The organism is Neobacillus sp. NPDC093127 (assembly GCF_044754175.1).
GTDB lineage: Bacteria > Bacillota > Bacilli > Bacillales > Cytobacillaceae > Neobacillus.
The window spans coordinates 1-57,083 of record NZ_JBIVOP010000026.1 but is presented as its reverse complement, the minus strand read 5'-3'; the positions used below and the strand labels follow the sequence as shown (position 1 = coordinate 57,083).

Here is a 57,083-nt window from a genome sequence, read left to right as displayed (position 1 = left end):
ATTCTTTATCGTTAGCCGAACTAAGGTCAAGACGCGGAAGGGGAAGTTTTGCATACCAGGTTAACAAAAATGAATCTCGCTCGACAACCTCCATAATGGCATGAAAAATAGCTTCTTCTAAACTCCCCCCTAAGGCACATCCATTAGAGGTTTCATAAACAATGCCCTCCCCATACCCCAAACTGTAATAGGCGAGTAACTCCGGAACCAGTATCGGACGTTCTTGTAAAAACGAATAGCCCCAGACCCAATTCATTGGGTCATCAGGATGAAACGGTTTAAACGGAAAATGAGGCATTGCATATTGTTCCTTTTCATGCAAACCCACTCTTGTAGGATTTAGGGCATTTTGCTTTAAATTACGATAACTATCACGAACTACCGTCCTCTTGCCGCGGGGCTCGATCCCGCAATATCGTTCCAACCCCTCTAAAATGGCAGTCAGCTCACTCATTTCATACGAATTAGACCGGCCAGCGACTCCCTCGTCCGCTTCAAATAACGGCATGTTCACTAAAACATCAGCAAATGGCAGCGTGAAATCCTGCATTTTTCCATTCATGACACCAGTACGAAAATCCAGATAGTCTTTGACCAGTACTGTTTTAAATTCATCCATTGAACGGCTGCGATAACCACTGCCATTAATTTTAGGGCTGGATTCTAACCTAATTTGAGCTAATTCAGGAGTATCATCAGGTAATGGCCTGCAAATCGGGCACAAGGGATTAGGCAAGAAAAGGTGACTATAATTGGTTAACGTTCTTAGGTTAATAATGAACAATCTTTCTTCTAAATTGCTGGGTTCTCCTTGAAGAACCCTCTGCGCTTCGTTACATATCAAAGCTGCCATTTGTAAAAGTCCTGTTCTTGATGCCCATGCATCTCGCATGACACCTTCTCCCGCTGCCATTCTTTGTTGTAGCTGCCAATTTTCTTTCTGATCGGATCCAGCTATAATAAGCCGTATGTCGGCGCAGCAAGAACATCCCGGTGTATCGGGGCGCACTAAAGGTCCAATGATTCCCTCCCCAAAAGAAACGAAACCTCGCAGCCACGGGATACCTGTGTTCCTGTATTTTTCTTCCGCTTTTTGATAAATGACTGGATTCCAGCCATCGTGCAGCACCAGAGCTAATTCTGTTTCTCCGGAAACCTCTTCTAATTGGCTTTGACGCCTTACGAGATAATTTTTGGATAATTGATCAAAGACATAATCCGCTAATAAACCCTCTCCGTCAATGACAATATGGGCGGCCATTAGGATTCCTCCTCTCGAACCTGAACACCATACACCCCTGCCATTTCCTGTTTTAAAAACGGTTCGAACGCAAGATCATAAACGAAAAGAAGTTTGCTGTTCTGGTTCAAGACCTGAATGGATGATTGTAATAGCTCCAATTGTGTCATTTCTTCACAAGATGGGATTTCGAGTTTAAACTCCTTTTCTTTCAAAAAAACAGCTGACTCCGCTATCCTTTCGGTTGCATGCACCTGATTTTGTTTATCCATAAGCGCTTGTTGTAATGCGCTCCGTAAAGCAAGCGTTGTATTTAACCCTGTACTTGTGTACCAACGTCCCTCGGACTTTACCCATATTACGGGGAAGCCCAGTATTTCATTATCTAAACCGATGGACGGTGCACCATTTAAGGTAGTCAGGGCATTTAAATAAAATCTGCAGCGTTGATCTTCAATTTCTCCCAGTTGTACGTGAAAAATAGGCTTCAGTCGATCGTGCTTTTTATTTCTCCATTCTTTCTCTAAATAGTCATGCAAGCCGCGACAAACTGCCTCTTCAATTGTTTCCCCTGCACCAATGCCGATCAAAGCCCCTGGTATGTTTTCACCAGTCTTCTCTTTTTGATCACTACATCCCTTGATCAATTGTGAAACATACATTTCAATACCAGTCAGTCCCGCTTCCCTCTTTGCCTCCTCATGTGTAAAACCTGAACAGACAACCTCTGGCAGGAGGTCTGCTGGTCCCTCTGACATTGGATTAACCGCTTGAACATAGCACTGCGAAAGAGGAAGTTGTTTCAAGTTTCGCTCCTCCCAGGTATGGAAAATCCCTGTTTCTTCCGAAGTTAATAGACTGAAATATTCCAAGAGGTTACTCGAGGGTTCGTTTTTACTCCTTTCTTGCCTTATCCTTAGATCAAGATCTTCCACCAGTCCAGAAGAGATACTTTTATTTGTAACCAATGGATGTGTAATGAATGAAATCCAGTCTCCTTCCAGGGTTTCAAGATCAAGTTTGTAAATTTGGCTACTCTGATTGGACCCGGCAATTCCTGCAGCCTTTTTGAAAAATTCGAATACGGTGACATTGGCCAGAATGGCTCCGGCAGTTGTAGAGAAAGATTGCGGCTGACGATCTAATTGCAATGAAGATTGATGGGTTCGGCGCCATGCTGACTCCCAGCATCCCTCTGATTCCGGATGGACCAATGGACCAGCAAGCCCCACTTGGTCTAAACATATGGCGGGGAAAAATCCTTTCCTTTGCTCTTTGCAAACCATATTCAGATCCTTTAGTTCTTTTACATTTCCATCCTGAGAGACATATAGAATCCAATCATATGGATGCAAGGCTTCTTGCCAAAAACTCCTTCCGTCCTTTTTTCCATATGGTACCTGCTCTACCTCCACTTCACAGTCAGCATTGTAGGCATTGTGTACTAACTCATTTATCCGCAATTGATTTGTAGGTACTGAATCGGTCAACATGAAATGGAATTTGGGAAGTCCCGATTCAATTAATGCAGCAGCCAATGAAACCATAAAGAATCCAGAACCGATAGCCAGAACTTTAGCTTGACGGTATTCTTGAAAACGGTAGGCGCCAGAATCCACGAAATTTTCAATAAATTCAATTTGTGAAGCATACTTTTCTAGGACTTTAGGGTTTAAATCATGTGTTCTATCTTGGCTAACATCACGAACAAAGCCATTCTTGTACAAGGTTTCTCCTATCTCATATACCCTGTTGCGATACGGAGCCGTTAATCCCTCTGTTAAATCTCCCAATGATTGCTCGCCGTTAAACATCGGTACTAATTGTTCAATCCATTGGTAAATCGTATTTCCTTCCATTCGGAAAGAACTTAAGTTATTTCTAAAATACACACCACCCTTTGAATCTGGCAGATAAAATGAATCCCTTTTGACCTTTAAACGTGTGGACGAGTTAAGTTTTGTCATTCAGCTCCTCCTTAATTCAAATCAATCCTAATTATGCACTATCATTTTATGTTCATTTATTTGTCCATTATGCTTAACCAAAAAGAAGTGCCTCCTGCGGCACATGTCCATGCAGGGGGCACTTTCTTATTAAAAAATAACTATTTTTTTCTGTGACTCCAAAACAACTAAATAAAACCAAGACCGAAGCCAAAACAACCAAAACCGATACCGAAACAGCTAAAACCGAAGCAGCCGCCACAGCCGCCACAACCAAAGCCACAACCGCCACAACGGAAACCGCCACAGCCAAAGCCACAACGACCGAAACCTCCGCAACGACCGAAACCTCCGCAACGACCAAAGCCCCCGCAACGACCAAAGCCCCCGCAACGCATTCCAAACACACGCGCATCTTGGCTCTGAGGATCTATAGGAATTAATTCACCCACTTGGTAATGATCCATTCCTAATGATTGTAAACCATTCTGAAAATTATGCATTTTTTCCTCCCCTTTGTATTTAATCAACAGGTTGCACCTGAAAGAGAGTGGAAATGAAGGTAATTTGTCAGTTTTGTATAAATTAAACTTTAAAGTACCTCGAGTCCTCTCTCCAACAAAATATGAATTTTTTAGGTTGTTGTCACTGATTTAACAGCCTATTTTACGTTGAAGGTGTAAATAAAATGTTGCACACTATACGAAGCATTTCGGGGACAAAAGCAATTTTTAAGTAAAAAAAGACCCCCAACCAAAATGGTTGAGAGCCTTTGAACGCCAATAATTAACGTTTTGAGAACTGAGGTGCACGACGAGCGCCTTTAAGACCGTATTTTTTACGTTCTTTCATACGTGGATCACGAGTTAATAATCCAGCGCGTTTTAATGTTGGACGGTATTCTGGATCAGCTTGCAATAATGCACGAGCAACACCGTGACGGATTGCGCCAGCTTGACCAGTGTATCCACCACCGCTTACGTTTACAAGAACATCATAGCTGCCAACTGTTTCAGTAGCTACTAATGGTTGTCTTACAACAACACGTAATGCTTCAAATGGGATATAATCTTCTATTTCACGACCATTAATTACAATTTTACCTGTGCCTGGAACTAAGCGCACACGTGCGACAGAGCTCTTACGACGGCCAGTACCGATATATTGAACTTGTGCCATAGGTTTTGTCCCTCCCTCTTAATTAACCGCGAAGTTCGTAAACTTCAGGTTTTTGTGCTTGGTGCGGATGTTCTGCGCCAGCGTAAACGTGTAATTTTTTAAACATTTGACGACCAAGAGAATTCTTTGGAAGCATGCCTTTAACAGCAAGTTCGATCATTTTCTCAGCATAATTTGTACGCATTTCCAAAGCAGTTCTTTGCTTTAAACCACCTGGATGCATAGTGTGACGGTAGTAAATTTTATCATTTAATTTATTACCAGTTAATTCAATCTTTGATGCGTTAAGAATGATTACATTATCACCAGTGTCAACATGTGGTGTAAAAGTAGGTTTGTTTTTACCACGTAAGATTGATGCTACTTCAGAAGCAAGACGACCAAGAGTTTTGCCCTCAGCATCAATCACGTACCATTTACGCTCGATATTGTTGGCATTTGCCATAAACGTTGTACGCATGAGTTTCCCTCCTAATTAAATCCGTTAAAAGATTATTTTTCGCACTTTTAAAGCAATCAACGATTCGATTCTGTTCCGGGAATGAACGTTAAAAACCCTTGTGCGCTCAAGTTTTCGATTCATATATTTTCAATCACGATTAAGACTTTCCGGGGCTTTATCGTGGGATTAAAAACACACACATATAATATAATAAATACTTACAGTCCAATTGTCAAGAAAATGTTACACCAGGTCGGGTTGCTTTAATAAAAAACTTCACAAAGATACAATCCCCGTGCCGGCGCTGTTTTCCCTGCGAAACGCCGATCTTTTTTTTCTAAAATAACCGGTATATCCTCAGCCGAAATGTCTCCTGAGCCAACGGCTAGTAAAGTTCCCACCAGTATCCGAACCATATTATATAAAAAGCCATTCCCGACAAAACGAAGGGTCAGTAAGTCACCATCGCTAATAAAATCGATCGCATCAATCGTGCGGATTTTATCCTCCACCTCTGTCTTTGCAGAGCAAAAACTAGTAAAGTCATGGGTCCCAAGGAAATATTTACTTGCTTGCCGCATTGATTCTACATTTAATCCGTAAGGGTATTGGCAAGCAAATTTCCGCCGGAAAGGGTCCCTTTTAGGAGATAAATGCAGCATATAGCGATATTCTTTCCCAACAGCATCGAAACGTGCATGAAATGACGCGTCTGCCTTCAGAACCGATAGAACTGAAATATCTTCTGGCAGCATCGAGTTCAAAGCGATTTCCCACTTTTGCTCTGAAATAGCAAGTGGCGAATCAAAGTGAATGACCTGCCCCTTGGCATGAACGCCCGCATCAGTACGGCCTGAACCAACGACCTTTATGCTGGCCCCTTTATGCATTTTTGCCAACATCGCTTCTAATTCTGATTGGACCGTCCGTTTATTGGGCTGGACCTGATAACCGGAAAATCCCGAGCCATCATAGGAAATAACACATTTATACCTTTGCATCGTTTCGCCCCATTATGAACGTAATAAGAATAAAAGAATGGTTAACATACCTAATAGTACTAGCTGCAGGGAATCGGCTAAATGCCAGCTTAATTGCCGGTATTTTGTCCTGCCTTCCCCGCCGCGGTAGCCTCTAGCCTCCATCGCAATCGCCAGTTCTTCCGCCCTTTTAAAGGAACTGACAAACAAGGGAATGAGCAGCGGGATTACCGCCTTAATTCGTTCCTTGAATGGACCACTGGCAAATTCAACTCCACGGGCAATTTGCGCCTTCATAATTTTATCAGTTTCCTGCATTAATGTCGGAATAAAGCGCAAAGAGATCGACATCATCAACGCCATTTCATGTACTGGAAACTTCACCTTTTTTAAAGGATTCAATAAGGTTTCAAGTCCGTCGGTAATCTCAATAGGGGTAGTCGTTAATGTCAGCAATGAGGTCATTAGAATTAAGAAGAAGAATCGTAAAGAAATAAAAATCCCCATTCTTAAGCCTTCTTCATAAATTTTCACAGGTCCCCACGAAAGCAAAAGCGCACCTTCCTTTGTAAAAAACAGTTGCAGGACTAAGGTAAACAGAACAAGCCAGAGCACAGGCTTAAGTCCTCCATATAAAAAGCGAACCGGAATCCGTGACATTCCCAGCATGAAAAAAGTATAAATACCAATTAGTGCATACGTTACTGCATTGTTAGCTAGAAAAATAATACAAACAAATAAAAAGATAATAATGAGCTTTGACCGGGAGTCCATCTTATGAATAACGGAATCTGCCGGTACATAACGGCCGAAAATCATTTTTTCCATCATGAGCGTACACCTCTGCTTAAGGCCTCTGTTACCGCAGCAGACAGCTCTTCGATAGACAGATAAATTCTTCCTAACTTCATGCCTGTTTTCTCCTCCAGCTTAAGCTGAAAACGAACCACTTCCGGAACATCGAGCCCCATTTTAACCAATTCAATTGGGGAAGAGAAAATCTCCTCTGGTGTCCCCTGGTTGACAACCTTGCCTTGCTGCATGATGACAATTTGGTCTGCGTATCTGGCCGCATCCTCCATACTATGTGTGACTAATATTGTCGAAAGATTTCGATCCTTGTGAAGCGCATAAAACATGTCCATAATCTCCTTGCGGCCGCGCGGGTCTAATCCCGCGGTAGGCTCGTCCAAGACAATCACATCAGGCTCCATCGCCAATACTCCAGCAATCGCAACCCGCCGCATTTGACCACCTGAGAGATCAAACGGTGACTTTTCTAAAATCTCTTCCGCGAGACCGACTTGTTTCAATGCCTGCCTTGCCCGTTGCTTTGCCACGGGCTCCGATACACCGAAATTTAGCGGTCCAAAGATGATATCCTTTTCAACAGTTTCTTCAAATAATTGATGCTCAGGAAATTGAAAAACAATCCCTACCTTTTGACGCACATGCTTCAAGTTCTTGTTTTTCTGCTGCGCTTTAATTTCGCGGTCACCAATTTTGACGGTTCCGTTTGACGGCTGCAGGAGGGCATTCAAATGCTGCAAGACTGTGGATTTACCAGAGCCGGTGTGACCAATGATTGCCATGTATGTTCCTGATGGAATATCAATGGAAACATCCTCTATCGCCAGCCGTTCAAAAGGAGTGTTTGCCTGATATCGATAATCTATATGCTGAAGCGAGATGTCCATAGCTCTGTCACCAACTCTTCTTCCGATAAATAATGTTTAGATAAGTCAATTCCTTTTTTCCGAAAAGCTTTGCTCATTTTTACTGAGAAGGGAATATCCAATCCTAATTGAATCAATTGCTCATCCATCGAGAAAATCTCTTCCGGCGTCCCCTCGCGAAAAACTTCTCCTTTATTCATGACAATAATGCGATCCGCTTTTGCGGCTTCCTCTAGGTCGTGGGTAATTGAGATAACAGTTAAAGCTTTCTCAGCTTTTAAAAGTCTGACCGTTTCTAATACCTCCTCACGTCCTCTTGGGTCAAGCATTGACGTCGCTTCATCGAGAATAATAATCGAAGGTCTTAAGGCAAGTACACCGGCAATAGCTACCCGCTGTTTTTGTCCACCTGATAGATGGTGGGGCTCTTGATACAGAAATTGATCCATTTTCACTTTTCTTAATGAATCCTCGACTCTTCGGACCATTTCATCTCTGGGTATTCCATTATTTTCTAGACCAAAAGCCACATCATCCTGTACCGTTGTTCCAACAAATTGGTTATCAGGGTTTTGAAAGACCATCCCAATCTGTTTACGGATATCCCATATCGATTCTTCGTTAAGCGGCATGCCGCAAACAGTAATCTCACCTTGCTGCGGAAACTGCAAGCCATTAAGAAGCTTTGCCATCGTCGATTTACCGGAACCGTTATGTCCAACGATTGCCAGCCATTCCCCTTCATAGATGTCGAAACTGACATGGTTTAACGCATACCGTTCCTGTTCATCGTATTGGAAAGAAACTCCCTTTAACGATACAATTGATTCTTTCATCGAATATATCCTCCTCTCAACTCAACTGAACTCATCTCTATGTCTTAATATATATACTATAAAATCTAGGAATTTTCTAGATTGGCTTTTTCCATGGATTCGGCTGATTTCAGCCACGTATAACCCTTCTATTGGACACTTTTTTCAATTCGCTACCCATTTTGTCCATTAGAACTCGTCTATTGGACATTTCTCTTGATTCAGAAGCTGCTTTTGTCCTTTAGAACGTTTCTATGGGACAGTTTTCTCTATTTGATACACATTTTTGTCCATTAGAACGCCTCTATTGGACAAAAATCGAACATATACAGCTAATAATGTCCATTATAACAAAAAAAGCCCGCACCTCGTCCCCTGGCAGCACGTGTTTAAACTGCGTTTAAAAGGGATTTCTATAAAAGAAATGGGAGGAGGTGCATGAGCTAGACGGGGCGTGAAGAGAATAAAATTAAACTTTCTAGAAAAAGCAATCCTCGCTCCATTGATGGAGTCACGCTCATCATAACACTCGTTTTGGCTTGGGTCTAACATGATATAAAATTTCCTTTACAGAAAAAGGGCAAAGAACAAGTTTGTTTGTAAACTGTCCAGCGCCCTTGTTGTCTGTTAAAGCTTTTATTAAACTAACTCGATAATAACCATTGGTGCACCGTCACCGCGGCGTGGTCCAAGTTTCATAATTCGAGTGTATCCACCTTGACGCTCTTGATAACGTGGTGCGATATCAGCGAAAAGTTTTTGTATTGCACTTGTATTATTTTCAGCATCAGCTACTTCATTACGAACATATGATGCAGCTTGACGGCGAGCATGTAAATCCCCGCGTTTGCCTAGAGTGATCATTTTTTCAACAGTCACACGAATTTCTTTCGCACGAGTTTCTGTTGTTTCGATGCGCTCGTTGATAATTAAATCTGTTGTTAAATCACGCAGCATAGCTTTACGCTGTGCACTTGTGCGTCCTAACTTTCTGTATGCCATGAAGGGTTCCCTCCTTTGTTGAAGTCATAAAGCGGAATTTAAGCAGCGTTACAAACGAGCACAAAATCAGTCGTCTTTACGCAGGCCCAATCCAAGCTCTTCTAGTTTCGCCTTCACTTCTTCGAGTGATTTGCGGCCTAAATTACGTACCTTCATCATATCTTCTTCAGTCTTATTTGCTAATTCCTGAACAGTGTTGATACCAGCACGCTTTAAGCAGTTGTAAGAACGAACAGAAAGATCTAGTTCTTCAATTGTCATTTCCAGAACTTTTTCCTTTTGATCTTCTTCTTTTTCTATCATAATTTCAGCATTTTGCGCTTCATCAGTTAACCCGACGAAAATATTCAAATGCTCAGTCAAAATTTTCGAACCAAGAGCAATCGCTTCTTTAGGCCCAGTGCTTCCATCTGTCCAAACATCAAGCGTCAGCTTATCAAAATTAGACATTTGTCCCACACGGGTATTTTCTACCTGAAAAGACACACGTGATACTGGCGTATAAATGGAGTCAATCGGAATTACACCAATTGGCTGATCTTCTCTTTTGTTCTGTTCAGCTGGTGTATAACCACGTCCACGTCTTGCCGTTAAACGCATGCGAAGATGTCCATTTGTCGCTAATGTCGCAATATGAAGGTTGGGATTTAAAATCTCAACATCACTGTCATGGGTAATATTGCCTGCCTTGACAGGTCCTTCGCCCTGCACATCAATTTCAAGTGTTTTTTCTTCGTCAGAATAGACTTTTAAAGCGATTTTCTTAATGTTTAAAATGATGGATGTTACATCCTCTACGACGCCTTCAATTGTTGAGAACTCATGAAGTACCCCATCGACCTGAATCGATGTAACAGCGGCACCTGGGAGTGAAGATAATAGGATACGACGTAAGGAGTTACCCAAAGGGGTAACATATACAAGCGCTCAAGTGGCTCTACGACGAACTTACCGTACTTGGCATCATCGTTGATCTCAACCGTTTCGATTTTTGGTTTTTCTATTTCAATCATCAAATAACCCTCCTTCAAAACGTCGAAACCTCAATTAGTCATAAATGATAATTGAAATTCCCCCATGTATACGTTCCCGTTTTGTGCACAACAACTGGAATAAATTTTCTGGAAAAAATAAGTATCATATCCATTATAGACGCATGATACGAGTTCTATACAGAAAAATTAAACACGACGGCGTTTTGGTGGACGGCATCCATTATGAGGAACAGGTGTAACGTCTTTGATTGCTGTTACTTCAAGACCAGCAGCTTGAAGAGCACGGATTGCAGCTTCACGTCCTGCGCCAGGTCCTTTTACAGTAACTTCTAAAGTCTTCATACCGTGTTCAATGGAAGTCTTAGCTGCAGTTTCAGCCGCCATTTGTGCTGCGAACGGAGTAGATTTACGAGAACCTCTAAATCCAAGCGCACCTGCACTTGACCATGAAATTGCATTACCATGAACATCAGTGATAGTTACGATCGTATTGTTAAATGTTGAGCGGATATGCGCGATACCAGCTTCAATATTCTTTTTAACACGACGTTTACGTGTATTCGTTTTACGTGCCATTTAAATAACCTCCTTTGCCGATTACTTCTTCTTGTTCGCAACAGTCTTACGAGGACCTTTGCGTGTACGAGCGTTGTTTTTCGTATTTTGACCACGAACCGGTAAACCACGACGATGACGTAATCCGCGGTAGCAGCCGATTTCCATTAAACGCTTAATGTTAAGAGAAACTTCACGGCGAAGATCACCTTCAACTTTTAACTTGTCGATGATGTCACGGATTTTGTTTAATTCTTCTTCAGTTAAATCACGCACACGAGTATCTGCAGAAACACCAGCTTCTGCTAAAACTTTTTGTGCGGTATTTTTACCAATACCATAAATGTAAGTTAATGAGATTACTACACGTTTTTCACGTGGAATATCTACACCAGCAATACGTGCCATATTGAAGCGCACCTCCTTCAAAATTAACCTTGTTTTTGTTTATGTTTAGGGTTTTCACAGATAACCATAACTTTTCCGCGTCTACGGATAACTTTGCACTTTTCGCAGATCGGTTTAACAGATGGTCTTACTTTCATTATCCTAACCTCCTTAATGGTACGGAGTGCAAGCTGATTATTTGAAGCGGTAAGTAATTCTTCCGCGTGTTAAGTCATATGGAGAAAGCTCAACAGTCACCTTGTCACCCGGAAGGATTCGAATGAAGTGCATTCGAATTTTACCAGAAACATGAGCTAGCACAGTATGACCATTTTCTAATTCTACCTTAAACATTGCATTTGGCAAAGTTTCAATAACTTTACCTTCAATTTCAATAACATCATCTTTGGCCATCATCTCGTCTCCCTTCTGATCATTGTATATAAAGCAATTCTTCTCAGTCGTACTACAATAGCAACCTTATAATACTAACATATTGTTCGTCTTCTGTCCGCAAGTAATTTCTACATTATCAGGAATAAGCAATTCCTCATGTAAGTCTTGCCCAACTCTCGGTCCTACATACTCAGTACAATAGAAAAGCTTTTGCTTCCACATACCTATGATTTCTTTTGAAGAGATGTTCGAGAGTCGCTCAATTGTTTCACTAACGACCATTAATGCAAGTCCTCAAGCAATTGCTCGATATCAGCGAATACTTTGTGAATATCCTGCTGACCATCAATCGTGCGGAGGTAGCCTTTTGTTTCGTAAAAAGTTAGTAATGGCTCTTGCTGTTTGATATTGACGTCTAAGCGATTTTGAACGGTATCAGCATTATCATCTGCTCGTTGATAGAGCTCGCCGCCGCAGCGGTCGCACACACCCTCTTTTGCAGGAGGATTAAATATTAAATGATAAGTCGATCCACATTCTTTACAAATTCGGCGTCCTGTCAAACGATCCATTAGAATACTCTTGTCAACATTTATATTAATCACATAATTGATTTTTTTATTTAAATCAACTAATAGATTTTCCAATGCCTCTGCTTGAGGTACTGTTCTAGGAAAACCATCTAGTAGGAAGCCTTTTTGACAGTCTTCTTTACTTAATCGTTCCCGTACAATGCCAATCGTTACTTCATCAGGAACAAGTTCACCTTTGTCCATAAAGGATTTTGCTTGTATTCCTAAATCCGTTCCTTCTTTCATCGCTGCACGGAACATATCTCCTGTAGAGATATGAGGGATGCCGTATTGATCGACGATTTTTTCAGCCTGAGTACCTTTACCGGCACCTGGAAGGCCCATTAATACTAAATTCACACGTGTTCCCCCTCGTGCTGTAAATAGGGTTCAGGGAACCAGCGGCCCCCAAAACCTTTACTTTATAAAACCTTTATAATGACGTTTAACTAATTGTGCTTCAAGCTGCTTATACGTATCAAGGGCAACCCCGACCACGATTAGCAAGCTTGTTCCTCCGATTTGCGCCGATTGCGGCAAATTCGCTATTTTTATAAAAATAGTAGGAAGTACGGCAATCACTGTTAAGAAGATCGCCCCAACAAACGTTAAACGGTATAAAACGCGAGTTAAGTATTCCTGCGTACTCTTTCCTGGACGAATGCCCGGGATATAGCCGCTTTGCTTCTGTAAGTTTTCCGCTGCTTGTTCAGGGTTAACTTGGATAAAAGCATAGAAATAAGTAAACGCAATAATCAATGCTGCATATAAAGTCATCCCAATAGGATGAGAATAGTCTAAATTATTGTTTATCCAGTTCGTTACATCATTTGTTCCAAAAAAAGATGCTACCGTTCTTGGTGTTACAATAAATGACACCGCAAAGATAACAGGAATTACACCAGCTGCGTTAACTTTTAACGGCATATGAGTGGATTGACCACCTACTGGATTACGTCCCGCTACCACACGTTTTGCATACTGGATTGGTATTTTACGATTGGCTTGTTGGATGAAAATAACACCAACAATGATTGCGATAACCGCAAGCACGATTAATAAAACCGTAACAATACGTAAGAATATAGCATCTCCAGCGTTTTCAAATTGCTGTACATAGATCTGATTAATAGTGGAAGGCATACCAGCAACAATCCCGGCAAAGATGATGATGGAAATACCATTTCCCACACCTTTTTCAGTAATTTGCTCACCTAACCACATCAGAAAAGCTGTACCAGCAGTTAAAGTTACCGCAATTAAAAGATACGTACCAATTCCAGGATTTTGAATCAATTGTCCCTGGGCCAAATTATTAAACCCATAAGACATCCCTAATGCCTGGATAAATCCAAGAATGATAGTAAAATAACGGGTGATTTGAGCAATCTTACGACGCCCTGATTCCCCTTGTTTGGACCATTCCGTAAATTTCGGAACGACATCCATTTGCAGAAGCTGAATGATAATCGATGCAGTAATATACGGCATGATACCCATCGCAAAAATAGAGAATTGCTTTAATGCTCCACCGCCAAAGGTATTTAAGATGCCGAATACACTAAGCTTATCTTGATTAGCAAGTACCTCTGCATTTACATTCGGTACAGGTATAAATGTACCAAGTCGAAATACGACTAACATTAAAAGGGTGAAAATAATCTTTTTTCTTATATCACCCACGCGCATAAAATTGGAGATTGTCTGGAACATTAGTTCACCTCAGTAGTTCCACCAGCAGCTTCGATTGCTTCCTTAGCAGCAGAGGAGAATTTGTGAGCTTTTACAGTCAACTTTTTCTCTAGCGTTCCATTAGCAAGAATCTTAATTCCTGCTTTTTCGTTACTTACTACGCCTGTTTCGATAAGAAGTTCTGGAGTAACTTCTGTACCGTCTTCAAAGCGATTTAAAGTATCAAGGTTAACAATAGCAAAGTCTTTACGGTTAACATTGGTAAAACCACGTTTTGGTAAACGACGGAATAAAGGAGTTTGACCACCTTCGAAACCAAGTCTTACACCACCGCCGGAACGAGCATTTTGTCCCTTATGACCTTTACCAGCAGTTTTCCCTTGACCAGAACCGATACCGCGTCCTAACCTTTTACGTTCTTTACGAGAACCCTCGGCAGGTTTTAATTCATGAAGTTTCATATTGGCACCTCCTTATGAAAGAAAACAATCAATTATTGTTCTTTAACTGTTACAAGGTGAGCAACTTTGGTAATCATACCGCGAATCGCAGCGTTATCTTGATGCTCAACTGTTTGATTTAATTTACGTAAACCTAAGGCAGTAACTGTTGCACGTTGGTCCTCAGGGCGACCAATTACGCTGCGGTTAAGGGTAATTAAAAGTTTCGCCATTTGAATTCCCCCCTTATCCTAACAGTTCTTCTACTGATTTACCACGTAATTTCGCTACGTCTTCAGCACGTTTTAATTGTTTTAACCCTTCAACTGTAGCACGTACCATGTTGATTGGTGTGTTTGTTCCTAATGATTTAGAAAGGATATCTGCTACCCCTGCTAACTCAAGTACGGCACGAACTGGACCGCCGGCAATAACTCCTGTACCTTCAGAAGCAGGTTTTAGAAGAATTTCACCAGCACCAAAACGTCCAATTACTTGGTGAGGAACAGTCGTTCCAACCATTGGCACTTCGACTAAGTTTTTCTTTGCATCTTCGATGGCTTTGCGAATCGCATCTGGCACTTCTTGTGCTTTACCAGTACCGAATCCGACATGACCGTTTTTATCCCCGACTACTACTAGAGCAGAGAAACGGAAACGACGTCCACCTTTAACAACTTTCGCAACACGGTTAACTGTAACTACGCGTTCTTCAAGTTCAAGTTTGTTTGGATCAATACGACGCATCTTTTTGTGTCCCTCCTTTGTCTATTAAAATTGTAAGCCGTTTTCGCGGGCGGCATCTGCTAATACTTGAACACGTCCATGGTATAAGTATCCTCCGCGATCAAAGACAACAGAAGTGATACCTTTTTCTACCGCACGTTTAGCGACTAATTCACCGACTGCTTTTGCTGCTTCAACATTACTAGAAGAATCAAGAGTAAATTCCTTATCTAAAGTAGAAGCACTAGCTAAAGTTACTCCGCTCATATCGTCAATTACTTGAGCATAAATATGTTTGTTAGAACGAAACACATTTAGACGAGGACGAGCTGCGGTACCGCTAAGTTTCGCACGAACACGAGCATGTCTTTTTCTGCGAGTAGCGTTTTTATCAAGCTTCGTAATCATTTACGTCACTCCTTTCATTTACCTTTTGCGGCATTACTTACCTGTTTTACCTTCTTTACGACGAACGAATTCACCTTCGTAACGAATTCCTTTGCCTTTATACGGCTCTGGAGGACGTACTCCGCGAATATTGGCAGCTAATTCGCCAACACGTTCTTTATCTGTACCTTTAATCGTAATCTTTGTATTGGAAGGTACTTCAATTTCAAGGCCGGCTTCAGGTTCAAATTCAACTGGGTGTGAGTAACCAACGTTTAAAACAAGCTTGTTTCCTTGCTTTTGCACACGGTATCCTACCCCGATTAACTCTAAGTTTCTTGTAAAGCCAGTGGAAACACCTTCAACCATGTTCGCGATTACCGCACGAGTTGTTCCGTGCAATGCGCGGTGTTCCTTCACGTCAGAAGGACGAGTGATTGTAATAATGTTTTCTTCAATGTTAATTGCAATGTCAGGATTAAAAGAACGAGTTAGTTCGCCTTTAGGCCCTTTAACAGTAACAGTATTGTTGTTTAAAGTAACCGTAACTCCTGCTGGAATTTCAATTGGTTTTTTTCCTATGCGAGACATTTAGTGCACCTCCATTCATTCAGAAACTCTCTTACCAAACGTATGCTAATACTTCTCCGCCGATTTGTTTTGCACGAGCTTCTTTATCAGTTATAACACCAGTTGATGTTGAGACTAATGCGATACCAAGACCGTTTAAAACGCGTGGTACCTCAGTAGATTTAGCGTAAACTCGAAGTCCAGGCTTGCTTATGCGCTTAAGACCAGTAATAACGCGTTCGTTATTTGCACCGTACTTTAAGAAGATACGGATGATACCTTGTTTGTTGTCTTCGATAAATTCGACATCACGTACGAAACCTTCGCGCTTTAAAATTTCAGCAATTTCTTTTTTCAAATTAGAAGCAGGCACTTCTAACTTTTCGTGACGCACCATGTTCGCATTACGAATGCGAGTAAGCATATCAGCAATTGGATCTGTCATGACCATTATTTTTACCTCCTTCCCAGACTTGGGTTTTACCAGCTAGCTTTTTTAACACCAGGAATTTGTCCTTTGTATGCTAATTCACGGAAACAAATACGGCAAAGCTTAAATTTACGGTATACAGAGTGTGGACGTCCGCAACGTTCGCAGCGTGTGTACTCTTGTACTTTGAATTTAGGCGTGCGCTGTTGTTTCGCAATCATTGACTTTTTAGCCACGTTTTCGCCTCCCTTATTTAACGATTACTTTTGGAATGGCATTCCAAATTGAGTTAAAAGTTCACGAGATTCTTCATCAGTGTTAGCAGTCGTTACGATAACGATATCCATACCACGAACTTTGCTTACTTTATCGTAATCAATTTCAGGGAAGATTAATTGTTCTTTAATACCCAATGTATAGTTACCGCGACCATCGAATGCTTTTTTAGAAACACCACGGAAGTCACGAACACGGGGTAAAGAAACGGAAACTAATTTATCCAAGAATTGGTACATGCGCTCACCGCGAAGTGTAACTTTTGCACCGATTGGCATACCTTCACGAAGACGGAAGCCAGCAATTGATTTTTTTGCACGTGTTACGACAGGTTTTTGACCTGTAATGGTTGCAAGCTCTTCCACTGCATTGTCAAGTGACTTTGCATTAGCAACTGCGTCACCAACGCCCATATTAATAACGATCTTATCAAGTTTTGGAACTTGCATAACTGATTTATAGTTGAACTTGCTCATTAGAGCAGGTGTTACTTCTTTAACAAACTTTTCTTTTAGGCGGTTCACTTATTGTACCTCCCTTCTTAATTTTGACTATTTATCTAAAACTACACCGGATTTTGCTACGCGTACTTTTTTGCCATCAACCGTTTTGGAACCTACACGGGTAGGATTACCAGATTTAGGATCGATAGGCATAACATTTGATACATGGATTGGAGCCTCAAAGCTGATAATTCCGCCTTGTGGATTCACTTGAGAAGGTTTCGAGTGTTTCTTAACGATGTTTACACCTTCAACAAGAACGCGGGATTCTTTAGGATAAGCAGCGAGGATTACACCTGTTTTGCCTTTATCCTTACCAGAGATCACTCTGACCTTATCACCTTTTTTAACATGCATCCGTAAGCACCTCCTTAAAGGCAATTTGGATTTAAATTATAATACTTCTGGAGCTAAAGATACGATTTTCATAAAGTTGTTGTCGCGAAGTTCGCGGGCAACTGGTCCAAAGATACGAGTTCCACGAGGGCCCTTATCATCTTTGATAATGACACATGCGTTTTCATCGAAACGAATGTATGAACCATCAGGGCGGCGGGCACCACTCTTTGTACGAACAATAACTGCCTTAACAACGTCACCTTTTTTAACAACGCCACCAGGTGTTGCTTGTTTTACTGTACAAACGATCACATCACCAATACCAGCAGTTTTGCGACCAGAACCACCTAGAACTTTAATCGTAAGTACTTCACGAGCACCAGAGTTGTCAGCAACTTTTAAACGTGATTCTTGTTGAATCATGTGTGTAACCTCCCTTCGGAAATGTTGCGTTATCCGAACAATTAAATAATAACTGCTTTTTCTACTACTTCAACTAAACGGAAGCGTTTAGTAGCTGAAAGCGGACGAGTTTCCATGATGCGTACTACATCACCGATTTTTGCCTCATTTTGCTCATCATGAGCTTTAAACTTTTTAGAGTACTTAACGCGTTTACCGTATAATGGATGCTTTTTGTGTGTTTCGACTAGAACTGTAACGGTTTTATCCATCTTGTCAGAAACAACGCGTCCAGTGTAAACTTTGCGCTGGTTACGTTCACTCATATTCGTGAACCTCCTCTCCATGATTACTTGTTAAAGCTGATTTCTCTTTCACGAACAACTGTTTTCATGCGAGCAATCGATTTACGTACTTCACGAATACGAGCTGTGTTTTCAAGTTGTCCTGTCGCCAATTGAAAGCGAAGGTTGAAAAGTTCTTCTTTTAAAGATTTTACTTTTTGTTCAATTTCAGCAGTGGTAAGGTCACGCAGTTCATTAGCTTTCACTTGATTCACCACCAATTTCTTCTCGTTTTACAAACTTACACTTAACAGGAAGTTTGTGCATTGCTAGTCGAAGTGCTTCACGAGCGATTTCTTCAGAAACACCTGCGATTTCGAACATGATTTTTCCAGGTTTAACAACAGCTACCCAGCCTTCAGGCGCCCCTTTACCGGAACCCATCCGCACTTCTAACGGTTTAGCAGTGTAAGGCTTATGTGGGAAGATTTTAATCCATACTTTACCGCCACGTTTCATGTAACGTGTCATCGCAATACGGGCAGCTTCAATTTGACGGTTTGTGATCCATGATGCTTCAGTAGCTTGAAGACCGTATTCACCGAAAGTTACTTCAGTGCCGCCTTTTGCGTTACCACGCATTTTACCACGGTGTTGACGGCGATATTTTACGCGTTTTGGCAATAACATGATTATTTGCCTCCTTCCGCATTTTTCTTCTTAGTAGGAAGGACTTCGCCCTTATAGATCCATACTTTAACGCCTAACTTACCATAAGTAGTATCAGCCTCAGCTGTAGCATAGTCGATATCTGCGCGAAGTGTATGAAGTGGTACTGTTCCTTCACTGTAGTGTTCTGAACGAGCGATATCCGCACCGCCTAGACGACCTGATACCATTGTTTTAATACCTTTTGCGCCAGCACGCATTGCACGTTGAATTACTTGCTTTTGTGCACGACGGAAAGATACACGATTTTCTAATTGACGAGCAATATTTTCAGCAACTAATTTCGCATCAACGTCAGCTCTCTTGATTTCAAGAATGTTGATATGAACTCGTTTGCCAGTTAATGAGTTTAATGCTTTACGAAGTGCTTCCACTTCCGTACCGCCTTTACCGATAACCATACCAGGCTTAGCTGTATGGACTGTTACGTTCACACGGTTTGCAGCACGTTCGATTTCTACTTTAGAAACAGAAGCATCTTTTAAACGTTTCGTGATGTATTCACGAATTTTAAGGTCTTCGTGTAAAAGAGTAGCGAAGTCTTTGCCTGCGTACCACTTAGATTCCCAATCACGAATGATTCCAATACGCAAACCGACAGGATTTACTTTTTGACCCACAGCTTATCCCTCCTTCTTTTCTGATAATACGATTGTGATGTGGCTTGTGCGTTTGTTAATTTGGCTAGCACGGCCCATAGCGCGAGGACGAAAACGTTTTAAGGTTGGTCCTTCATCAACAAATGCTTGTTCAACAACTAGATTGTTTACGTCCATTTCATAGTTGTGCTCGGCATTTGCCATAGCTGATTTTAATACTTTTTCCACGATTGGAGAAGCAGCCTTAGGAGTGAGATTTAAAATCGCCACCGCTTCACCAACTTGCTTACCTCGGATTAAATCAACGACTAAACGTGCTTTACGAGGAGCAATACGAACTGTTCTTGCAACAGCTTTAGCTTGCATTTGGATGCCCTCCTCTCTTAACGTCTTGTTTTCTTGTCATCATTACCATGGCCTTTGTAAGCACGTGTTGGAGCAAATTCTCCAAGCTTGTGTCCTACCATGTCTTCAGTTACATATACAGGCACATGTTTACGACCATCATAAACTGCGATTGTGTGGCCGATAAATTGTGGGAAAATCGTTGAACGGCGTGACCAAGTTTTAATAACTTGCTTACTTTCCGTTTCATTTAACTTTTCGACTTTAACCATTAAATGATCATCAACAAATGGTCCTTTTTTTAAGCTGCGACCCATGAAGGAACCTCCCTTCGTGACTGTTCTACGGCTCTATTCTTGAACCGTAGCAGAGTCCCGTTATTTTTTACGACGACGTACAATAAATTTATCTGATTTATTTTTCTTCTTACGAGTTTTGTATCCAAGAGTTGGTTTGCCCCATGGAGACATTGGTGACTTACGTCCGATTGGTGAACGTCCTTCACCACCACCGTGTGGGTGATCGTTAGGGTTCATAACAGATCCACGAACTGTTGGGCGCTTGCCTAACCAGCGTGAACGTCCTGCTTTACCAATTTTAATAAGCTCGTGTTGTTCGTTTCCAACTTGACCGATAGATGCACGGCATTCAGCAAGAATCATACGAACTTCACCAGAAGTTAAACGTACTAGTACGTATTTTCCTTCTTTACCAAGTACTTGTGCGCTTGTTCCAGCAGAACGAACTAACTGGCCGCCTTTTCCTGGTTTTAATTCGATGTTGTGTACTACTGTACCAACTGGGATATTTACTAATGGAAGGGAGTTACCCACTTTAATATCAGCCTCAGGGCCTGACATTACTTCCATACCAACTACTAGGTTTTTCGGAGCTAAGATATAACGCTTTTCTCCATCCACGTAATTGATTAATGCAATGTTTGCAGAACGGTTTGGATCGTACTCGATAGTGGCAACGCGTCCTGGAATGCCATCTTTGTTACGTTTAAAATCGATTAAACGATATTGACGCTTGTGGCCGCCACCTTGATGACGAACAGTTAACTTACCTTGGTTATTACGGCCGCCTTTTCTTGTTAGCGGTGCTAAAAGAGATTTCTCTGGAGTACTAGTTGTGATTTCAGCAAAATCAGAAGTAGTCATTCCGCGACGACCATTGGAGGTAGGTTTGTACTTTTTAATCGCCATTTTATTTCCCTCCTCTTCTTGTTAGGTTCTTATGCTTCAAAGAATTCAATTTCTTTGCTATCAGCAGTTAATTTTACAATTGCTTTTCGACGTTTGTTTGTGTATCCGCCGAATTTACCCATACGCTTGAATTTACCTTTATAGTTCATGATGTTAACTTTCTCAACATCAACACCAAAGATTACTTCAACAGCATCTTTAACTTGTGTTTTGTTAGCTCTAACATCCACTTCAAACGTATATTTCTTTTCAGCCATTAGGTCAGTAGAACGCTCAGTAATAACGGGGCGCTTAATGATATCGCGTGCATCCATTATGCAAGCACCTCCTCTACTTTTTCAACCGCTGCTTTAGTCATGATTAATGTATCATGATTTACAACGTCAAGTACGTTGATTCCATCAGCTGTTACAACTGTTACACCAGGGATGTTGCGAGCAGATAATGCTACGTTTTCATCTAGGTCAGCAGTAACGATAAGTGCCTTTTTCTCTACAGAAAGGCCGCCTAATACTGTTTTGAAATCTTTTGTTTTTGGTGCATTGAATGCAAGGCTTTCAAGTACCAAGATGTTTTCTTCTAATACTTTAGAAGATAATGCAGATTTGATCGCTAAGCGACGAACCTTTTTCGGTAATTTGTAGCTGTAGCTGCGTGGTGTTGGTCCGAATACCGTACCACCTCCGCGCCATTGTGGAGAACGAATTGACCCTTGACGAGCACGGCCAGTTCCTTTTTGGCGCCATGGCTTACGACCACCGCCGCGTACTTCAGAACGAATTTTAGTTTTATGAGTTCCTTGACGTAATGAAGCTCGTTGCATAACAATTGCTTCAAATAATACGTGCTGGTTGGGCTCAATCCCAAAAACAGATTCATTAAGCTCGATATCACCAACTTGTGATCCGCTTTGGTTTAATAATGCTACTTTAGGCATTCCTTTGTTCCTCCTTTCTTAAAAGGTAATTATGCTTTTACCGCACCTTTAATTTTAAGTAATGCTTTTTTCGCTCCTGGAACGTTACCTTTGATTAAAAGTAAGTTACGCTCAGCATCAACCTTTACAATTTCAAGGTTTTGAACTGTAACTTGATCCCCACCCATACGTCCTGGTAAAAGTTTACCTTTAAATACGCGGTTTGGAGCAACAGGTCCCATAGAACCAGGGCGACGATGATAACGTGAACCGTGAGCCATTGGGCCGCGGGATTGTCCGTGGCGTTTGATTACACCTTGGAAACCTTTACCCTTTGAGATTCCTGTTACATCTACAATATCGCCTGCAGCGAAAATATCAACTTTGACTTCTTGACCAACTTCATATGCTGCTAAGTCGTCTCCGCGGAATTCGCGAATGAAGCGCTTAGGAGCAGTATTTGCTTTCGCAACATGGCCCTTTTCTGGTTTGTTGGATAACTTTTCACGTTTGTCTTCAAAACCAACTTGAACAGCTGTGTATCCATCGCTATCAACTGATTTCTTTTGAAGGATTACGTTTGGAGCTACCTCAACTACAGTTACAGGAATTAAGTTGCCGTTTTCTGCAAATACTTGAGTCATACCAATCTTTCTTCCTAAGATTCCTTTGGTCATTTAAGTCACACCTCCTGATTAATTTTTCTTTTATTTTGAATTAAAGCTTAATTTCGATATCAACACCAGATGGTAAATCTAAACGCATTAACGCGTCAACTGTTTGTGGAGTTGGGTTAACGATGTCGATTAGACGCTTATGTGTCCGCATTTCGAATTGCTCACGTGAATCTTTGTACTTATGAACCGCACGAAGAATCGTATAAATGCTTTTTTCCGTTGGAAGTGGAATCGGTCCGGAAACGGCCGCACCTGAACGTTTTGCTGTTTCTACGATTTTTTCTGCAGATTGATCAAGGATTCTGTGATCATATGCTTTTAAACGGATACGAATTTTTTGTTTTGCCATTATTTTCCCTCCTTTATTCGCCTATTTTGAAAATAGACATTCTCAGTGAAAATTTCCCACACACTCGCCATGGCAAAGCGGCCGGGTGTGTCAGCAACCTTTCACATCCTCGCAGTCAAAGACCAACATTGTTTATTATACATAAAACATAATGCAAAAGCAACATTTATCACGAATTTTTTTAGGCTTCTACGCTGAACACTTTTATTATTATATAGACTGGCTTTATTAATTACAATAGCTTTTGAATATCTCCAATAATATCCTAATTATTTATGGGGAAAAAACAGAAACTTTATACTATAGAAGAAACTCGGAATATAGATTTTTAAACACAAAAAAGCAGATGGATCGTCATCCATCTGCTTTTTCTATCTTGTAATTACTCTTGGATTGTTGTGATTGAACCTGAACCTACTGTGCGTCCGCCTTCACGAATAGAGAACTTTGTTCCTTCTTCGATAGCAACTGGAGCGATAAGTTCAACAGTCATTTCAATGTGATCGCCAGGCATAACCATTTCTACGCCTTCTGGAAGATTACAAATACCAGTAATATCAGAAGTACGGAAATAGAATTGTGGACGATAGTTTGAGAAGAATGGAGTATGACGTCCACCTTCTTCTTTAGATAAAACGTAAACTTGTGCTTTGAACTTTGTGTGTGGAGTGATAGATTTCGGCTTAGCCAATACTTGGCCACGCTCGATTTCTTCACGTGCTACACCACGAAGAAGGGCACCGATGTTATCTCCAGCTTCTGCAAAATCAAGAAGCTTACGGAACATTTCTACACCTGTTACAGTAGTAGATTTTGGCTCTTCAGTGAAACCTACGATTTCAACTACGTCCCCAACTTTAACTACACCACGCTCAACACGTCCTGTAGCAACTGTTCCACGACCAGTGATTGAGAATACATCCTCAACTGGCATCATGAAAGGTTTGTCAGTGTCACGAGTTGGAGTTGGAATGAACTCATCAACAGCAGTCATAAGTTCGATAACTTTTTCTTCCCATGCAGCTTCGCCTTCTAATGCTTTAAGAGCAGAACCTTTGATAACTGGAGTGTCATCGCCAGGGAAGTCGTATTCAGATAATAGATCACGAATTTCCATTTCTACTAACTCAAGAAGTTCTTCGTCGTCAACCATGTCACACTTGTTCATGAATACTACAAGGTATGGTACACCTACTTGACGAGAAAGAAGAATGTGCTCACGAGTTTGTGGCATTGGGCCATCAGTTGCAGATACTACAAGGATACCGCCGTCCATTTGCGCAGCACCAGTGATCATGTTTTTAACATAGTCAGCGTGTCCTGGGCAGTCAACGTGTGCATAGTGGCGAGCATCAGTTTCGTACTCAACGTGTGATGTAGAAATTGTGATACCACGCTCTTTTTCTTCAGGTGCTCCGTCGATTTGATCATATCCGCGTGCTTCTGCTTTACCAGATTTAGCAAGTACAGAAGTGATTGCAGCTGTTAAAGTTGTTTTACCATGGTCAACGTGTCCAATTGTACCAATGTTAACGTGTGGCTTAGAACGGTCAAATTTAGCTTTTCCCATTAGAAAATCCTCCTCTTAATATAAAAGTTAAGTATATTTTTTATGGAAGCTGGAGATGGTTGTCCCAACTTATCAGCTTCCATGCTTACAATAGTAGTTATACTTTAAAGAAAGGTGAAAATCAATTACTCACCTTTATTTTTTTTGATGATTTCTTCAGAAATTGATTTTGGTACTTCTTCATAGTGATCAAAGTGCATAGAGAATACCCCACGACCTTGTGTACTTGAACGAAGTGCAGTTGCATAACCAAACATTTCTGAAAGTGGAACCATTGCACGAACAACTTGTGCGTTACCACGAGCTTCCATACCTTCAACACGGCCACGGCGAGCAGTGATTTGTCCCATGATATCTCCTAAATATTCTTCAGGAATTGTAACCTCAACCCTCATCATTGGCTCAAGGATTACTGGACTACACTTAGATGCAGCATTCTTAAGTGCCATTGAAGCGGCAATCTTAAACGCCATTTCTGAGGAGTCAACATCATGGTATGATCCATCGAACAATCTTGCTTTGATATCAACTAATGGATATCCAGCAAGTACACCACGATCAAGGGCATCTTCTAGACCAGCTTGAACGGCAGGGATGTATTCACGTGGAACAACACCACCAACAATTCCGTTAACAAACTCGAAGCCTTTACCTTCTTCATTCGGTCCAAATTCAATCCAAACGTGTCCGTATTGTCCACGACCACCAGATTGACGGGCGAATTTACCTTCAACTTGGGCAGAACCGCGGAAAGTTTCACGATAGGCAACTTGTGGTGCACCTACGTTTGCTTCAACCTTAAATTCACGACGCATACGGTCAACTAAAATATCAAGGTGAAGCTCTCCCATACCGGCAATGATAACCTGTCCAGTTTCCTGGTCAGTATGTGCACGGAATGTTGGATCTTCTTCTTGAAGTTTTTGCAGCGCCGTAGTCATCTTGTCTTGGTCTGCTTTAGACTTTGGTTCTACTGAAAGTTGAATTACTGGCTCAGGGAATTGCATAGACTCAAGGATTACAAGGTTTTTGTCATCACAAAGAGTATCACCAGTAGTTGTATCTTTCAATCCTACCGCTGCAGCAATGTCACCGGCAAAAACCTTTGAGATTTCTTGACGGCTGTTTGCGTGCATTTGCAGGATACGTCCAACGCGCTCGCGCTTTCCTTTAGTAGAGTTCTGAACATATGAGCCAGACTCTAGCATTCCAGAATACACGCGGAAGAACGTTAATTTCCCAACATAAGGGTCAGTCATAACTTTGAATGCAAGAGCTGAGAATGGCTCTTCATCACTAGAATGACGTTCTACGACTACATCTTCTTCATCAGGTGCATGACCTTTAATTGCAGGTACGTCTAATGGAGATGGAAGATAATCGATTACAGCATCCAGCATTAGCTGAACACCTTTGTTTTTGAATGCTGATCCACAGATTACAGGGTAGAATTCAACATTAACGGTACCTTTACGAATGCCAGCTTTAAGCTCTTCTTTAGTGATTTCTTCACCACCAAGGTATTTCTCCATTAACTCTTCATCAAGTTCTGCTACAGCTTCAACTAGTTTCTCACGGTATTCTTCAGCAAGTTCGCGGTATTCTTCCGGAATCTCGCCTACCTCGATATCAGTACCTAGGTCGTTACCGTAAAATACAGCATTCATTTCCACTAGGTCAATGATTCCTGAGAATTGATCTTCAGCACCAATCGGCAGCTGAATTGGATGAGCATTCGCTTGCAAGCGTTCATGTAATGTCTTTACAGAATACAAGAAGTCTGCACCGATTTTGTCCATCTTGTTAACGAATACTACACGTGGTACACCATAAGTTGTTGCTTGACGCCAAACGGTTTCAGTTTGCGGTTCAACACCTGATTGCGCATCTAGAACAGCTACAGCGCCATCAAGAACACGAAGAGAACGTTCAACTTCAACTGTGAAGTCTACGTGTCCTGGTGTGTCAATGATGTTTACGCGGTGACCTTTCCATGATGCAGTTGTTGCTGCGGAAGTAATAGTGATTCCGCGTTCTTGTTCCTGCTCCATCCAGTCCATCTGAGATGCACCTTCATGTGTTTCACCGATTTTATGAATCTTACCAGTGTAATAAAGGACACGCTCAGTGGTCGTCGTTTTACCGGCATCAATGTGAGCCATGATACCGATATTACGAGTGTTTAATAAGGAGAACTCTCTTGCCATTGGGTCTTTCTCCTTCCTAGTATGAAAGTTATAAGGTTAAATTACCAACGATAGTGAGCAAACGCTTTGTTTGCTTCTGCCATTTTGTGTGTATCTTCACGTTTCTTAACGGCTGCACCAGTGTTGTTAGCTGCATCCATGATTTCATTAGCTAAACGCTCTTCCATCGTTTTTTCTCCGCGATTACGTGAATAGTTCACTAACCAGCGAAGACCAAGAGTTGAACGGCGATCAGGGCGCACCTCAACTGGAACTTGATAGTTTGCACCACCTACACGGCGAGCTCTTACTTCAAGTACTGGCATGATGTTTTTCATCGCCGCATCGAAGATTTCCATTGGCTCTTTGCCGGTACGTTCGCGAATGGTATCAAACGCTGAATAAAGAATCTCTTGTGATTTACCTCTTTTACCGTCAACCATCATTTTGTTGATTAGACGAGTAACTAATTTTGAATTATATAGCGGATCTGGTAATACGTCTCTTTTTGCTACAGGACCTTTACGTGGCATGTATTTTCCTCCTTTCAAAGAAGCTTCTATTTAAAGTGATTATTTTTTTGCTGCTTTTGGTCTCTTAGTACCATATTTTGAGCGGCTTTGCATACGGTTGTTTACACCAGCTGTATCAAGTGCTCCACGTACGATATGATAACGTACCCCTGGTAAGTCTTTTACACGTCCTCCACGGATAAGAACAACACTGTGCTCTTGAAGGTTGTGGCCAATACCAGGAATGTATGCAGTCACCTCGATACCGTTTGTCAAACGTACACGAGCATATTTACGTAACGCTGAGTTCGGTTTCTTCGGAGTCATTGTACCAACACGAGTACATACTCCGCGTTTTTGTGGTGAAGTTACATTTGTTTGTGATTTCTTAAAGCTGTTATAACCTTTATTTAGCGCAGGAGATTTTGACTTCTCTGCCACTGATTGACGAGGCTTGCGCACTAGTTGGTTAATAGTAGGCATGATTTGTTTCCTCCCTTCATTATTTGTAAGTCCACACATCCAGGTGGTTCATTTTTTTGCAAAAACAAAGTTTTTGCAGACTTCTCTATCTACAAAAACAGTTTTTAACGGATAATTGCAACTGTGGCAGCACCTACTTCAATCCCGCATGCTTTCCCAAGTTTTTTCTTTGAGTCTACATAGAGGACAGGAACATCCGATCCAAGAGCTTCGTTGATAATTTTCGCTGTCACGCTAGTGTCAGCATCATTAGCAACAACCAACTCTTTTACTAGTCCTTCTTTAAGTGCCTTCACTGTTTGTTTTGTCCCTATAACGATTCTTTGTGCCTGTAATACTTTTTCATAAGACATAAATCATATCCTCCAAAGTATCAGGTGAATAGGAGCACCTTTGATATAGTAACATCTTCATGAATAGATGTCAACAAATGATTTTACTTTTTTAGACAAACAAATAGATTATAGATTCTTTAAAATGCGGTACTTGCTATGCAGCAAGTACCGCATTTTATTTTTAATTAATCAATCGCAACGGTTTCTTCGGAAGTTGTATCTCTTAACACTGGCTCAGCTTTACGGTAACGCTGCATGCCAGTTCCTGCAGGAACAAGTTTCCCGATGATAACATTCTCTTTTAAGCCGAGTAATTCATCGCGCTTGCCCTTAATCGCTGCATCGGTAAGAACTCTTGTTGTTTCTTGGAACGATGCGGCAGACAAGAATGAATCTGTTTCAAGGGAAGCTTTCGTGATTCCAAGTAAGACTGGACGTCCCGTCGCCGGTAATTTTCCGCTTAAGAGTGCTTTTTCATTCGCATCCCTAAACTGATGAATATCAAGAAGTGTGCCTGGTAGAACATCTGTTTCACCGGCATCACTCACACGAACTTTACGGAGCATTTGACGAACCATAACTTCAACGTGCTTATCGCCAATTTCAACCCCTTGCATGCGGTAAACCTTTTGAACTTCACGCAATAAGTATTCTTGAACCGACTTAACGTCTTTCACTTTGATCAGTTCTTTCGGATCAATCGAACCTTCCGTTAACTCTTGGCCGCGTTCAATTGGATCATTGATCGCTACCTTCAAGCGTGCTGTATACGGCGCATTATAAGTACGTGATTCAACCTCGCCTTGAACAACGATTTCATGCTGACGATCACGGCCTTCGTTTATGCCAACGACTATCCCATCAATTTCTGAAATAACCGCTTGACCTTTCGGGTTACGAGCTTCAAAAATTTCTTGGATACGCGGTAAACCTTGGGTAATATCGTCTCCTGCTACACCGCCAGTATGGAAAGTACGCATCGTTAACTGTGTACCTGGCTCACCGATGGATTGAGCAGCAATAATACCGACTGCTTCACCAACCTCCACCTCTTGACCAGTTGCCAAGTTACGGCCATAACACTTTTTACATACACCATGACGGGTATTACATGTAAATGCAGAACGGATTTTAACCTCTTCAACACCCGCACCAACAATAATTTCGGCTAAATCTTCAGTAATCAAACCATTTTCAGGAACAAGAACTTCTTTCGTTTCAGGATGCTTGATCGCATTTCTTGCATAACGGCCAATTAGACGTTCGTCCAATCCTTCGATTATTTCAGTACCGTCTTTTAAGGCACTAATTAAGAAGCCGCGGTCAGTTCCGCAATCATCTTCTCGAACAATGACATCTTGAGCAACATCAACAAGTCGACGTGTTAAATAGCCTGAGTCAGCCGTTTTAAGGGCTGTATCTGCAAGACCTTTACGAGCACCGTGTGTAGAGATAAAGTACTCTAATACCGTTAGTCCTTCACGGAAACTTGATTTGATTGGTAACTCAATGATTCGTCCAGCCGGGTTGGCCATCAGACCTCGCATACCAGCAAGCTGTGTAAAGTTGGAAGCATTACCACGGGCGCCGGAATCACTCATCATAAAGATTGGATTCGTTTTATTCAAGGACTTCATCAGTTTACCTTGAATAACATCTTTTGCTTGGCTCCAAATAGCGATAACACGATCATAACGTTCATCTTCAGTAATCAGACCACGTCTGAATTGCTTTGTCACATTATCAACTTTTGCTTGGGCATCATGGAGGATCTGTTCCTTTTCTCCAAGTACGACAATGTCTGCTACCCCTACGGTAATACCAGCTTTTGTCGAATGTTTGAATCCTAAGTCCTTCATGCGGTCAAGCATTTTTGACGTTTCAGTAATTTTGAAACGCTTGAATACTTCAGCAATGATATTTCCAAGGATTTTCTTTTTGAATGGATCAACTAAAGGCATTTGAATAATTTTCGCCCTAATGTCTTCCCCTTTTTCAACAAAATACTTCTGAGGTGTTTCAACCTCTAGATTATTTCTTGTTGGTTCATTGATATACGGGAATGACTTCGGCAGAATTTCATTAAAAATAAGCTTACCAACCGTGGTAATTAACAGCTTATTGTTTTGTTCTTCTGTAAATGTTTCATTCCCCAATGAGCCAGCATGAACAGCAACTCGAGAGTGGAAGTGAACATAACCATTTTGATAAGCAAGGATTGCCTCGCTTGTATCTTTAAAAATCATACCCTCGCCAATTGCGCCTTCTCGCTCTAGGGTTAAGTAATAGTTGCCTAATACCATGTCCTGGGAAGGAGTAACAACTGGTTTACCATCTTTAGGGTTTAAGATGTTTTGCGCTGCAAGCATTAATAGTCGTGCTTCCGCTTGCGCTTCAGATGAAAGCGGTACGTGAACAGCCATTTGGTCGCCATCAAAGTCCGCATTATATGCCGTACATACAAGTGGATGAAGACGAATTGCCCGTCCTTCAACAAGGGTGGGTTCAAATGCCTGGATTCCTAATCTATGCAACGTTGGGGCACGGTTTAATAGAACCGGATGCTCTCTGATGACATCTTCGAGTACGTCCCAAACATCTGGTGAAACTCGTTCGATTTTACGTTTTGCCGATTTAATGTTGTGTGCTAAACCTTTTTCAACAAGCTCCTTCATCACAAATGGCTTAAACAGTTCAAGCGCCATTTCTTTTGGAAGACCGCATTGATACATTTTCAAGTTTGGTCCAACAACAATAACGGAACGGCCTGAATAGTCAACCCGTTTTCCAAGCAAGTTTTGACGGAAACGTCCTTGCTTTCCTTTTAGCATATGGGAAAGTGACTTTAATGGACGGTTACCAGGACCTGTGACCGGGCGGCCGCGGCGGCCGTTATCAATCAAGGCATCAACTGCTTCTTGAAGCATCCGCTTTTCGTTTTGAACGATAATGCTCGGTGCACCAAGATCTAATAATCGCTTTAAACGGTTGTTACGGTTAATAACACGACGATAAAGGTCATTTAAGTCAGATGTTGCAAATCTTCCGCCATCCAGTTGAACCATTGGACGAAGCTCTGGCGGAATGACCGGAAGAACATCAAGAACCATCCAATCCGGCTCATTTCCTGAACCACGGAACGCTTCTAACACTTCTAGGCGTTTAATCGCACGGGTACGACGTTGACCTTGAGCAGTTTTTAATTCTTCTTTTAAAAAGTCAACTTCCTTGTTTAAATCGATATCAGAAAGTAGCTTCTTTATCGCTTCGGCGCCCATGGCCGCTTGGAACTTGTTTCCGTACTTGTCACGATACGCGCGATATTCTTTTTCAGATAAAAGCTGCTTCTTATCAAGGGCGGTATCACCGGATTCTGTCACTACATAGGAAGCGAAGTAAATGATTTCCTCCAAAGCCCGAGGTGACATGTCTAATACAAGTCCCATTCGGCTTGGAATCCCTTTGAAATACCAAATATGTGATACAGGTGCAGCAAGCTCAATATGACCCATTCGTTCACGTCGAACCTTTGCACGGGTTACTTCAACTCCACAACGGTCACAAACGACGCCTTTATAGCGGACACGCTTGTATTTGCCGCAATGACATTCCCAGTCCTTTGTTGGACCGAATATTCTTTCACAGAATAGACCGTCCTTTTCAGGCTTTAATGTACGATAGTTAATGGTTTCTGGCTTTTTAACTTCTCCGAATGACCACGAGCGGATTTTATCCGGTGAAGCAAGACCAATTTTCATATACTCAAAATTATTAACGTCCAGCAAGGGGCCTACCTCCCTTTTGATATCTCCAGGTTTTACCCTTATTGCATGAAAAGCTCTAAGCGCACATTCGTGCGCTTTAGCTTGATTAATTACTCTTTTGAACCGACTTTTTCAGATTCAAGGTTTTGCGCTTCAGGTGCAATGGTTAACGTATCGACTTGCTGTAAGTCATCGTCATCCTCCGTATCGCGCATTTCAATTTCTTGTTCGTCACCGGAAAGAATTTTCACATCCATACCAAGACTCTGAAGTTCTTTAATTAATACTTTGAATGATTCTGGAACGCCTGGTTCCGGAACATTCTCACCTTTGACAATTGCTTCATATGTTTTCACACGGCCAACAACGTCATCTGATTTAACGGTAAGAATTTCTTGAAGTGTGTATGCTGCACCGTATGCTTCAAGTGCCCAAACCTCCATCTCACCAAATCGCTGCCCGCCAAATTGCGCTTTACCGCCAAGTGGCTGCTGGGTTACAAGTGAGTATGGTCCAGTTGAACGGGCATGGAGTTTATCATCAACCATGTGTGCCAGTTTAATCATATACATGACACCAACAGAGACACGGTTATCAAATGGTTCACCGGAACGGCCATCATATAGAACCGTTTTTGCATCACGGGACATCCCCGCTTCTTCAATCGTTCCCCACACATCGTCCTCAGTGGCTCCGTCAAATACCGGTGATGCCACGTGAATTCCAAGGTAACGGGCTGCCATCCCAAGATGAAGCTCTAACACCTGACCAATGTTCATCCGTGATGGTACCCCTAAAGGATTTAGCATGATATCAACAGGCGTGCCATCTGGTAAATACGGCATATCTTCTTCAGGTAAAATCCGAGAGATAACCCCTTTATTACCGTGTCGGCCGGCCATTTTATCGCCTTCATGAATCTTACGTTTCTGAACAATATATACGCGGACAAGCTGGTTTACACCTGGTGGAAGTTCATCACCATCTTCACGATTAAACACTTTAACGTCGTGAACAATTCCGCCGCCGCCATGTGGAACTCTTAATGAAGTATCGCGGACTTCACGAGCCTTTTCTCCAAAAATAGCATGGAGAAGACGTTCTTCTGCCGTTAATTCGGTTACACCTTTTGGCGTAACTTTACCCACTAGCAGGTCACCATCTTTTACTTCCGCACCGGTGCGAATAATTCCACGCTCATCTAAATTGCGAAGCGCATCTTCACCAACGTTTGGAATATCACGGGTAATTTCTTCCGGTCCGAGCTTTGTATCACGAGATTCAGATTCGTATTCTTCAATATGAATCGATGTATAGACATCGTCTTTTACAAGACGTTCACTCATAATAATCGCATCTTCATAGTTATAGCCATCCCATGTCATAAACGCTACTAGTACGTTACGTCCAAGGGCAAGTTCACCTAACTCCATTGAAGGACCGTCGGCAAGGATTTCACCTTTTTTCACACGATTACCGACAGCAACGATTGGACGTTGGTTATAGCAAGTACCTTGGTTGGAGCGGATAAATTTCAAGAGTCGGTATTTTTTAAGATCACCTTTTACCTCTTGACCATCTACTTCTTTGATTTCACGTACCCAAACTTCACGCGCTTCAACATGTTCGACAATACCTTCATGCTTACAAATCACTGCTGCACCTGAGTCTTTTCCGGATACATATTCCATACCCGTACCTACTCTTGGCGCTTCCGGCTGCATTAGCGGTACAGCCTGCCTCTGCATGTTTGCTCCCATTAAGGCACGGTTAGAGTCATCGTTTTCAAGGAACGGAATACACGCTGTTGCCGCAGAGACAACCTGTTTAGGCGATACATCCATATAATCAATGCGATCACGATTTACGACCGTATTTTCACCACGGAAACGTGCAACAACATCGTTATCAAGGAATGAACCATCGTCATCAAGGCGAGAATTCGCCTGTGCTACTACATAGTTATCTTCTTCATCTGCGGTTAAGTAATCGATTCGGCTCGTTACCTTTCCAGTGTCAGGATCAACACGACGGTATGGCGTTTCGATAAACCCAAAGCGATTAACCTTTGCATACGATGATAATGAGTTAATTAAACCAATGTTCGGGCCCTCAGGTGTTTCAATCGGACACATCCGCCCATAGTGGGAATAGTGAACGTCACGAACTTCAAATCCCGCACGTTCACGTGTTAAACCACCAGGTCCAAGGGCTGATAGACGACGCTTGTGTGTTAATTCAGCAAGCGGGTTTGTTTGATCCATGAACTGCGATAACTGCGAGCTTCCAAAAAACTCTTTTATCGAAGCAATAACTGGACGAATATTAATTAATTGCTGCGGTGTAATCGTTGCTGTATCTTGTATGGACATTCTTTCACGTACCACACGCTCCATCCGGGATAAACCAATACGGAACTGATTTTGCAATAATTCACCAACAGAACGAAGACGTCTGTTTCCTAAATGGTCGATATCATCAGTGTCGCCTACTCCATGTAATAAATTGAAGAAATAGCTAATCGATGAGATGATATCTGCCGGGGTAATATTTTTAATAGGTTCAGCCACGTAGGCATTGCCCAATACATTAATGACCTTTTCATTCTCATCACCAGGCGCATAAATTTTAATGGCCTGAAGAATGATTTCATCTTCGACAACGCCGCCAGCAGGATTAAAGCCTTTGAAATTAATATCCTTTTCAAGAGCCGGGATAATTCTGTCAAGGTTTCTTCTGTCGAGAACAGTTCCCTTTTCAGCAATAATTTCCCCTGTTTCCGGATCGGCGAGTGACTCTGCTAAACGTTGATTGAATAGGCGATTTTTAATATGAAGCTTTTTATTGATTTTATAACGGCCTACATTAGCAAGATCATAGCGTTTTGGATCAAAGAATCGAGATACCAATAAACTCTTTGCATTATCGACAGTTGGTGGTTCACCCGGACGCAGACGCTCATAGATTTCTAAAAGCGCTTTGTCGACACCTTCTGTGTTGTCTTTTTCTAACGTATTGCGAATATACTCGTTATCTCCAATCAATTCGATGATTTCTTGATCAGAGCCGAAGCCTAGTGCACGCAAAAGAACCGTAACGGGCAGTTTCCGAGTACGATCTATTCTCACATATACGACATCCTTGGCATCTGTTTCATACTCCAGCCAAGCGCCGCGGTTCGGAATTACAGTAGCTGTAAATCCTTTCTTTCCATTCTTATCAAGTTTTCCACTATAGTACACGCTCGGTGAACGCACTAATTGTGAAACAATAACGCGTTCTGCTCCATTAATAACAAATGTACCAGTTTCCGTCATAAGTGGAAAATCACCCATGAAGACATCTTGGTCTTTTACTTCACCAGTTTCTTTGTTTACAAGACGTACTTTCACACGCAATGGAGCAGAATATGTAACGTCCCGTTCTTTTGATTCTTCAACCGAATACTTTGGATCGCCAAGGCTGTAATCAATAAATTCCAGTGATAGGTTACCAGTAAAGTCTTCAATTGGTGAAATATCCTGAAACATTTCACGCAATCCCTCATCCAGAAACCATTGATATGAAGAGGTTTGGATTTCAATGAGATTTGGTAATTCTAAAACTTCACTGATTCGTGCGTAACTTCTTCGTTGGCGGTGTCGTCCATACTGAACTAGTTGACCTGTCAACTGATTCACCCCTCAAATCAAGCGTTATTTATTAAATCTATTTACGTCTATCAGGAGGATATTAACATCTTCCCAGCAGACAAAAAGAAAAAGGGTTTTTTAACCAAAAAACCACATTTTCACATTTTGGCTATTATTTTGTCATCTTTTCCTTCTTAATCCGTTTTTATACTAAAAAATAAGTATTTTTAGGAATAATTCGGAAATTATTATGATGGCATTTTATAATGCTACCACAACAGACATTTAGAGTCAACTATTTTATTGCCTTAATGATCAAATAGCCTTTGGATTTGCCAATCGTCTCTACAACGGAAAACATCGTCTCCAATTTTTCAAGTGTAGAAGGTGCCCCTTGTTTCTTTTGGATGACTACCCAAAGCGCGCCTCCAGATACAAGATGCTCAAAGCTTTGTTCATAGATATCATGAACCGTCTTTTTTCCTGCTCTAATCGGCGGGTTCGTTAGAATGGCGGCAAAATTAGTTTCCTTTACACTCAGCAGCCGGTCGCTTTCATAGATTTCAACATTGTTGATTCCATTCAGTGCTGCATTTTCCTTTGCCAGCTCTATCGCTCGTTCATTAACATCCACCATATGAATCACACGATTGTGGTTGTCTTTGGCAATTGATAAACCGATCGGCCCATAGCCGCAGCCAACATCTAGAATAGGTCCTTCCATCTCCGGCATGACAAAGGACTCAATTAATAAACGGGAGCCAAAGTCTACTTCCCTCTTTGAAAAAACACCGTTATCGGTTTTAAAACGAAAAAGATGATTCTTTAGGGTGAAATCCCAATACTTCGGATCACTTTCAACCTTTTGAGTTCGAGAATAGTAATGTTCAGACATCAGACTCACCTCCCGGGGAGTATTAAAAATAGAGGTAATCGAGGATATTTATCAGGCGAAAAAAAGCCCGCTTAAAAAGCGAGCTTTTTTATAGAAAAATTACTTAACTTCAACGTTAGCTCCAACTTCAGCAAGCTTAGCTTTAACTTCTTCAGCTTCTTCTTTAGAAACGCCTTCTTTAAGTGCTTTTGGTGCGTTATCAACAAGGTCTTTAGCTTCTTTAAGTCCAAGGCCAGTGATTTCACGTACAACCTTGATAACTTTGATTTTTTGGTCGCCAGCGCTAGCTAGGATTACATCAAATTCAGTTTGCTCTTCAACAGCTGCAACAGCCGCGCCACCCATTGCTACAGGAGCAGCAGCAGTTACGCCAAATTCTTCTTCGATTGCTTTTACTAGGTCGTTAAGTTCTAAAACAGTCATAGATTTAACTGCTTCAATGATTTGTTCTTTAGTCATGATTAAGTTTCCTCCTTAGTTTTCGTTCAAGTTTATTAGTTTAACGCTTCAGATTGGCTAACTTCAGCTTTTAGCTTAACTTACGCGCCTTGTTCTTCTTTTTGTTCTGCAACTGCTTTTGTAACAAGAGCAAGGTTGCGGATTGGAGCTTGTAGTACGCTGAGTAACATAGATAGTAAACCTTCGCGTGATGGTAGGTCAGCAAGAGCTTTGATTTCTTCAGCCGATGCAACGTTCCCTTCAATTACACCTGCTTTAAGTTCAAGTGCTTCATGCTTTTTCGCAAAGTCGTTTAAAATTTTAGCTGGTGCTACTACATCTTCAGTACTAAACGCAATTGCGTTTGGTCCTGTTAAGGCAGCATTTAAGTCAGATAGCTCAGCAGCATCTGCCGCACGGCGTACCATTGAGTTTTTGTAAACTTTAAATTCAACACCTGCTTCGCGAAGCTGTTTACGAAGTTCAGTTACTTCTGCAACTGAAAGACCACGATAATCAACAACAACTGTTGATACACTAGCTTTTAACTTATCAGTGATTTCGTCAACGATTTGTTTCTTTATTTCGATTACACTGCTCATCTTTACACCTCCTGTAGAATATCTACATTTATACCAGGTAATGAAAAGCCTCCATATCGTATTTCAGACATGGAGGCAGCATACATCAGCTGAACGGTTCAGCTAAATCTATTCTCTAACCTCGGCAGGAAATTAAGCCTAATGGCACCTGCTGTCTACAGTACAAATGTTTATTAATTTAAACAACAAATCAAATTATACATAATGTATTTTTGTTTGTCAATTGGAAAAAATTATTTAACTGCAACGGATGAAGGATCTACCTTCACGCCAGGTCCCATTGTTGAAGCAACTGTTACGTTCTTCATGTATGTGCCTTTTGCAGCAGCAGGCTTAACTTTTAACAATGTTTCAAACACTGTGTTAAAGTTTTCAACTAATTTTTCGTTTTCGAAAGATGCTTTACCGATTGGTACGTGGATATTACCAGACTTATCAACGCGGTATTCAACTTTACCTGCTTTAATTTCATTGATTGCTCTTGTTACATCAAATGTAACAGTACCTGTTTTAGGGTTTGGCATTAAGCCTTTAGGTCCTAATACACGTCCAAGCTTACCAACTTCACCCATCATGTCAGGAGTCGCAACGATGACATCAAAGTCAAACCAACCTTGTTGGATTTTGTTGATGTATTCTGCATCACCTACATAATCAGCACCAGCTGCTTCTGCTTCCTTCACTTTCTCACCCTTCGCGAAAACTAGAACGCGCTGAGTTTTACCAGTTCCGTTTGGAAGTACAACTGCACCACGGATTTGTTGGTCCGCTTTCTTAGGGTCAACGCCTAAGCGGAATGCAACTTCAAGAGTTGCGTCAAACTTTGTATAATTTGTTTTCTTTGCAAGATCAACTGCTTCTGCAATTGGGTATGCTTTTAGGCGATCTACAAGCTTGACAGCTTCTAAATACTTTTTACCTTTTTTAGCCATGTTTATTTCCTCCTAGAATGTGGTTTTAGCGAATAATTCTCCCACGAATAAGGGCTGCGAGTGAAATAACACCGTCGCAACCCCCTCATTACACCAAACAGTTCACATGGATTAGTCTTCGATAACGATTCCCATGCTGCGTGCAGTACCTTCGACCATGCGCATTGCTGCTTCAACGCTTGCTGCGTTTAGGTCAGGCATTTTTTGTTCCGCAATCCCGCGTACTGTATCACGCTTTACTGTTGCTACTTTATTACGGTTAGGTTCACCAGAACCAGACTGAATTCCAGCTGCTACTTTCAATAGAACGGCAGCAGGAGGAGTTTTCGTAATAAATGTAAATGAACGGTCTTCAAAAACCGTGATTTCAACAGGAATGATCAATCCAGCTTGATCTGCTGTACGAGCGTTAAATTCTTTACAGAATCCCATGATGTTAACACCGGCTTGACCTAGTGCAGGACCAACTGGCGGCGCTGGGTTTGCTTTACCAGCAGGAATTTGTAATTTAACGACTTTAATTACTTTTTTAGCCACGAGACACACCTCCTTAAAGTCCGTGATGTGGTAATTGGGTACCTTTGATTAGGACCCTCCCACTCAGGCATCTGTCTTTATATTATATTCATAAAGAACTTGATAAAAAGTCCCGTCTCACATTGGAGACATACTGACCTATGAAATATTACCACTTTTTAAAAATGATTTCAAGTTTTTTTACAATATCCATTAATATTTCTTTGAAACTTTGATAACTGTCTAGCTCCAGCAGCTAGTAAACTTCGCTAACCGGGCGCTTCCACTTATAATTTCTCAATCTGTGTAAAATCAAGCTCTACTGGGGTATCCCGGCCGAACATATTAACAAGAACTTTTAGCTTTGATCGATCCTTGTCTAATTCTTCAACAGACCCGGTAAAGTTTGCGAATGGACCTTCCTTCACTCGTACCGTTTCACCAAGTTCGTAATTAACATCGACGCGTTTTTCCTCTACACCCATCCGTTTAAGAATCATAACTACTTCTTCCGGAAGAAGCGGAGTTGGTTTGGAACCAGATCCCGCAGAGCCGACAAATCCCGTTACGCCAGGCGTATTGCGGACAACATACCAAGAATCGTCCGTCATCACAATTTCAACTAGGACATAACCTGGGAACACTTTCCGTTTGACTACTTTTTTCTTGCCGTTCTTGTAATCAGTCTCTTCTTCTTCAGGAACAACGACTCGGAATATTTTATCCGACATCCCCATTGATTCCACACGCTTTTCTAAGTTGGCTTTTACTTTATTTTCATACCCCGAGTACGTATGCACCACATACCAATTCTTTTCCATTTAAGAGGACTAGAGCGTCCGTCCCTCCTTATTCTATCAATTAAAGTTTATTTTTTTTAGCAAATGAAAAAACCCGCATAGACGGGCTTTTAGATAAAATTTCCTTTATTAATCACCATTATACCATGAAAGGTAACTTATTATTCAAGAATTAAACGAATCAATTTTGAAATTCCTAAATCAAGAACGGCGAAGAACGCTGCGAAAAAAACAACGGTCGATAATACAGTAACGGTGGAACGAGTTAATTCACCGCGCTTTGGCCAGCTGACCTTTCTCATTTCACGGATAACATCACTGAAGAACTTCTTTATGCGCATCTATCGTAACCCCCAAAATCTAAAGATAACTGCTATCATCTATCTAGTTTTATATTGTTTCCCGGTGTAACGTTTGGGTTGTGCAAGTTTTGCAGAATTTTTTCAATTCTAGCCTTTTTGTTTGTGTCTCTTTGCTGACGGTCGAATAATTCCGCGAGCCGCAGTCAACACAAGCAAGAATTACCTTTTTGCTCATATTTCGACACCTTCAACTAAATTTCTTATTTATCCATAAAAATGTACCATGGACCCTATTTAATGTCAATAACATTTGAGAACAGATTCATTATAATGGCAATGGTTCCAATTACAAGGAAAATTCACGAATTTCTAAGTAGCGCTCAAGTTTTCTTTTCACGCGCTGTAAGGCATTGTCAATCGATTTGACATGGCGATTAAGCTCCTCAGAAATCTCTTGATACGATTGACCATCTAAGTAAAGGGCTAAAACCTTCCGCTCTAAATCGCTTAATAATTCAGACATCTTTACTTCTATATGGTCAAACTCCTCTTGATTAATAATCAACTCTTCCGGGTCAAGTACTTTGGCACCTGACAGAACATCCATTAATGTCCGGTCTGATTCCTCATCATAAATAGGCTTGTCCAAAGAGACATAAGAATTCAACGGGATATGCTTCTGCCGTGTTGCTGTTTTAATCGCAGTAATAATTTGACGGGTAATACATAGCTCGGCAAATGCCTTGAAGGAGGTAAGCTTGTCCTCGCGAAAGTCACGAATCGCCTTATATAGTCCAATCATCCCTTCTTGGACAATATCTTCCTTATCTGCGCCGATTAAAAAATAGGATCTTGCTTTTGCACGTACAAAATTACGATACTTATGGATTAAATAATCCAATGCTTCACTATCACCCTGATGCACTAAGTCGACAATTCCCTCATCTTCCATTACAAAGAAGTGGTCATTGATTTTTGTCCCGAAGTCTGTACCCAACGTAGATCCCCTCCACCGAACAAGCATACATATTAACAGTATACATTAGAAATATTTTGAAGTCGAGAGCTCATTTCTGCCCTCTACGCCATTTTTCAAAAATTTCTGCCATTTCATCGCTAATCGGTATTTTGGAAACTGGTTTTTTTTCTTGGATAATCCTCACCTTTTTTTCAATCCCTTTTTCAATCGAGGACATTTCTATAAGGAGCTCCCGGGCAGACTTCCTTAGAGCCCCTTGTCCAAAAATCGCCCATTGTTCTGTGAAATCAGAGGTAGCTACATGTACTTGAGTTCTCCGATTGTTTAAACTAATCGCCAGTTTTTCAATCCGCTCATCCGCCGTTTCATTTTCCTTCGTAAAAATGACTTCTACTTTATGGTTTTTATATTTTTTTTCTGTCCCTTGTACATAATAGGCATCAAATACAACAATGACACGGTAACCAGAAAAGGCTTGGTATTCAGCCATTCTTTCCACTAAGCGGTCCCTTGCCGCGGGCAGATCACGATCCTTTAACTCCCTTAGCTCCGGCCAGGCACCGATAATGTTATATCCATCAACGAGCAGGATATCCATAAGCTACCTCTCGAGCGGATGCCGTTTTCGGTAAACCTCATACATGAGCAATGCCGCAGCTACAGAGGCATTCAAGGATGTTACCTTCCCCGCCATCGGCAAATGAATGAGAAAATCACATTTTTCCCCGATGAGCCGGCCCATCCCTTTCCCTTCACTGCCGATGACTAATCCGAGCGGCAGTGTACCATCTATTTGGCGGTAATCTTGCTTGCCTTTGGCGTCTGTTCCGGCAATCCATACTCCCCGTTCCTTTAATTCATCTATCGTCCGCGCCATATTGGTCACGCGGGCTACCGGTATATATTCAATTGCGCCAGTCGAGGCTTTTGCAACTGTCGCCGTTAGACCGACAGCCCTTCGCTTCGGAATAATAATTCCATGCGCTCCGGCCGCATCCGCCGTCCTCATAATTGAACCCAGGTTATGCGGGTCCTCAATTTCATCCAACAATAGGAAGAATGGAGCTTCGTTTTTCTTTTCTGCCGCCGCAAACAAATCATCGATTTCCGCATATTGATAGGCAGCAACATAGGCCAAGACCCCTTGATGATTTTCTCCCGAGATTTGGTCTATTTTTTTCTTCGGGACAAATTGGACGAGCACATTTGCTTCTTTTGCTAATTGGGTAATCTGCTGCATCTGCCCGCGCTGCGACCCTTCCGCAATTAAGATTTTATTAATATCCCTTTCTGATTTAAGTGCTTCGATAACTGGATTTTTTCCAACGATGTATTCCTGGTCCATCTAGCGTTCCTCCTTTCTTTCCTCCACATATAAAAATGCCTTCTGAATAAGCTCCTCTAACCGATCCTGTCTGCTCGTTAAATATAAATAGCCCATCAACGCTTCAAACGCTGTACTGTAGTGATAGGTCTGAACATCTGTATTTTTCGGAACGGTCCCTGATTTTGCATTTCTGCCGCGGAGGACCACAGCTAATTCTTCTTCGTCCAGCAGGTTATCTTCCTTCATCTGAAAAAGAATTTGGCATTGCGCCTTCGCCGATACGTACTTCGTTGCCGTACGATGCAGTTGATTCGGTCTAACCTTACCGCTGTACAAAAGGTGCCGTCTTACATAGGTTTCAAAGATTGCATCACCCATGTAGGCCAGCGCGAGGCTGTTTAACTGTTTCACATCAACTGTCTGTTCATAATCAAGCATAAATTAGCCTCTTTTCCACCTAGTACCTTGCGGTGTGTCTTCTAATATAATATTCATGTCCTTTAATTGATCTCTAATTTGATCGGACAATTGGAAGTTACGGTCTTTCCGTGCCTGAATTCGTTTTTCAATCAACGCATCAATTTCTTCATCCAGTAATTCTTCACTTTCAAGCGTCATCCCTAGGACAAGAAATAATTCGTCAAATTGGTTAGTAAACGCCTCAATAACTTCCACTGCGGTATTCTTCTCTAAGAGGTAATAATTAGCCAGCTTTGAAAGGTCAAATAAGACAGAAATGGCCTTAGCTGTATTAAAGTCATCATCCATAGCCTCAATAAATTGTTCACTTACAGCCGCTATTTTATCAAGCCACTCATGATTATTACTCGTTAAATTCGTACTCGCCTCTTTGCGATGCTTTAAATTTTGATAAGAGGTTGTCAGGCGTTCCAAGGCAGCCTTTGTGCTCTCCAATAATTCCTCGCTGTAATTAATCGGATTGCGGTAATGGACGGATAACATAAAAAACCGTAACACTTGCGGATTATGTTTTTTAATAATTTCATGAACTAATACAAAATTGCCAAGTGATTTAGACATTTTTTCATTATCGATATTGATATAGCCGTTATGCATCCAGTAGTTGGCGAAGGGTTTACCGGTAAGGGCCTCTGTTTGGGCAATTTCATTTTCATGGTGCGGGAACGTCAAATCCTGACCGCCGGCATGGATGTCAATCGTTTCGCCTAAATACTTTTTCGCCATTGCTGAACATTCAATATGCCAGCCTGGGCGGCCAAGGCCCCATGGGCTTTCCCAGTAGATTTCCCCTTCTTTTACCGCTTTCCATAAGGCAAAGTCTAGATCATCTTGCTTTTTATCGCCGACTTCAATTCTTGCTCCAACCTGGAGGTCATCGATTGATTGATGGGACAGCTTGCCGTAACCATCAAATTTTCTTGTTCGAAAATAAACATCGCCTTCTGATTCATAAGCATAGCCCTTTTCGATTAATTGGCTGATGAAATCAATGATGATTCCCATGTTTTCCATGACCCGTGGATGGACATTTGCTTTTTTGCATCCTAATGCGGAAACATCCTCATGGTAGGCGCTGATAAAACGGTCGGCAATGGCTGGGACGTCTTCTCCTAACTGATTGGCCGCCCGAATCAACTTGTCATCGACATCGGTAAAGTTCGATACGTACTTAACATCATAGCCGCGGTATTCAAAATAGCGCCGGACCGTATCAAAGACAATCGCCGGGCGGGCATTCCCAATATGGATATAATTATAGACAGTCGGACCGCAAACATACATTTTGACCTTTCCTTCTTCGAGCGGTACGAAAGCTTCTTTTTTGCGCGTAAGTGTATTATAAATTTGAATGTTCATTAAAGTTTATCCTTTCACCTTTTATTTCTTCCAGCTCTTTCTTTAGCTCATCTAGTTCATTTTGCATTTCTCTTAAGCGGTCGGCAACTGGATCTGGCAGGTCACAGTGGTTCAGGTCTTTATTAATCCGTTTCCCATCTTGAATGACAACCCTGCCCGGAATCCCCACCACGGTTGAATTTGGGGGGACTTCTTTTAAGACAACCGAGCCGCCGCCAATTTTTGAATTCTCTCCAATCGTAATCGATCCGAGTACTTTCGCTCCGGTGGCAATCAGGACATTATCCTTAATCGTAGGATGCCGTTTCCCTTTTTCTTTCCCCGTTCCACCCAGCGTTACTCCTTGATAGATAGTTACATTATCCCCAATTTCACATGTTTCCCCAATCACCACGCCCATCCCGTGGTCAATAAAAAATTTCCTTCCTATTTTTGCCCCTGGATGGATTTCAATTCCGGTAAAAAACCGGCTTATTTGCGAAATCACCCTGGCAAGGAAAAGTAATTTACGATTAAATAATGCGTGCGCCACCCGATGTGCCCAAATAGCGTGTAAGCCTGAATAGGTCAGGATTACCTCAATGGAGCTTCTTGCTGCAGGATCCTGTTCAAAAACAACCCGAACGTCCTCCCTCAACTTTTCGAACATTGCCGTTTCCCCCCCTTTGTGCTTAGATAATAAAAAAAACGCCCCTGTCGTATTCGACAGAGACGCTTGTGCGCGGTTCCACTCTGATTAGACCGGATTAGCTCATCAGAAATCGAAGCTAGATACTGGTCTCACTCTACCTGTTAACGGATAGGTTCCGCCCATATCTACTTGAGTTGACTCTTTCGAAACGGGGCTCAGAGGTGCATTTCAAAAAATGAGGAGCTTAAACCACTTTCAGCCGGTGATGGTTCTCTCTTTCAGCATCATTTTTTTACTTTTCCTCTTCAACACTTTAGAATGTATGAAATTCTTTCCTTTACTATATTACATTTCCCCAATAATGTTAACCAATAATTTTTTGAATTCTCATTTGGACTTTATTTTTACCTAAGAGTTCAATTGCTTGCGGCAAGTCTGGCCCGTGTGTCTGACCTGTTACTGCGGCACGAATCGGCATAAATAGATTCTTTCCTTTTTGGCCAGTGGACTTTTGCACAGCTTTCATCGCTGCCTTAATTCCATCGGCTTGAAAGCTTTCAAGCTGGTCAAGTTCGTTTGAAAATGCCTTTAATACTTCCGGCACCTGTTCGCCAGAGAGAATTTCCTTCGCATCTTCTTCATATTCAGCATCATCTTTAAAGAACATATCTGATAACTCAATGATTTCTGCACCAAAGCTCATTTTTTCCTGTAACAGGGCTGCTAATCCGCGGGCCCAGTGATGCTCTTCATCGGTCAGATTTGCAGGTAAACGTCCCGCCTTAATTAAGTGTGGAAGCGCAAGTTCAAGGACCCGGTCAACCTCAATCTTTTTCATGTATTGATTGTTCATCCATGTTAGCTTTTGCTTATCAAATAAAGCGGGTGATTTGGAGAGGCGATTCGCATCAAACAGCTCAATAAACTCATTTTTAGAGTGAATTTCCTCTTCACCACCTGGCGACCAGCCAAGCAACGTTATAAAGTTAAATAAAGCTTCCGGAAGATAGCCCAAATCCTCATATTGTTCAATAAATTGAATGATCGATTCATCACGCTTGCTTAGTTTCTTGCGGCTTTCGTTGACAATCAATGTCATATGGCCAAAAATTGGCGGCTCCCATCCCAATGCCTCATAAACCATCAGCTGTTTAGGTGTGTTAGAAATATGATCATCTCCGCGAAGGACATGGGAAATCTCCATTAAATGATCATCAATGGCTACAGCAAAATTATAGGTTGGCGTTCCATCCTTTTTAATGATGACCCAGTCGCCCATTCCTTCTGATTCAAAGGAAACAGGTCCTTTTACCATATCATCAAACGTATAAGTCTTACCTTCTGGTACTGCAATACGAAGGCTTGGCTCGCGGCCTTCGCTTTCTAATCTTTGGCGGTCCTCCGGAGTTAAATGACGGCATTTACCGGAATAATGGGGATTTTCGCCCCTTTCAGATTGAGCCTCGCGCTCAGCTTCTATCTCAGCTTCAGTACAATAACATTTGTACGCATGTCCTGTCTCTAGTAATTGTTTGTAGTACGTTTCATAAATATCATTTCTTTCCGATTGACGGTACGGACCAAAATCCCCGCCGGTATCAACACTTTCATCCCAATCGATACCAAGCCATTTTAAATATTTTAACTGGCTTTCTTCTCCGCCGGCAATATTCCGCTTTTTATCTGTATCCTCAATGCGGATAATAAATTTACCGCCTTGATTCCGAGCAAACAAATAATTGAATAGCGCTGTACGGGCATTTCCAATATGTAAATGTCCTGTTGGACTTGGAGCATACCTTACACGAACTTCGTTTGACATATTAATGCCTCCATTCAGAAAAGCGGAAGCGCCTTGCTCAGGGGCGACCGGCATAAGACGAGCAGGCGAGAAGGCTGTTCTTTAGCCTTCTTGACGGATTGGCTTATGACCCGAGCCCCTAGGCGCTGAAGCTAGACACTTTTCCAAGTTTAAATTTCCACTAAAATATTTTATCATTTCTTTTTCAATAAGACTACTACTTGGGAGGCAATTCCCTCTCCTCTGCCGGTAAAGCCGAGCTTCTCCGTCGTTGTCGCCTTTACATTGATTTGCTCCGGTGCTGCTTCTAGTAATTCAGCAATCCGTGCACGCATTTGATCAATGTAGGGAGCCATTTTTGGTTTTTGAGCGATGATGGTGCAATCAGCATTGACAAGCTCGTACCCCTTATCCTTAACGAGCTGCCATACATGCTCCATTAGCTTCGCGGAGTCAGCATCCTTAAAGTTTGGATCTGTATCGGGAAAATGTCTGCCGATATCGCCCTCCCCAATCGCCCCAAGACAAGCATCTGAAACGGTATGTAATAATACATCCGCATCAGAATGACCTAAAAGGCCTTTTTCATATGGAATCGTTATGCCGCCAACAATCAGCGGACGTCCTTCTGTTAATTGGTGAACATCAAAGCCTTGTCCAATTCGAAACATCATTAAAAACCCCTTTTTTTCTATTGTCTAGCTACAGCGCCTAGGGGCTCGAGATCATAAGCCAATCCGTCGAGAAGGTTAAAGAACAACCTTCCCGCCGGCTCGTCTTATGCTTGTCGCCCCTGGTCAAGGCGCTTCCGCTTTTCTAGTATTGCTTCTGCAAAAAATAAATCTTCTGGTGTGGTCAGCTTAATATTATCGTAGTTTCCTTCCACAATTGCTACGGGATGGTTTAGCCGCTCCACTAAACTGGAATCATCTGTTCCAAGAAAGCAGTCTTTTTCAGCCTGTTCATATGCCTGTCTAAGCAAGGAAATGCGAAAAGCTTGTGGGGTTTGAACAGCCCACAAGCTTGAACGCTCGACAGTTTCTACTACCACACCACTTTGTATCTTTTTCATCGTGTCCTTTGCCGGTACTCCCATAATAGCAGCACTGGTTTCTTCCGCAGTTGTGATTAATCGGTGGATTTGTTCCTTTTGGATAAATGGTCTTGCTGCATCATGAACAAGAATAATTCCATCAGACTCCGCTGTTTTCAGAGCATTATAAATGCTATGCTGACGTTCTTCTCCGCCTGGTACTAGATTACTTACTTTCGTCACATTATACCTTGTCAGCAAAGCTTTAAATTCCGCCTCATCCTGCGGGTGAATGGCTAGAATAATCCCCGTGCAGGCTTCATCCTCTTCAAAAACCCTTAATGTATGGATCAGCACAGGCATACCATTGAGTTCTAATAAAAGTTTGTTTTTTCCTGCTCCCATTCTTTTTCCCATGCCAGCTGCAGGGAGAATGACTTGGTAAGTCATATGATTACCTCTCTCTATCTGTCTAGCTCCAGCGTCAAGCCCCTCGAGGAAGACCAAGGCGCTTCCGCTTTTCCGGCTATAAAGCTTTTTCGAGTAATTTTGGTTTGGCAAAAATCATCCTGCCGGCAGAGGTTTGAAGAACACTTGTCACAAGAACCTCGATTCTTTTTCCAATGTATTCTCTTCCTTCTTCGACAACAATCATCGTTCCGTCATCTAAATAGGCCACGCCTTGATGATACTCTTTTCCATCCTTAATCACTTGGACCGTTAGTTCTTCACCGGGAAGAACTACTGGTTTCACGGCGTTCGCTAAATCATTGATGTTTAAAACGGAAACATTCTGAAATTCACATACCTTGTTTAAGTTAAAATCATTGGTGACTAGGATGCCATTTGTTATTTTCGCAAGCTTCACCAGCTTCGAATCTACTTCGCTAATTTCTTCAAAATCACCCTCGTAAATTTCGACCTTAATCGATAGTTCCTTTTGAATACGGTTTAAGATGTCCAAGCCTCTGCGGCCGCGATTTCGTTTCAAGACATCAGAAGAATCAGCGATATGTTGTAATTCCTCAAGCACGAACTGGGGAATAATAATGGTTCCTTCCAAGAATCCTGTCTGACAAATATCGGCAACACGGCCATCAATAATAACACTAGTATCTAATATCTTCCAATCCAAACCAATAGCCTTTTCGTTCTCCTCGTCGGCTGTCTTTTTCTTATTGCTTCGATTGCCAAAAAGTCCTAGCAATTCATCCCTTTTTTTGAAACCTACCTGAAAGCCAAGGTAGCCAAACAATAGCGTCAGCAAAATAGGCGCGACGGCATTTAAAAATTGTACTTGTACAGCATTTAGCGCAAAACCAATCAAAAAAGCAACAATCAAACCAAAAATCAATCCTACGCTGCCGAAAAGCACATCCGTTACAGGGATTTTCACTAACGAATCTTCAGCCCATTTAATAAAATTAAAGACATAATCTACTGCCCAAAAGGTTATAAGATAAAAAATAATAGCACCTATAATAGCAGTAACATACGAATTGTTAATCACTGGAATGTCATTGATATGAAATAATTTGAACAATTCCGGTAATAACAAGATTCCCAGCGTGCCTCCAATGATGAGGAAGCAAACTTGCACAATACGTTTTAACATTCCTTCACCTCCTCTAATTCATTATAAACATATTCCCAGAATTGAAACCTTGATTTGTTGATTATTTTTCCAAATTGTAAACGGTTTGAAATATAAATGTTATCTTCATGTCTTACTATCCATAGGGTAGCACTGGAAAAAAATTGTGTCAAACAAACGGTGGCGTGGAAGGCACTAAGGCTCTTATAGCTGCCGCTCGGTGTTTAAACGCTCCTTTATCAATCGAAAGCCTTCTTGGATTTTCTTTGCCCGCACTTCGCCGATTCCCTCTACATCATCCAGGTTTTCCACGGTGGCAGAGGTAATGTTTGACAGCTCACCAAAACTACTGATGAGATTTTCAATAATGATCGTCGGTAGTCTTGGTATCTTTTGAAGGATTCGATAGCCGCGCGGATTTTTGTTTTCCTCTAAATGAACATAACCAAGATACCCCATAAGCTTTAATAAAACGATATCCTCAATTGAGCCGTGATTCGCTAAAACCTGCATTCGATTTAGGACATCCTGGGCTTTAATGTCACGTTCGAAGGCATAATCCTTAATAATGAGCATGACCTCTTTTTCCAAATCGGTTAAAATCTCATTCAACTGCAGGCGTATGAGCCGTCCCTCTGTCCCAAGCTCGTGCAGATAGGTTAACAATTCATTTTTAATCTTTAAGACCATTTCAAAACGGTGGAGAACTAGTAAAAAATCGTTATATGTAACCGATTCCTCAAACTCTAAAATACTCAAATTAGTGATACTATGCTCCAGCACTACCTTGTACTTTTCCAGCGTCTGAATCGCTTGATTGGCTTTTGCTAAGATGACCGCAATATCCTTTAACGCATAGCGGAAATTTCCTTGATATAGGGTAATGACATTTCTTCGTTGAGAAATCGCGATACATAAGGCCTTTGTCTGCTTAGCAGCCCTTTCGGCGGTGCGGTGGCGCATCCCTGTTTCTGTCGATGGTATTTCCGAGTTTGGGACAAGCTGAGCATTAGCAAAAAGAATCTTGCTGCCTAATTCATTTAAGATGATGGCACCATCCATTTTTGCCAGTTCATATAAAAAGCTTGGCGAAAAAGGGCAGTTGATTTCAAAGCCGCCGTCAACAATCCCTTTTACCTTATCGTTATACCCTATAACGATAAGACCCCCTGTTTTCGCCCGGAGGACATTATCAATTCCCTCGCGAATCGGTGTACCTGGTGCAAGAAACTGTAGAATATCACTGACAGACTGCTCACCAAGCTTCTTATTTTCCATTGAGTTAACCTCCCAGAGCTGCTTTTAGTGCTTCACTGACAGATGAAACACCAATGAGTTGGACACCGGCTGGCCCCTTCCAGCCGCTCAAATTATTTGCAGGTAATATCACACGTTCAAAGCCCAGCTTTGCGGCTTCCTGAACACGCTGCTCAATTCTTGAAACTCTTCTTACTTCACCAGTTAATCCCACTTCGCCAATAATGCAATCCGTTGGCCTTGTTGGTTTATCTCTGAAACTAGAGGCAATACTGACAGCAACAGCGAGGTCAATCGCCGGTTCATCCAATTTGACGCCTCCGGCTACTTTTAAATAGGCATCTTGATTTTGCAGCAGCATCCCGACCCGCTTTTCCAAGACCGCCATTAAAAGCGGGACTCTGTTATGGTCAATCCCCGTTGCCATTCTTCTCGGATTCCCGAAGCTTGTCGGCGAGATTAATGCCTGGATTTCAACAAGGACTGGCCGCGTTCCTTCCATCGAGGCAACGACAGTCGAGCCTGCCGCACCGCGTGAACGTTCTTCCAGAAAAATTTCCGATGGATTTTCCACTTCATCAAGACCAAATTCCTTCATTTCAAAAATACCCATTTCGTTGGTTGAGCCAAAGCGATTTTTCACGGCCCTAAGAATTCGGTAAGTGTGATGTCTCTCCCCTTCAAAATATAGAACGGTATCCACCATATGCTCAAGCAGTCTCGGACCGGCGATCGAACCTTCTTTCGTTACGTGCCCGACAATAAAAATAGCAATTCCTTTAGTTTTGCCAATTCTCATTAATTCAGACGTACATTCACGGACCTGTGATACACTGCCCGGAGCGGACGTTACATCGGGATGAAAGATGGTTTGAATGGAATCAATGATAACGAAACTTGGGTTTGTTCCTTCAATGGTCCGGTTAATTTCTTCCAAATTTGTTTCAGCATAGACGAACAAATTTGCCGATGATATCCCTAATCGTTCTGCCCGGAGTTTTGTTTGCCGCAACGATTCCTCACCGGAGATATATAAAACCTGATTGCCTTTATTGGCAAGCTGCGAAGATACTTGCAGAAGCAGGGTTGATTTGCCAATCCCAGGGTCGCCGCCTATTAATACTAACGAACCCTTAACCACGCCTCCGCCTAGCACCCGGTTCAGTTCATTTAAGTCGGTTAAAATTCTCGGTTCATTTTCCATTTCAATCGTATTGATCGCCATTGGTTTAGATAACACGGTTGAACCGCCTTGAGAATGTGCAAAGGCTCCCCGTCTTGCCGCACCCGTTACTTCCACTTCTTCAACCATCTTATTCCACTGTCCACAGCCAGGACATTTCCCCATCCACTTAGGGGATTCATACCCGCACTCTTGACAGATAAACTTTGTTTTTCGTTTTGCCATCAGACTTCCCTCTCCTGCGATCTTAAAAATTAGGCTGTGTTAAAGAATATTGTTGATTTTGATAACAATGTTGATTGGAGTGGAAGGCGCGAGACTCCTGCGGGAGCAGCGGGACAGGTGAGACCCCGCAGGCGCTTTAGCGCCGAGGAGGCTCACCGCCCGCCCCGCGGAAAGCGAAGCGCCTGGAACGGAAATCAACATTCACTTTTAACACAGCCAAAAATTAAAAAAAGAGGTACACGATTTGACTTTATTCACGTGTGTACCTCTGCTGTTGTAAAGCATCTAAATTCAATATTGATGATTCTATTTACCTAAGCTTACTTTCTCGGTCATTTTTACAATAAATTCACCATTATCCACATCAATGACAGCATGCTGACCTGTTAATAATTTCCCTTTTAATAGCTCTTCAGACAACCGGTCTTCAATATGCTTTTGAATCGCACGGCGCAGAGGTCTGGCCCCATACTCTGGGTCGTATCCCTCTTGTGAAATTTTCTCCTTCGCTGCCTCCGTTAACTCTATCGAAATATCCTGTTCCTTTAAGCGTTTGATTAACTGATCAGACAACAAGGTGACAATTTCATTAAGATGCTTTCTCTCCAACGCATGGAATACAATGATTTCATCAATCCGATTCAAGAATTCAGGACGGAAGGCTTTCTTGAGTTCCTCCATCACTTTACTCTTCATGTCTTTGTAATCCTGCTCACCATCCTGGATATTAAAGCCAACATACTTGTTGCGTTTAAGCGATTCAGCACCAACATTGGACGTCATAATCAGGACAGTATTACGGAAATCAACTGTTCTTCCTTTTGAATCCGTCAACCGGCCATCCTCAAGTACTTGTAGGAGGATATTAAATACATCCGGATGCGCCTTCTCAATTTCATCCAGCAAGATAACAGAGTACGGTTTCCTGCGGACCTTCTCCGTTAATTGACCGCCTTCTTCATAGCCGACATATCCCGGCGGCGAACCTACAAGCCTTGATGTAGAATGCTTCTCCATGTATTCGGACATATCGATTCGAATCATCGCATCCTCATCACCAAACATCGCCTCAGCCAAGGCACGGGCTAATTCGGTTTTTCCCACCCCGGTTGGTCCAAGGAAAACAAAGGAACCTATCGGGCGCTTTGGATCTTTTAATCCTGCCCTTGCCCGGCGAACGGCCTTTGAGACAGCTTTAACAGCTTCCTCCTGACCAATAATTCGGGAATGGAGGACTTCCTCTAAATTAAGTAACTTTGCTGTTTCCGTTTCGGCAAGCTTGGAGACAGGGACGCCGGTCCAGCTTGAAACCACACTGGCGATATCCTCTACTGTTACTTCATTGTTTTCTTTTCCTTGCTTTTCTTTCCATGTCTTCTTCGTCTCTTCTAGCTGTTCACGAAGACGCTGTTCTGTATCCCTTAATGATGCCGCTTTTTCAAATTCCTGACTTTGAACAGCGGAATCCTTTTCTTTTCGTACTTCCTCAAGTTTAACCTCTAATTCTTTTAAATTCGGAGGTGTTGTATAAGAACGAAGCCGTACTTTTGAACCTGCTTCATCAATTAAATCAATTGCTTTATCCGGCAGGAAGCGGTCAGAAATATAACGGTCTGAGAGCTTAACAGCTGCCTGGATGGCTTCATCGGTAATGGAAACGCGGTGATGGGCTTCGTAGCGGTCACGCAATCCTTCTAAAATTTGAACCGATTCTGCAGCCGTTGGTTCATCAACACGAATCGGCTGAAACCGTCTTTCCAGCGCCGCATCTTTTTCAATATATTTCCGGTACTCATCAAGTGTTGTTGCTCCAATACACTGAAGTTCTCCGCGGGCAAGGGATGGTTTTAAAATATTCGAAGCATCAATCGCCCCTTCAGCACCGCCAGCGCCAATTAAGGTGTGGAGCTCATCAATGAATAAAATAATATTTCCAGCTTGGCGGATTTCATCCATGACTTTTTTCAGACGGTCCTCAAATTCACCGCGGTATTTCGTCCCTGCTACAACGGTTCCCATATCCAGAGTCATTACTCGTTTATCACGAAGGATTTCCGGTATTTCGTTATTAACAATTTGCTGTGCAAGTCCTTCTGCAATCGCCGTTTTACCAACACCCGGCTCACCGATTAATACAGGGTTATTTTTCGTCCGGCGGCTTAATACCTCAATAACACGTTGAATTTCCTTGCTCCGGCCAATTACTGGGTCAAGGCTGCCTTCACGGGCAATAGCTGTTAAATCTCTGGCGAGGCTGTCAAGTGTCGGCGTGTTTGCACTGACAGAGGCGCCTCCCTGATGGCCGCTGGATTCGTTACTGCCTAATAATTGAAGCACCTGCTGGCGTGCTTTATTTAAACTTACACCAAGGTTATTAAGTACGCGGGCAGCAACCCCTTCTCCCTCACGGATTAACCCAAGGAGAATGTGCTCTGTGCCCACATAGGAATGTCCTAACTTACGAGCCTCATCCATTGATAATTCAATGACCTTTTTAGCCCTAGGAGTATAATGAATCGTTTGAGCTGTTTCTTGGCCCTTACCAATTAAATTCTCCACTTCTTTTTGAATTTTGTCAGAGCCTAAACCAAGACCATTAAGTGCTTTCGCAGCAATTCCTTCCCCTTCGCGAACTAATCCCAATAAAATATGCTCTGTACCTATGTTGTTATGCAAAAGACGAATTGCTTCTTCTTGAGCTAATGCAAGAACTTTTTGTGCTCTTTCAGTAAAACGGCCAAACATCATATTCTCTTCCTCCTCACCTATTTTTCCTGCTCCATTTTTAGTCGTTCCCTAATTAATGCTGCACGTCTGATATCTCGTTCATGCGGCCGTAATGGACCGCCGGCATATTGCTGTAAAAACCCTGGCTGGGTTAAAATCATTAATTCATTTAAAATTGTTTTAGGTAATTTCTCGATATACCCCATATCGATTCCAAGCCGAACATCCGATAAACACCTGGCTGCCTCTTTTGACTCAATAATTCGGCTATTAGCCAGCACGCCTAAGGAGCGGAATATCCTATCTTCTAATTGTATGTTCGAAGTCTTTCGTAATGCTTCACGGGCCGACCTTTCTTGTGAAATAAGCTGGCTTACCACCCCTTTAAGATCACGGCCAATATCCTCTTCCGATTTACCAAGCGTTATTTGATTAGATATTTGAAAGATATTCCCTAACGCCTCACTGCCTTCACCATAAATCCCTCTGACAACAAGACCCAATTGGTGGATGGCTGGAATAATTCGATTGATTTGCTGGGTTAAGATTAACCCTGGCAAGTGCATCATGACGGAAGAACGGAGTCCTGTGCCAACATTGGTTGGACAGCTTGTTAAATAGCCGTGCTTTTCATCAAAGGCATATTGAATGTTACTTTCAAGCCAATCATCAATTTCATTAGCCGCATCCAATGCCTCCGATAATTGCAGCCCGGGGAACAGGCATTGAATCCGAATATGATCCTCTTCATTAATCATAATACTAACTTCTTCATTTTCGGTTAATAAAACAGCACCATAGGGTGAATCCTCAGCCAGATGGGGACTAATCAAATGCTTTTCGACTAATACCCTTTTTTGAAGCGGCTGCATTTCATCGATTTTCAACAATTCCATTTGACCAAATTTTTGAAAATCCGATTTTCCTATTGTTTCTTCCATATTTCCAATAATCATTTTTGCTTCTTCATGTGAAAAAAGTGTTGGAAATTTATAGTCCTTGAAGTTCCGCGCCAAACGGATTCGGGAACTTAGGACAATATCTGAATCAGGTCCTTCCTCACTCATCCAGGAGCTGACAGCTGTCTTTAGAAAACGTTCAAGCGACACGCTATTCCCCTCCCTTATCGCTTCCAGCTAATTTTTTCTCTAATGTACGGATTTCATCGCGAATCTCGGCCGCTTTCTCAAATTCTTCTTGGGTGATAGAATTTTTTAAGTTATTCTTCAATTCTTCTATATGTTTACGAAGATGAAGGCCGCCGCCAATTCTTTTTGGAATTTTGCCGTTATGTGTCCAGTTTCCACTGTGGAGGCGCCTTAAAACTGGATTTAACTGTTCTTCAAAGGTTTCATAGCAATGGGCACAACCAAAGCGACCTACCTTTAAAAACTGCGGAAACGTCATCGAACAGTTATCACATTGAAGGATTTCCTCCTGGTGGAACGGACTTTGACTTGGCTTTTGAAAAGCAGGATCGATATTTAATAAACCTGCTAATAGATTATTAAAGGCAAATCCTGTTTCGCTAGTAAAAATAAACATTTCACCCTTTTCCTGAGCACACTTCTCACAAAGCTGTACTTCGGTCTTTTCACCATTAATTATTTTGGTGAAATGAAGTGCTGCAGGCCTTTGATTACACTCCTGGCAAATCATTGCTTTCACCTCTCCGGCTGCGTCAATTATTTATAATATTTTAAAGATGTTAACATTGCTTTTAACATTCTTGCTCTTAATTCATCCCGATACGGAAGATCAATATATAAAACAGAACGATCAATAACACTCAGCATAATTTTCGCTTCGCGCTTTGTAATAATTTCCTCTTGGACAAGGCGGATAATGACATCTTCAGCACTTGTTTGACTAATTCGGCTTTGGACAAGCGTAAGCAATTGGTCAATTAAATGGGCCAAATCATGTGATTGAACTTTTATTATCCGAATATAACCGCCGCCGCCCCGTTTACTTTCTACAATGTACCCTCTTTCAATGGTAAAGCGGGTATTGATTACATAGTTAATTTGCGAAGGAACACATTGAAATTTATCAGCTATTTCACTTCTTTTAATTTCAACAAGATCCTTTTCACTCATTTCCAAAACTTGTTTTAAGTACTTTTCAATAATATCGGAGATGTTCCGCATTTTCCCACCCCCTATCTTTTGACTTTGACTATATTTGACTTAAATTATACTCAAATTTTTCTTAGGATGCAACGATTCACTACTATTGATTTTCCCCAAATCCCGCAGTTGTAAAACCTGCCATTTATTTAAATAATATCTTGTTGATTGGTTTAAGAAAGAAAAGTAAACATTGAAAACGCAAAAAGGACAACCTTTTCAGGTTATCCTTCGCTAAATTTGCCTGGCAGCGTCCTACTCTCACAGGGGCGCCTGCCCCAACTACCATCGGCGCTGAGAAGCTTAACTTCCGTGTTCGGTATGGGAACGGGTG

Annotated in this window: 68 protein-coding genes, 1 rRNA gene, 1 pseudogene and 2 other annotated features (1 of these 72 running past the window's edge); all 70 genes and pseudogenes read right to left on the bottom strand. The window is 41.8% G+C overall.

Annotated elements, in window-relative coordinates:
* On the bottom strand, positions 1-1,261 hold the 5' portion of the coding sequence (locus ACIQCO_RS24735; protein WP_400434246.1) for a TOMM precursor leader peptide-binding protein. Its footprint begins 677 nt before the window's first position; 1,261 of the gene's 1,938 nt are visible here — the first part of the coding sequence; it begins with the start codon at positions 1,259-1,261; its stop codon lies off the left edge, out of view.
* Positions 1,261-3,207 (bottom strand): putative thiazole-containing bacteriocin maturation protein, encoded by a 1,947-nt coding sequence (locus tag ACIQCO_RS24730; protein WP_400434243.1) that lies wholly within the window; start codon positions 3,205-3,207, stop codon positions 1,261-1,263. The genes ACIQCO_RS24735 and ACIQCO_RS24730 overlap by 1 nt, the downstream gene beginning before the upstream one ends.
* A 167-nt stretch (positions 3,208-3,374) precedes the next feature.
* Positions 3,375-3,716: a heterocycloanthracin/sonorensin family bacteriocin gene (locus ACIQCO_RS24725; protein ID WP_400434240.1), complete on the bottom strand. Its 342-nt coding sequence runs from the start codon at positions 3,714-3,716 to the stop codon at positions 3,375-3,377.
* Between the two features lie 256 nt (positions 3,717-3,972).
* On the bottom strand, positions 3,973-4,365 hold the full coding sequence (rpsI, locus tag ACIQCO_RS24720) for a 30S ribosomal protein S9 (protein WP_066094763.1): 393 nt from the start codon (positions 4,363-4,365) through the stop codon (positions 3,973-3,975).
* A 22-nt stretch (positions 4,366-4,387) separates the two neighbouring features.
* On the bottom strand, positions 4,388-4,825 hold the full coding sequence (gene rplM / locus ACIQCO_RS24715; RefSeq protein ID WP_024027879.1) for a 50S ribosomal protein L13: 438 nt from the start codon (positions 4,823-4,825) through the stop codon (positions 4,388-4,390).
* Positions 4,826-5,070: 245 nt separating this feature from the next.
* Complete coding sequence (gene truA, locus ACIQCO_RS24710) at positions 5,071-5,808, bottom strand: tRNA pseudouridine(38-40) synthase TruA (protein ID WP_400434235.1); 738 nt, start codon at positions 5,806-5,808, stop codon at positions 5,071-5,073.
* 12 nt (positions 5,809-5,820) lie between these two features.
* The gene (locus tag ACIQCO_RS24705) at positions 5,821-6,618 is read right to left on the bottom strand and encodes an energy-coupling factor transporter transmembrane component T family protein (RefSeq protein ID WP_400434232.1); all 798 of its coding nucleotides are present in this window, start codon (positions 6,616-6,618) and stop codon (positions 5,821-5,823) included.
* Positions 6,615-7,484 carry an energy-coupling factor ABC transporter ATP-binding protein gene (locus ACIQCO_RS24700; RefSeq protein ID WP_400434229.1) on the bottom strand — a complete coding sequence of 290 codons (870 nt, stop codon included), beginning with the start codon at positions 7,482-7,484 and terminating at the stop codon, positions 6,615-6,617. The genes ACIQCO_RS24705 and ACIQCO_RS24700 overlap by 4 nt, the downstream gene beginning before the upstream one ends.
* A complete protein-coding gene (locus tag ACIQCO_RS24695) occupies positions 7,460-8,299 on the bottom strand; it encodes an energy-coupling factor ABC transporter ATP-binding protein (protein ID WP_400434227.1) in 840 nt (279 codons plus the stop codon). Before ACIQCO_RS24695 ends, ACIQCO_RS24700 begins: the two co-directional genes overlap by 25 nt.
* Positions 8,300-8,917: 618 nt before the next feature.
* Positions 8,918-9,280 carry a 50S ribosomal protein L17 gene (gene rplQ, locus ACIQCO_RS24690; protein WP_168241513.1) on the bottom strand — a complete coding sequence of 121 codons (363 nt, stop codon included), beginning with the start codon at positions 9,278-9,280 and terminating at the stop codon, positions 8,918-8,920.
* A gap of 66 nt (positions 9,281-9,346) precedes the next feature.
* A pseudogene (locus ACIQCO_RS24685) lies at positions 9,347-10,293 on the bottom strand (DNA-directed RNA polymerase subunit alpha).
* A gap of 168 nt (positions 10,294-10,461) precedes the next feature.
* Positions 10,462-10,851: a 30S ribosomal protein S11 gene (gene rpsK, locus ACIQCO_RS24680; protein WP_075689916.1), complete on the bottom strand. Its 390-nt coding sequence runs from the start codon at positions 10,849-10,851 to the stop codon at positions 10,462-10,464.
* A 21-nt stretch (positions 10,852-10,872) separates the two neighbouring features.
* Positions 10,873-11,238: a 30S ribosomal protein S13 gene (rpsM, locus tag ACIQCO_RS24675; RefSeq protein ID WP_400434222.1), complete on the bottom strand. Its 366-nt coding sequence runs from the start codon at positions 11,236-11,238 to the stop codon at positions 10,873-10,875.
* Positions 11,239-11,261: 23 nt separating this feature from the next.
* On the bottom strand, positions 11,262-11,375 hold the full coding sequence (rpmJ, locus tag ACIQCO_RS24670; protein ID WP_000868344.1) for a 50S ribosomal protein L36: 114 nt from the start codon (positions 11,373-11,375) through the stop codon (positions 11,262-11,264).
* Positions 11,376-11,412: 37 nt separating this feature from the next.
* Entirely contained in the window at positions 11,413-11,631 is a 219-nt protein-coding gene (infA, locus tag ACIQCO_RS24665; RefSeq protein WP_007085268.1) for a translation initiation factor IF-1, read from the bottom strand.
* Positions 11,632-11,894: 263 nt separating this feature from the next.
* On the bottom strand, positions 11,895-12,545 hold the full coding sequence (locus tag ACIQCO_RS24660; RefSeq protein ID WP_400434078.1) for an adenylate kinase: 651 nt from the start codon (positions 12,543-12,545) through the stop codon (positions 11,895-11,897).
* A gap of 57 nt (positions 12,546-12,602) precedes the next feature.
* Positions 12,603-13,898, bottom strand: a complete 1,296-nt coding sequence (secY, locus tag ACIQCO_RS24655) for a preprotein translocase subunit SecY (protein ID WP_400434075.1) — start codon at positions 13,896-13,898, stop codon at positions 12,603-12,605.
* Entirely contained in the window at positions 13,898-14,338 is a 441-nt protein-coding gene (gene rplO, locus ACIQCO_RS24650) for a 50S ribosomal protein L15 (RefSeq protein WP_400434072.1), read from the bottom strand. Before rplO ends, secY begins: the two co-directional genes overlap by 1 nt.
* A 32-nt stretch (positions 14,339-14,370) precedes the next feature.
* Positions 14,371-14,550: a 50S ribosomal protein L30 gene (gene rpmD / locus ACIQCO_RS24645; protein ID WP_007085272.1), complete on the bottom strand. Its 180-nt coding sequence runs from the start codon at positions 14,548-14,550 to the stop codon at positions 14,371-14,373.
* 13 nt (positions 14,551-14,563) lie between these two features.
* Positions 14,564-15,064, bottom strand: coding sequence for a 30S ribosomal protein S5 (gene rpsE, locus ACIQCO_RS24640; protein ID WP_248736922.1), 501 nt, complete (start codon positions 15,062-15,064; stop codon positions 14,564-14,566).
* A gap of 24 nt (positions 15,065-15,088) precedes the next feature.
* Positions 15,089-15,451, bottom strand: coding sequence for a 50S ribosomal protein L18 (gene rplR, locus ACIQCO_RS24635; RefSeq protein ID WP_400434068.1), 363 nt, complete (start codon positions 15,449-15,451; stop codon positions 15,089-15,091).
* 33 nt (positions 15,452-15,484) lie between these two features.
* Complete coding sequence (gene rplF, locus ACIQCO_RS24630; RefSeq protein WP_024027894.1) at positions 15,485-16,021, bottom strand: 50S ribosomal protein L6; 537 nt, start codon at positions 16,019-16,021, stop codon at positions 15,485-15,487.
* A gap of 31 nt (positions 16,022-16,052) precedes the next feature.
* A complete protein-coding gene (gene rpsH / locus ACIQCO_RS24625; RefSeq protein WP_066094719.1) occupies positions 16,053-16,451 on the bottom strand; it encodes a 30S ribosomal protein S8 in 399 nt (132 codons plus the stop codon).
* A 29-nt stretch (positions 16,452-16,480) separates the two neighbouring features.
* Positions 16,481-16,666, bottom strand: a complete 186-nt coding sequence (gene rpsN / locus ACIQCO_RS24620) for a 30S ribosomal protein S14 (RefSeq protein ID WP_007085277.1) — start codon at positions 16,664-16,666, stop codon at positions 16,481-16,483.
* Between the two features lie 24 nt (positions 16,667-16,690).
* Positions 16,691-17,230: a 50S ribosomal protein L5 gene (rplE, locus tag ACIQCO_RS24615; protein WP_387319224.1), complete on the bottom strand. Its 540-nt coding sequence runs from the start codon at positions 17,228-17,230 to the stop codon at positions 16,691-16,693.
* Positions 17,231-17,257: 27 nt separating this feature from the next.
* Positions 17,258-17,566: a 50S ribosomal protein L24 gene (gene rplX, locus ACIQCO_RS24610; protein ID WP_024027897.1), complete on the bottom strand. Its 309-nt coding sequence runs from the start codon at positions 17,564-17,566 to the stop codon at positions 17,258-17,260.
* Between the two features lie 36 nt (positions 17,567-17,602).
* The gene (gene rplN, locus ACIQCO_RS24605; protein WP_066094710.1) at positions 17,603-17,971 is read right to left on the bottom strand and encodes a 50S ribosomal protein L14; all 369 of its coding nucleotides are present in this window, start codon (positions 17,969-17,971) and stop codon (positions 17,603-17,605) included.
* A gap of 41 nt (positions 17,972-18,012) precedes the next feature.
* Positions 18,013-18,276, bottom strand: coding sequence for a 30S ribosomal protein S17 (rpsQ, locus tag ACIQCO_RS24600; protein WP_007085281.1), 264 nt, complete (start codon positions 18,274-18,276; stop codon positions 18,013-18,015).
* Positions 18,277-18,299: 23 nt separating this feature from the next.
* The gene (gene rpmC, locus ACIQCO_RS24595; protein ID WP_024027899.1) at positions 18,300-18,500 is read right to left on the bottom strand and encodes a 50S ribosomal protein L29; all 201 of its coding nucleotides are present in this window, start codon (positions 18,498-18,500) and stop codon (positions 18,300-18,302) included.
* Positions 18,490-18,924: a 50S ribosomal protein L16 gene (gene rplP, locus ACIQCO_RS24590; protein ID WP_007085283.1), complete on the bottom strand. Its 435-nt coding sequence runs from the start codon at positions 18,922-18,924 to the stop codon at positions 18,490-18,492. Before rplP ends, rpmC begins: the two co-directional genes overlap by 11 nt.
* A gap of 2 nt (positions 18,925-18,926) precedes the next feature.
* Positions 18,927-19,583, bottom strand: a complete 657-nt coding sequence (gene rpsC / locus ACIQCO_RS24585; RefSeq protein WP_066094704.1) for a 30S ribosomal protein S3 — start codon at positions 19,581-19,583, stop codon at positions 18,927-18,929.
* Positions 19,584-19,586: 3 nt separating this feature from the next.
* Complete coding sequence (rplV, locus tag ACIQCO_RS24580) at positions 19,587-19,928, bottom strand: 50S ribosomal protein L22 (protein WP_024027902.1); 342 nt, start codon at positions 19,926-19,928, stop codon at positions 19,587-19,589.
* Positions 19,929-19,945: 17 nt separating this feature from the next.
* Positions 19,946-20,224 (bottom strand): 30S ribosomal protein S19, encoded by a 279-nt coding sequence (gene rpsS, locus ACIQCO_RS24575; RefSeq protein ID WP_026565526.1) that lies wholly within the window; start codon positions 20,222-20,224, stop codon positions 19,946-19,948.
* 60 nt (positions 20,225-20,284) lie between these two features.
* Positions 20,285-21,115 carry a 50S ribosomal protein L2 gene (gene rplB / locus ACIQCO_RS24570; RefSeq protein WP_024027904.1) on the bottom strand — a complete coding sequence of 277 codons (831 nt, stop codon included), beginning with the start codon at positions 21,113-21,115 and terminating at the stop codon, positions 20,285-20,287.
* Between the two features lie 29 nt (positions 21,116-21,144).
* Positions 21,145-21,429, bottom strand: a complete 285-nt coding sequence (gene rplW / locus ACIQCO_RS24565) for a 50S ribosomal protein L23 (RefSeq protein WP_024027905.1) — start codon at positions 21,427-21,429, stop codon at positions 21,145-21,147.
* Positions 21,429-22,052, bottom strand: coding sequence for a 50S ribosomal protein L4 (gene rplD / locus ACIQCO_RS24560; protein WP_400434057.1), 624 nt, complete (start codon positions 22,050-22,052; stop codon positions 21,429-21,431). The genes rplW and rplD overlap by 1 nt, the downstream gene beginning before the upstream one ends.
* A 29-nt stretch (positions 22,053-22,081) precedes the next feature.
* Positions 22,082-22,708, bottom strand: a complete 627-nt coding sequence (gene rplC, locus ACIQCO_RS24555; RefSeq protein ID WP_400434054.1) for a 50S ribosomal protein L3 — start codon at positions 22,706-22,708, stop codon at positions 22,082-22,084.
* Between the two features lie 40 nt (positions 22,709-22,748).
* Entirely contained in the window at positions 22,749-23,057 is a 309-nt protein-coding gene (rpsJ, locus tag ACIQCO_RS24550) for a 30S ribosomal protein S10 (protein WP_034676072.1), read from the bottom strand.
* Between the two features lie 382 nt (positions 23,058-23,439).
* On the bottom strand, positions 23,440-24,627 hold the full coding sequence (tuf, locus tag ACIQCO_RS24545; RefSeq protein WP_400434049.1) for an elongation factor Tu: 1,188 nt from the start codon (positions 24,625-24,627) through the stop codon (positions 23,440-23,442).
* Between the two features lie 125 nt (positions 24,628-24,752).
* The gene (gene fusA / locus ACIQCO_RS24540) at positions 24,753-26,834 is read right to left on the bottom strand and encodes an elongation factor G (RefSeq protein WP_400434046.1); all 2,082 of its coding nucleotides are present in this window, start codon (positions 26,832-26,834) and stop codon (positions 24,753-24,755) included.
* A gap of 41 nt (positions 26,835-26,875) precedes the next feature.
* Positions 26,876-27,346, bottom strand: coding sequence for a 30S ribosomal protein S7 (gene rpsG, locus ACIQCO_RS24535; protein WP_400434043.1), 471 nt, complete (start codon positions 27,344-27,346; stop codon positions 26,876-26,878).
* A gap of 39 nt (positions 27,347-27,385) precedes the next feature.
* The gene (gene rpsL, locus ACIQCO_RS24530) at positions 27,386-27,808 is read right to left on the bottom strand and encodes a 30S ribosomal protein S12 (RefSeq protein WP_066094681.1); all 423 of its coding nucleotides are present in this window, start codon (positions 27,806-27,808) and stop codon (positions 27,386-27,388) included.
* A 104-nt stretch (positions 27,809-27,912) separates the two neighbouring features.
* Positions 27,913-28,161, bottom strand: a complete 249-nt coding sequence (locus ACIQCO_RS24525; protein WP_400434040.1) for a 50S ribosomal protein L7ae-like protein — start codon at positions 28,159-28,161, stop codon at positions 27,913-27,915.
* 167 nt (positions 28,162-28,328) lie between these two features.
* Complete coding sequence (gene rpoC, locus ACIQCO_RS24520) at positions 28,329-31,928, bottom strand: DNA-directed RNA polymerase subunit beta' (protein ID WP_400434037.1); 3,600 nt, start codon at positions 31,926-31,928, stop codon at positions 28,329-28,331.
* An 89-nt stretch (positions 31,929-32,017) separates the two neighbouring features.
* The gene (gene rpoB, locus ACIQCO_RS24515) at positions 32,018-35,578 is read right to left on the bottom strand and encodes a DNA-directed RNA polymerase subunit beta (protein WP_400434034.1); all 3,561 of its coding nucleotides are present in this window, start codon (positions 35,576-35,578) and stop codon (positions 32,018-32,020) included.
* Between the two features lie 256 nt (positions 35,579-35,834).
* Positions 35,835-36,434 carry a class I SAM-dependent methyltransferase gene (locus ACIQCO_RS24510; protein ID WP_400434031.1) on the bottom strand — a complete coding sequence of 200 codons (600 nt, stop codon included), beginning with the start codon at positions 36,432-36,434 and terminating at the stop codon, positions 35,835-35,837.
* 99 nt (positions 36,435-36,533) lie between these two features.
* Complete coding sequence (gene rplL / locus ACIQCO_RS24505) at positions 36,534-36,893, bottom strand: 50S ribosomal protein L7/L12 (RefSeq protein ID WP_387319235.1); 360 nt, start codon at positions 36,891-36,893, stop codon at positions 36,534-36,536.
* A gap of 80 nt (positions 36,894-36,973) precedes the next feature.
* Positions 36,974-37,474, bottom strand: coding sequence for a 50S ribosomal protein L10 (gene rplJ / locus ACIQCO_RS24500; RefSeq protein WP_400434028.1), 501 nt, complete (start codon positions 37,472-37,474; stop codon positions 36,974-36,976).
* Between the two features lie 33 nt (positions 37,475-37,507).
* Positions 37,508-37,653 (bottom strand) — a sequence feature (ribosomal protein L10 leader region).
* A 54-nt stretch (positions 37,654-37,707) separates the two neighbouring features.
* The gene (rplA, locus tag ACIQCO_RS24495) at positions 37,708-38,406 is read right to left on the bottom strand and encodes a 50S ribosomal protein L1 (protein WP_400434025.1); all 699 of its coding nucleotides are present in this window, start codon (positions 38,404-38,406) and stop codon (positions 37,708-37,710) included.
* A gap of 111 nt (positions 38,407-38,517) precedes the next feature.
* On the bottom strand, positions 38,518-38,943 hold the full coding sequence (rplK, locus tag ACIQCO_RS24490; protein ID WP_066094659.1) for a 50S ribosomal protein L11: 426 nt from the start codon (positions 38,941-38,943) through the stop codon (positions 38,518-38,520).
* Between the two features lie 266 nt (positions 38,944-39,209).
* Complete coding sequence (gene nusG, locus ACIQCO_RS24485; protein WP_400434022.1) at positions 39,210-39,743, bottom strand: transcription termination/antitermination protein NusG; 534 nt, start codon at positions 39,741-39,743, stop codon at positions 39,210-39,212.
* Between the two features lie 140 nt (positions 39,744-39,883).
* Entirely contained in the window at positions 39,884-40,063 is a 180-nt protein-coding gene (gene secE, locus ACIQCO_RS24480) for a preprotein translocase subunit SecE (RefSeq protein ID WP_066094654.1), read from the bottom strand.
* A 49-nt stretch (positions 40,064-40,112) separates the two neighbouring features.
* A complete protein-coding gene (gene rpmG, locus ACIQCO_RS24475) occupies positions 40,113-40,259 on the bottom strand; it encodes a 50S ribosomal protein L33 (protein ID WP_400434019.1) in 147 nt (48 codons plus the stop codon).
* A 111-nt stretch (positions 40,260-40,370) separates the two neighbouring features.
* Positions 40,371-41,021 (bottom strand): RNA polymerase sporulation sigma factor SigH, encoded by a 651-nt coding sequence (gene sigH / locus ACIQCO_RS24470; RefSeq protein ID WP_400434017.1) that lies wholly within the window; start codon positions 41,019-41,021, stop codon positions 40,371-40,373.
* Positions 41,022-41,091: 70 nt separating this feature from the next.
* Positions 41,092-41,601, bottom strand: coding sequence for an NYN domain-containing protein (locus tag ACIQCO_RS24465; RefSeq protein WP_400434014.1), 510 nt, complete (start codon positions 41,599-41,601; stop codon positions 41,092-41,094).
* 3 nt (positions 41,602-41,604) lie between these two features.
* The gene (rlmB, locus tag ACIQCO_RS24460; RefSeq protein ID WP_400434012.1) at positions 41,605-42,348 is read right to left on the bottom strand and encodes a 23S rRNA (guanosine(2251)-2'-O)-methyltransferase RlmB; all 744 of its coding nucleotides are present in this window, start codon (positions 42,346-42,348) and stop codon (positions 41,605-41,607) included.
* Positions 42,349-42,768: a Mini-ribonuclease 3 gene (locus ACIQCO_RS24455; protein ID WP_400434009.1), complete on the bottom strand. Its 420-nt coding sequence runs from the start codon at positions 42,766-42,768 to the stop codon at positions 42,349-42,351. It lies immediately after the preceding gene.
* A gap of 3 nt (positions 42,769-42,771) precedes the next feature.
* A complete protein-coding gene (gene cysS / locus ACIQCO_RS24450; RefSeq protein ID WP_400434006.1) occupies positions 42,772-44,169 on the bottom strand; it encodes a cysteine--tRNA ligase in 1,398 nt (465 codons plus the stop codon).
* Positions 44,150-44,818, bottom strand: coding sequence for a serine O-acetyltransferase (gene cysE, locus ACIQCO_RS24445; RefSeq protein WP_400434003.1), 669 nt, complete (start codon positions 44,816-44,818; stop codon positions 44,150-44,152). Before cysE ends, cysS begins: the two co-directional genes overlap by 20 nt.
* Positions 44,819-44,873: 55 nt before the next feature.
* Positions 44,874-45,118: a binding site (T-box leader), on the bottom strand.
* Between the two features lie 46 nt (positions 45,119-45,164).
* The gene (gene gltX / locus ACIQCO_RS24440; protein WP_400434000.1) at positions 45,165-46,622 is read right to left on the bottom strand and encodes a glutamate--tRNA ligase; all 1,458 of its coding nucleotides are present in this window, start codon (positions 46,620-46,622) and stop codon (positions 45,165-45,167) included.
* 173 nt (positions 46,623-46,795) lie between these two features.
* On the bottom strand, positions 46,796-47,272 hold the full coding sequence (ispF, locus tag ACIQCO_RS24435; protein ID WP_400433997.1) for a 2-C-methyl-D-erythritol 2,4-cyclodiphosphate synthase: 477 nt from the start codon (positions 47,270-47,272) through the stop codon (positions 46,796-46,798).
* A 107-nt stretch (positions 47,273-47,379) separates the two neighbouring features.
* Positions 47,380-48,084, bottom strand: coding sequence for a 2-C-methyl-D-erythritol 4-phosphate cytidylyltransferase (gene ispD / locus ACIQCO_RS24430; RefSeq protein WP_400433995.1), 705 nt, complete (start codon positions 48,082-48,084; stop codon positions 47,380-47,382).
* Positions 48,085-48,160: 76 nt separating this feature from the next.
* Positions 48,161-49,249, bottom strand: a complete 1,089-nt coding sequence (locus ACIQCO_RS24425; protein WP_400433992.1) for a PIN/TRAM domain-containing protein — start codon at positions 49,247-49,249, stop codon at positions 48,161-48,163.
* Between the two features lie 183 nt (positions 49,250-49,432).
* Positions 49,433-50,506 carry a DNA integrity scanning diadenylate cyclase DisA gene (disA, locus tag ACIQCO_RS24420; RefSeq protein WP_400433990.1) on the bottom strand — a complete coding sequence of 358 codons (1,074 nt, stop codon included), beginning with the start codon at positions 50,504-50,506 and terminating at the stop codon, positions 49,433-49,435.
* A 4-nt stretch (positions 50,507-50,510) separates the two neighbouring features.
* Positions 50,511-51,893: a DNA repair protein RadA gene (gene radA, locus ACIQCO_RS24415; RefSeq protein WP_400433987.1), complete on the bottom strand. Its 1,383-nt coding sequence runs from the start codon at positions 51,891-51,893 to the stop codon at positions 50,511-50,513.
* 306 nt (positions 51,894-52,199) lie between these two features.
* Complete coding sequence (gene clpC, locus ACIQCO_RS24410; RefSeq protein WP_400433984.1) at positions 52,200-54,641, bottom strand: ATP-dependent protease ATP-binding subunit ClpC; 2,442 nt, start codon at positions 54,639-54,641, stop codon at positions 52,200-52,202.
* A gap of 17 nt (positions 54,642-54,658) precedes the next feature.
* Complete coding sequence (gene mcsB / locus ACIQCO_RS24405) at positions 54,659-55,729, bottom strand: protein-arginine kinase McsB (RefSeq protein ID WP_400433981.1); 1,071 nt, start codon at positions 55,727-55,729, stop codon at positions 54,659-54,661.
* Between the two features lies 1 nt (position 55,730).
* Positions 55,731-56,279, bottom strand: a complete 549-nt coding sequence (gene mcsA, locus ACIQCO_RS24400) for a protein-arginine kinase activator protein McsA (RefSeq protein WP_400433978.1) — start codon at positions 56,277-56,279, stop codon at positions 55,731-55,733.
* 26 nt (positions 56,280-56,305) lie between these two features.
* Entirely contained in the window at positions 56,306-56,770 is a 465-nt protein-coding gene (locus ACIQCO_RS24395; protein ID WP_066094602.1) for a CtsR family transcriptional regulator, read from the bottom strand.
* 221 nt (positions 56,771-56,991) lie between these two features.
* A 5S ribosomal RNA gene (gene rrf / locus ACIQCO_RS24390) occupies positions 56,992-57,083 on the bottom strand; the annotation flags it as partial.

Coding starts and splice junctions, on each gene's coding strand:
- rplO (WP_400434072.1), bottom strand. CDS start 14,338: ATGAAACTTCATGAATTAAAACCTGCCGAGGGTTCTCGTAAAGAACGT.
- ACIQCO_RS24465 (WP_400434014.1), bottom strand. CDS start 41,601: ATGGATATCCTGCTCGTTGATGGATATAACATTATCGGTGCCTGGCCG.
- rplD (WP_400434057.1), bottom strand. CDS start 22,052: ATGCCTAAAGTAGCATTATTAAACCAAAGCGGATCACAAGTTGGTGAT.
- rpmG (WP_400434019.1), bottom strand. CDS start 40,259: ATGAGCAAAAAGGTAATTCTTGCTTGTGTTGACTGCGGCTCGCGGAAT.
- rpmJ (WP_000868344.1), bottom strand. CDS start 11,375: ATGAAAGTAAGACCATCTGTTAAACCGATCTGCGAAAAGTGCAAAGTT.
- secE (WP_066094654.1), bottom strand. CDS start 40,063: ATGCGCATAAAGAAGTTCTTCAGTGATGTTATCCGTGAAATGAGAAAG.
- rplF (WP_024027894.1), bottom strand. CDS start 16,021: ATGTCTCGCATAGGAAAAAAACCAATTGAAATTCCAGCAGGAGTTACG.
- rlmB (WP_400434012.1), bottom strand. CDS start 42,348: ATGGACCAGGAATACATCGTTGGAAAAAATCCAGTTATCGAAGCACTT.
- rpsL (WP_066094681.1), bottom strand. CDS start 27,808: ATGCCTACTATTAACCAACTAGTGCGCAAGCCTCGTCAATCAGTGGCA.
- rplR (WP_400434068.1), bottom strand. CDS start 15,451: ATGATTACGAAGCTTGATAAAAACGCTACTCGCAGAAAAAGACATGCT.
- ACIQCO_RS24510 (WP_400434031.1), bottom strand. CDS start 36,434: ATGTCTGAACATTACTATTCTCGAACTCAAAAGGTTGAAAGTGATCCG.
- infA (WP_007085268.1), bottom strand. CDS start 11,631: ATGGCCAAAGATGATGTTATTGAAATTGAAGGTAAAGTTATTGAAACT.
- rplJ (WP_400434028.1), bottom strand. CDS start 37,474: ATGAGCAGTGTAATCGAAATAAAGAAACAAATCGTTGACGAAATCACT.
- disA (WP_400433990.1), bottom strand. CDS start 50,506: ATGGAAAATAAGAAGCTTGGTGAGCAGTCTGTCAGTGATATTCTACAG.
- nusG (WP_400434022.1), bottom strand. CDS start 39,743: ATGGAAAAGAATTGGTATGTGGTGCATACGTACTCGGGGTATGAAAAT.
- rplB (WP_024027904.1), bottom strand. CDS start 21,115: ATGGCGATTAAAAAGTACAAACCTACCTCCAATGGTCGTCGCGGAATG.
- radA (WP_400433987.1), bottom strand. CDS start 51,893: ATGGCAAAACGAAAAACAAAGTTTATCTGTCAAGAGTGCGGGTATGAA.
- rplN (WP_066094710.1), bottom strand. CDS start 17,971: ATGATTCAACAAGAATCACGTTTAAAAGTTGCTGACAACTCTGGTGCT.
- fusA (WP_400434046.1), bottom strand. CDS start 26,834: ATGGCAAGAGAGTTCTCCTTATTAAACACTCGTAATATCGGTATCATG.
- ACIQCO_RS24695 (WP_400434227.1), bottom strand. CDS start 8,299: ATGAAAGAATCAATTGTATCGTTAAAGGGAGTTTCTTTCCAATACGAT.
- truA (WP_400434235.1), bottom strand. CDS start 5,808: ATGCAAAGGTATAAATGTGTTATTTCCTATGATGGCTCGGGATTTTCC.
- ACIQCO_RS24700 (WP_400434229.1), bottom strand. CDS start 7,484: ATGGACATCTCGCTTCAGCATATAGATTATCGATATCAGGCAAACACT.
- cysS (WP_400434006.1), bottom strand. CDS start 44,169: ATGAACATTCAAATTTATAATACACTTACGCGCAAAAAAGAAGCTTTC.
- ACIQCO_RS24455 (WP_400434009.1), bottom strand. CDS start 42,768: ATGCTTGATTATGAACAGACAGTTGATGTGAAACAGTTAAACAGCCTC.
- rplM (WP_024027879.1), bottom strand. CDS start 4,825: ATGCGTACAACGTTTATGGCAAATGCCAACAATATCGAGCGTAAATGG.
- rplQ (WP_168241513.1), bottom strand. CDS start 9,280: ATGGCATACAGAAAGTTAGGACGCACAAGTGCACAGCGTAAAGCTATG.
- rpsQ (WP_007085281.1), bottom strand. CDS start 18,276: ATGAGTGAACGTAACCAGCGCAAAGTTTACACTGGACGCGTTGTTTCT.
- gltX (WP_400434000.1), bottom strand. CDS start 46,622: ATGTCAAACGAAGTTCGTGTAAGGTATGCTCCAAGTCCAACAGGACAT.
- rpsE (WP_248736922.1), bottom strand. CDS start 15,064: ATGCGTCGTATTGATCCAAACAAACTTGAACTTGAAGAACGCGTAGTT.
- rpsH (WP_066094719.1), bottom strand. CDS start 16,451: ATGGTCATGACAGATCCAATTGCTGATATGCTTACTCGCATTCGTAAT.
- rplV (WP_024027902.1), bottom strand. CDS start 19,928: ATGCAAGCTAAAGCTGTTGCAAGAACAGTTCGTATTGCTCCTCGTAAA.
- rplA (WP_400434025.1), bottom strand. CDS start 38,406: ATGGCTAAAAAAGGTAAAAAGTATTTAGAAGCTGTCAAGCTTGTAGAT.
- rpsI (WP_066094763.1), bottom strand. CDS start 4,365: ATGGCACAAGTTCAATATATCGGTACTGGCCGTCGTAAGAGCTCTGTC.
- secY (WP_400434075.1), bottom strand. CDS start 13,898: ATGTTCCAGACAATCTCCAATTTTATGCGCGTGGGTGATATAAGAAAA.
- rpmD (WP_007085272.1), bottom strand. CDS start 14,550: ATGGCGAAACTTTTAATTACCCTTAACCGCAGCGTAATTGGTCGCCCT.
- rplL (WP_387319235.1), bottom strand. CDS start 36,893: ATGACTAAAGAACAAATCATTGAAGCAGTTAAATCTATGACTGTTTTA.
- rplC (WP_400434054.1), bottom strand. CDS start 22,708: ATGACCAAAGGAATCTTAGGAAGAAAGATTGGTATGACTCAAGTATTT.
- rpsJ (WP_034676072.1), bottom strand. CDS start 23,057: ATGGCAAAACAAAAAATTCGTATCCGTTTAAAAGCATATGATCACAGA.
- ACIQCO_RS24705 (WP_400434232.1), bottom strand. CDS start 6,618: ATGATGGAAAAAATGATTTTCGGCCGTTATGTACCGGCAGATTCCGTT.
- rplP (WP_007085283.1), bottom strand. CDS start 18,924: ATGTTATTGCCAAAACGCGTAAAATATCGCCGTCAACACCGTGGTAAA.
- rpsG (WP_400434043.1), bottom strand. CDS start 27,346: ATGCCACGTAAAGGTCCTGTAGCAAAAAGAGACGTATTACCAGATCCG.
- ACIQCO_RS24525 (WP_400434040.1), bottom strand. CDS start 28,161: ATGTCTTATGAAAAAGTATTACAGGCACAAAGAATCGTTATAGGGACA.
- rplX (WP_024027897.1), bottom strand. CDS start 17,566: ATGCATGTTAAAAAAGGTGATAAGGTCAGAGTGATCTCTGGTAAGGAT.
- mcsA (WP_400433978.1), bottom strand. CDS start 56,279: ATGATTTGCCAGGAGTGTAATCAAAGGCCTGCAGCACTTCATTTCACC.
- tuf (WP_400434049.1), bottom strand. CDS start 24,627: ATGGGAAAAGCTAAATTTGACCGTTCTAAGCCACACGTTAACATTGGT.
- ACIQCO_RS24395 (WP_066094602.1), bottom strand. CDS start 56,770: ATGCGGAACATCTCCGATATTATTGAAAAGTACTTAAAACAAGTTTTG.
- rpsM (WP_400434222.1), bottom strand. CDS start 11,238: ATGGCACGTATTGCTGGTGTAGATATTCCACGTGAAAAACGTGTAGTA.
- clpC (WP_400433984.1), bottom strand. CDS start 54,641: ATGATGTTTGGCCGTTTTACTGAAAGAGCACAAAAAGTTCTTGCATTA.
- ispD (WP_400433995.1), bottom strand. CDS start 48,084: ATGACTTACCAAGTCATTCTCCCTGCAGCTGGCATGGGAAAAAGAATG.
- ACIQCO_RS24730 (WP_400434243.1), bottom strand. CDS start 3,207: ATGACAAAACTTAACTCGTCCACACGTTTAAAGGTCAAAAGGGATTCA.
- rplW (WP_024027905.1), bottom strand. CDS start 21,429: ATGGATGCACGCGATATCATTAAGCGCCCCGTTATTACTGAGCGTTCT.
- cysE (WP_400434003.1), bottom strand. CDS start 44,818: ATGTTCGAAAAGTTGAGGGAGGACGTTCGGGTTGTTTTTGAACAGGAT.
- rpsK (WP_075689916.1), bottom strand. CDS start 10,851: ATGGCACGTAAAACGAATACACGTAAACGTCGTGTTAAAAAGAATATT.
- ispF (WP_400433997.1), bottom strand. CDS start 47,272: ATGTTTCGAATTGGACAAGGCTTTGATGTTCACCAATTAACAGAAGGA.
- rpsS (WP_026565526.1), bottom strand. CDS start 20,224: ATGGGTCGCAGCTTAAAAAAAGGACCATTTGTTGATGATCATTTAATG.
- ACIQCO_RS24425 (WP_400433992.1), bottom strand. CDS start 49,249: ATGTTAAAACGTATTGTGCAAGTTTGCTTCCTCATCATTGGAGGCACG.